The following is a 57671-nucleotide window of genomic DNA, read 5'->3' on the forward strand; positions in this document are numbered from 1 at the left end:
TGAAAGACAAATTTGAGTATTTAAACACTGTTCCCCATGTCAATCATTTTATTGGCCATCTTCAAACCAATAAGATCAAGGATCTGCTCAAATGCAACGTATCCTGCATCCATTCGATCGATCGTATAGATCTCGCCGAAAAATTGCATCAGCGACTTTTAAAAGAAGACAAAACCATGGAAGTGCTCATCCAGGTAAATACTTCCTTCGAAGAGAGTAAGTACGGCGCTGCTCCAAGGGAAGTGATCGGCCTGGTTCAGCAAATAGCAACACTAAGCACATTAAAGATTAAAGGACTGATGACTATCGGTATATTGAGTGCCGAGGCCGAACAGGTACGTGCCTGTTTTAAATTGCTCAAACAAATTCAACAACAGATTATAGCCCTAGCTATTCCCCGTGTATCGATGCAAGAATTGTCGATGGGCATGAGCGGAGATCTAGAGATAGCGATAGCAGAGGGCGCTACGATTGTCAGGGTAGGCACGGCAATTTTTGGACAACGTCCTACACCAGATAGTTATTACTGGAATGAGAACCTATAACATAAAAACCAATGCGGATACATTTTATACAACACGAAGTTTTTGAAGCACCCGGGGCCTATTTAACCTGGGCGGAAAAACAACAGCATGAGCTCACCTTTTCCCAGGTCTATCAACAGGACCGTCTGCCGGAAGAAATCGATTCCATCGATATATTGATCGTTATGGGCGGACCTCAAAGTCCAGATTCATCCCCGTCAGAATACCCTTATTTTGACGCTAAGGTCGAAATCGCTTTTATCCGCCAATGTATTGATGCAGGCAAGGCGGTTGTTGGTATATGTCTGGGCGCACAATTGATTGGCGAAGCGCTGTCGGCAACGTACAGACATAGTCCGCAAAAAGAAATTGGAGTTTTCCCCATCACGCTCACAGAAGAAGGAATAAACGACAGCAAAATAGCACATTTTGGCAGCCCATTACCGGTCGGACATTGGCACAACGATATGCCTGGACTTACCCCTGAAAGTAAAATCTTAGCAAGCAGCGTCGGCTGCCCTCGACAAATTGTTCGCTATACAAATCTCGTCTACGGATTCCAATGCCATATGGAACTCACTCCTGAAGTCGTCCGGCTCTTAATAGATGCAGAAGAAGATCTCTTTCTTCAAAGCCAATCGCTCCAATTTGTGCAATCACCTGAAGAAATTAAGACTTTTGATTACCGCGAAATGAACAGCAAACTTCATACATTTTTAGATTTACTTGAATGTGCATACACGAGAAGTCTAATAAGTAAATGAAGGGTTTCTGTCTAAACAGGAGCGTAAAAATTTACAGCAGTAATTCATTCGTTGGATAAAAAATAGTAGATTTGGTGTAACACAAAAAAACTATTGATGAACCTAAGACGCAGTCAACTTTTAAAAATGGGCTATCTAGCCCTTCTGGCAATTTTCCTACACGCCTGTGTTTCCCAAAAAGAAAACAAAAATCTGACTTGGTATCAACATCAGGTTATCGAGCAGCTTGTTCCGGAAACTGATTCCAGTTATAGAGTTCAAATTGGTATTATGGCTGCGACCTTCTGGCTAGACAATCAGGATGGTCAACTGGCCAAAAAATTGAACCTCCTACAACAGAGCTACACGCAACGAAATAAAGTCGATGTCGCTGTTCAGCAAGGTACCAACAAAATCATTCGCGTCACTAAATCAGAATAAACAAGCTTATTCAAGGCAACACAAATGATTTTGGTACCCACCAATACTTCAATTATAGTTAATATCTTCCGCCTGTACACGTCATCCACTACATGATATTCTTTGCTATCTTTTCAATACGGTCCTTAAAGGCCACATTGTAAATTAAGCGATTTTATTCATTAATATAATTTGAGGCGCTTCCTGCAATTTTTCACCGGCAACTTTTCCGAATGCGACAATATAAGGTTGTTGATTATGCGCATCCAAGCCCGCCTGATCTTCCCATATTTCATAAAAGATAAACTGGTTTTCATCACTATTTACCTGATGCAGATCGTACTGTATACAGGCTGCTTCCTTTCTACTTGCTTCGACCATTTCTAACAATAATGCCAATACTTCTTCCCGATGTGCGGGAACTGCCTTTAAAATTGCGGTTAAATATACCTTCATGTTATTGATTTTTATTGTGGTAATTTACTCTTTTCATCGCAATAACGCCATGGATAAAGCGATTTATCGATCAATAAATTTTTAGTTTAACGTAGTTTCCAAATGGAAGACCTCTTCCAAATATTGTTTATATTCCTTTTCGTAATTGTCGACACGTTCTTGAGACGCACCCTTCTCCATATCATGAAAATGGAAGCTTCCCAGATGTTCCAATCCTGCAAATTGATTCATCTTGTGAAAACCGAATAAAACACCGGCATCAACGGAATGCTGATCAAAAAACTCATTTTCCATTGTAAAGGCTGTCTCTGGAGCATTCCAGCTCGAAGTCACCATGTATTTTTTACCATGCATCAAACCTCCGGTACCATAATTAATAGCCGGATTCTTACGTGAACGACCATCATTTTTATAGATACCGTTGTTGTGACCCGCCGTAAAAACCTCATCAATATAGAGCTTCAGACGGTTCGGAACCTGAAACCACCATACAGGAAAATGGTAAACGATAATGTCTGCCCATTTAAAATTTTCAACTTCAACCATTGGATCAAAATTATCATTGATATTGGTTACCCTTGTTTCAAGTCCATTTTCAGCCAATGTTTCAACAGTCCAATTTGTTATTGTGGTATTGAAAGAACCACCCGAGTGTGCGAATTTCTGTCCGCCGTTGATAATAAATATTTTCATTTCTATAATTTTTCTTATTGATAACACAAATTTCTATCATATTTTTAAATCATACAAATAATTTAAATTGTATATTTGTATCATAAAAATAATAACTATGAAATGGAACTTAGAATGGCTTCGTACATTTAAGGCAATCTATGAAACCGGAACATTATCTGCAGCGGCACAGGAATTGTTTATTTCTCAACCTGGTGTCAGCCTACATCTGAATTCCCTGGAAGCCTTTACCGGCCACAAGCTTTTTGATCGATCTGCGCGAAGAATGGTGCCGACCGAAAAGGGGAAAATCTTGTACAACTATGTTATTGACCCACTTAAAAAACTTGAAACCGGTGAACAGCATTTTCACAAGCGTGCATTGGACGAACGTGTCACAATCAGTATCGGAATGTGTTTTGAGACCTTTCAATACACGCTGGAAGAACATATTGCGCAGCTCCCCTTTAATTTAATTATCAAATTTGGAGAATATCCTCAGATGCAGCAGGATCTTGATAATGGTTTATTGGATCTTATTATTACGCCTCAAAAAGGAAACCAGCAGAATCTACAATACGAGGCTTTCTCAAAAGAACGCATTGTCTTGATTGCAGGTTGTCAGACCGACACATCCACACTCGAGTCACTACTGAGCGACAATAAAATCAAGGAAGCAGCTCAACTCCTGAAAAAACAATTGTGGTATAGCACGGCTGCCGATATGGATCATTTAAAAAACTATTGGTCGACACACTTTGGCGAACATCCAGACTTCAGTCCCAATTATATCGTCCCAAATATCAGCTCAATCATACGCTGCTTGAGCAACAATACTGGTTTTTCCATTGTTCCCGACTTTCTTTGTGCCGAAGCACTTGCATCCGGAAAAATAAAACTAATCTGGGAAGGGACTTCTCCCGTGGAGAATATACTTTACTTTGGAACGAGAAAGAAAACCATGTATCAGGAAGAAATCGGTCAATTGGAAACGCTGTTAAAAGAGAAATGGTAGATCACCGGGCAATTTCTTGCCGATAGCCCGATTTCCGCTACTGATGCAGCATTTTGCTTAAAAATTCGGGCGTAACGCCAATATATGCCGCAACTTGTTTCTGCGGAAGACAGTCGATCAATGTAGGATAACGTGTACAGAACTTTTCGTAACGTTCTTTGGCAGCTAGACGGAGATTCTCCATCGATCGACTTTGATAATAAACCAATGCATTTTCGGCAAGTATCCGAAAATAGACATTCAGTTTCGGAATCTCCTGATAGAGCCGATGCAGATCTACCTTGGAAATCATCCATACCTCAGATTCAAATACCGCATCAATGTATAGGTTGCCCGGTTTTCCGGTCACCAAACTATACATATCGCCGATCCACCAGCCTTCGGGAGCAAACTGTTGAATATACTGAAAGCCATTTTCATCCACACAATAACTTCTTAGACAACCCGAAGCGACAAAAATAGCATACCTGCTCAGATCGCCCTCCAACAGCAAATATTGTTTCTTCTTCACTTTTTTGGATTTCACAACAGCCAATAGGCGTAAGATTTCATCTTCCGTGAGGTCGATCTCTTTCTGAATACTGTCCAACAATAGCTGTTTGTCCATAAATTAAAGCCTGATACACAACAAACATAGATAAATTGATGTTTGTATCCAAAAAAATAGACAAGCAGCGCCTTTTCTACGAAGGGAATACGCTTAGCTCTTCTAAAAGAAATACGTTTTGTTCTTCGCCGAAAAGACGCATACGATACCTATATATTTACGGATGGCCGTCCCGAAGCAATGGTATGCGCTTCCTTCAAGACTTCTGAATAAGTAGGATGTGCATAAGACACCTTTGACATACTATCGGCGGTGATTTCATATTCCAAGCCCAAAACACCTTGAGCGATCAGATCGGCCGCACGTGCTCCAATGATATGAACTCCCAATAGTTCGCCATATTTCGGATCGGCCAACACTTTTACAAATCCTTGTGTATCCATCCCTGCGCGGGCACGGGCATTTGCGGAAAACGGGAATTTCCCAATCGTATACGCTATACCCTTTGCTTTGAGCTCCTCTTCTGTTGCGCCAACGGAAGCCACTTCGGGCCAGGTATAAACCACACTTGGGATCCGATCGTAATGTATCTTTGGTTTTTGGCCGTCCATATGTTCGACAACAAAGATTGCTTCCTCTTCAGCTTTATGAGCCAGCATTGCCCCACCGATCACATCGCCAATAGCATAAATGTGGGGAACGGCCGTCTGTAACTGCTCGTTAGTAACGATCATACCTCTGGTGTCTAGTTGAACAGCTGTATTCTCCAAACCAAGCCCCGCTGTAAATGCTTTCCGCCCGACAGCGACCAAAATATAATCCGCCTGTAACTGCTGCTCGTTACCAGCTCGATCTTTAAAGAAAACGTTTGCCGCAGCGCCTATATTTTCGGTTTTGTAAACAGCCTGTTCAAGCAAAATTTTAATGCCATCATGCAGCAGTATCTTTTTCAAGGCATCCCCCAATTCATGATCCATATTGGCAAGGAGGCGATCGGCATATTCGATAATAGTGACCTCACAACCCAGCCTATTGAATATGGATGCCATCTCTACCCCAATTACACCGCCACCGATAATAACGATTTTATCTGGTTTCTCTTGCAAGGACAACGCCTCTGTTGAGCTGATGATACGTTTTTTATCTATGGTTACTCCCGGAACTGTCGCTGGCTTGGAACCTGTAGCGATGATAAATTTCTTTGCTCCAAGGGACAGCCGCTCCCCCGCTGATGTAGCAATCTCCACCGTTGAATTATTGACAAAAGAGGCCTTTCCATGGATCACCGTAACCTTATTCTTTTTCATCAGGAAATTCAGCCCCTGCGTATTTTGCAACACCACTTTATCTTTACGCGCATACAACCGACCAAAGTCCACCGATAGTCCCCCTACCTGAATCCCGTGTGCAGCAAAATGATGCTGTGCTTCATGATAGTGATGTGTACTATCCAAAATTGCCTTTGTGGGAATACAGCCCACATTGGTGCAGGTACCACCCAATGTATCATATTTCTCTACAAGTGCGGTTTTATACCCCAATTGGGCACTGCGAATCGCCGCAACATAGCCGCCTGGGCCAGACCCAATGACAACCAAATCATATTGTTCCATATACGAACTATTTTTAGTTAACAGAATTATTCACGACCAAAAAAGGTCTTACAAGTATGCCCCGCATAGTTGCCATCCAAAAGGCTACGATAAAAATTTCAATATATACGCCAATCATAACACAAAATAAAATACCAAAAGGTATATTTAAAAACAGTAGAAAACACCGTATTATTCATAAATATTGGATTTAATTAAAATCAGTACAAACCTACAAATAAAATACCAATCAGTATATTGTAAATAAAAAATTAGATCAAAAAAAATAATATGAAAGTCAATTCTACGCAGAAGAGATTGTGTTTATGTTTAGGATAAAGGCATATTTTTTTAACTTGCTTCCTGATTAGCACCAAAAGCGTCAAACGATTATTTTCAAATGAAACAGCATAATTACGTCGCCACAATTACGTGGACAGGAAATCGCGGCAGCGGAACCGATCATTATAAAAACTACGAAAGAAGCCATCGCATTAGCATTGACGGCAAAGCCGAGATTGAAGGTTCTTCGGATCCAGCGTTCCTGGGAGACCCCAGCAAACACAATCCCGAAGAACTATTACTTGCCTCCCTGTCCTCCTGCCATATGTTATGGTACCTGCATTTCTGCTCGGTCAATAAAATTATTGTAGAAGAATATATTGACCATGCAACAGCGATCATGCTTGAAGAAGAAAATGGAAAAGGCCGTTTTAAAGAAGTCACGCTAAATCCTTCGGTCCGGGTAAAAGATGCAACGATGATTGCACAAGCCATTGAATTACATAAAAAAGCAAGTGAATATTGTTTTATTGCCAATTCAGTAAACTTTCCGGTCTTGCACACCCCCAACGTCAGCATCAGCACATCCAGCTAAATGAGTGAACTTTTTTCTTCACATGATATGCTGCGACATAATATGCTGTGAATTGACAAGAACGGCGATACCTGATCGAATTACGGACATAGCTTAGCGCTATTTATTGGCTAGCCGCTCCTGTAACTCCCGACGGAAAGTAATACCGACCGGTAGGGACGTATTATTGATCTGTACCATACCATGCTCATATTTGATCACCTTATTGATCGAAGCAATGTAAGATTTGTGGATACGGATAAACTTTGAGGCCGGCACCTGTGTGAGAATTTGCTGGGTAGTGCTTGCGGTCAAAAATGTCTGACTAGGAGTGACAATTTTCACGTAATTGCCAAAGCTCTGGATAAAATCGATCTGCGATAATTTAACGTCAATAATACGGCCATCCATGCGTATACTAATTGATTTGGGCTCTTCTTCCTGGGGCGACACAGCCGTGTTATAGGATAAAAAACGTTGAACAGCCTTAAAAAAACGGGGAAATGAAATAGGTTTTAATAAATAATCAACAACGCCGTAATCATAACTCTCCAATGCGTATTCGGAATATGCTGTTGTCAAAATCGTTTTGGGTGGGTTATCCAGCATCTTCAGAAACTCCATCCCATTAATTTCGGGCATTTCAATATCCAGGAAGATTAAATCTACTTTGTTCTCCCGAAGAAAATCCAATGCCTCAAAAGCATTATAACATTGAGCGACCAACTGCAGATCAGTACTTCTTTCAATATAATTTACCAGTACATAATGCGCCGCAGGTTCGTCATCAACCACAATACAGCTATTTTTATTCATTGTTTAAAGATTTATAACCAATGACACCTCATACTCCTCTTTTTTGGAATTTGTCGTTAATGTATATCGATTAGGATACAAAAGTTTTAATCGCGCCATTGTATTTTCCAGACCTATTTTCGCCGAAAAAACATTCCTTTTCTTGACGGGAACAGAATTCCGTACATGCAAATATAAGTTCCCTTTTTCAATCTTGATCGAAATATGTACAAAACAATCTTCAATACTGCAGGTTCCGTGTTTAAAAGCATTTTCTACGAAAGTAATCAATAGCATCGGCGCTATCTGATAATTGATATCTTCTTCTTTTTGATAATCAAATTCAATTTTTGTGCGATAGCCTAACCTTTCACGCTCCAGCTCGATATAACTTGAGATAAAATCGATCTCATCATCCATCGCAACAAATTCCCGATCGCTGCTCTCCATCTGATAACGGAGAAGCTGGGAAACTTTGATGATCAATTCGGAGGTACGTTCCGGGTACTTCAAATTAATACCATAAATGGTATTCAATGTATTGAATAAAAAATGTGGATTGAGCTGTTTTTTTAAATGGGACAATTGCGTCTGATTGGAAAGCAGTTCACGTCGGGTCTTCACACGCTGAAAGCGATAAAATTCAATAAATTGGATACTACCCAATATGCAGATCAACGAACCCAATAATACACCAAATTGATAATGGAACGTTTTCTGAACAAGATTCTTGTAAAGAAAACAATTCTTGTAGATCACGTTATCCGTTAGCTCTTTTAATATGAGTGCAAAAACCAGTAGTGTTGCCACCGACGCCAAAATATACAACAGCGGTTTATTCTTCTTAAGTAGCAATGGCAACAGGAAAAAGCGATTCAATTGTGCATGCGCATAAAGGATCAAGAAATAGAACACGCCCATCAAAAATCCCTTCCAGCTCAGGATCAAAATCCAATCGTTCAAAGTAAAGAGGATAAACGAAAAGATCAATAGCACGATCTCCTGTATGATCTTGTTCTCAAAAACCTTTCTCATAATCCTTTTTTTGTTAAAAATCTGTTACAAAGTAAAAGTTTTAAGTTTATAACAGCAGAAAAATAAATGACGAATTAAATTGGTCACTTTTAAACGCTATAGATCATTTTAAAGGGACATCACAGTTCATCTCATCGTTATCTTCGTGTCCATAAAATGATAGATAACCTATGCTGAAATTGAATTTAGTGCTGTCATTGGCTGTATCACTTGCGACCTCCTCTTCCTTCGCTCAGAAGCTTACGCTCCGCGATGCCGTAGAACAGGGTATTGCAAATTATGGAAATATCAAGGCAAAGGAATATTATCTCCAGTCCTCCCTGCAGACCAATGAACAAGTCAAACGCGACTTTTGGCCCAATCTGAACATCGTAGCCCAACAGGACTTTGGAACAGTCAACGGACAAAATGGTCCACTGTATGGATTTGGTGGGCTGGGTGTAGCTTCTTCGGGAGCCGCTCTTCCGGAACAAAATTGGAATGCCGCATTTGGTGCGCTTTACTTAGCCAATGTCAATTGGGACATTTACACCTTTGGACGAAAAAAAGAACGTATCGAATTGGCCAAATCCGATACCAAACGACTACAGGCCGATCTCGGTCAGGAACAGTTCCAGCATAAAATCAAGATCGCTGCGGCTTACCTCAATTTATTGGCTAGTCAACGATTGGAAAAAAATCAACAGATGAATCTGGATCGCGCACTGGTATTTTTAAATATTGCTGCCACCAAAGTAAAAAACGGAATATTACCCGGAGTAGATTCTACGCTTGCTTCAGCGGAAGTATCGCGCGCAAAAATCAGCCTCAATCAGGCCCGTGAAAATGTTAAGGAGCAAAACAATAAGCTGACGGTATTGATGGGGATTCCAGCGAAAAATCTCGAAATAGATACTGTTCTGGTTCAGAAAACACCTATACAGCTAACTCCGCTTTCAGGCAACTTGATTGAAAGTAATCCTATTCTGCAATTTTATAAAAGTAAAATTGAACTTGGCGAACAACAATTGAAACTATCAACCAAAGAGTATCTTCCCACTGTAAGTGCCTTTGGGGTCTTTCAGACAAGGGGATCTGGTTTTAAGAGCGACTACATTACGGATTTACAAGCATATAGCACAAATTATTGGCAAGGGGTTCGTCCCAGTAGGCAAAATTATCTCTTGGGATTGGGCATAAACTGGAATCTGACTTCGATTGCGCGTATCAATAAAAAAAATCAGTGCACAGCGCTTTACGAATGATGCCCTAAGAGAAGAATACCAAACTGCCGAAGCCCAATTGACAGCACAGCTGGATGCCGCTGATGTGAAAATCCAATTGGCCCTAAAAAGTGATCTAGAAGCTCCCCGACAAGTGTCGGCAGCTCAGCAAGCTTACAATCAAAAAATGACGATGTATAAAAACGGCCTAGCGACACTTGTCGACGTGACGCAGACCTTTTACACATTAAATAGAGCCGAAACCGATCGCGAGATCGTCCACATCAATCTTTGGCAGTCGCTTTTACTAAAAGCCGCAGCTGCGGGAGATTTTGATATTTTCAACAAAGAACTATAAATAACATTACATGAATTTAATACGTTTTGCCTTACGCAAGCCGATATCCATCCTCGTACTCGTATTGGGACTTATTGTCTTTGGCATAGGTGCCGTTCGATCGATCAAGGTGGATATCCTGCCAAAAATGAACCTTCCGGTTATTTATATTGCCCATCCATTTGGTGGCTATTCGCCGGATCAAATGGAATCTTATTTTGCCAAAAACTACGTCAATATCCTTCTTTTTGCCAATGGGGTCAAGTCTATTGAGACCAAGAATATTCAAGGTCTGACCTTAATGAAAGTATCGTATTACGAAGACACCAACATGGCCCAGGCTGCAGCCGAGCTAAGTGCCCTGGCCAATCGGATCCAAGCCTCCTTTCCTCCAGGCTCACAACCGCCGTTCATCATTCGCTTTGACGCCTCATCCCTCCCTGTAGGCCAACTGGTATTGAGCAGTAACAAGCGTTCTAACAACGAACTACAAGATCTAGCCAACGTCTATGTCCGGGCATCGTTTACGTCAATCCCCGGCCTATTGTCGCCACCTCCTTTTGGGGGAAGTCCACGTACAATTGAGGTCAACGTTGATCCCGATTTAATGCGGAGTCACAATATGACACCCGATCAGGTCGTAGAAGCGCTAAGACTAAACAATCAAACCGCTCCAGCAGGAAACGTACGTATTCAGGACAAAAACTACATTACACCAACGAACAACACCATCAAGGATGTCAAAGATTTTGAAAAAATCCCGCTATTTAAAGGTGGAGTACAAAATCTTTACCTTGGCGATATTGCTACCGTAAAAGATGGTGCCGACGTTACCGCAGGCTATGCTTTGGTCAACGGCAAACGTTCCGTATACGTCAGTATTGCCAAAGCCGGCGATGCTTCAACCTGGGAGGTTGTCCAAAACTTAAAAGCGGCCTTACCAAAAATTCAGGAAAATTTACCCGACGACGTCAAGTTATCTTATGAATTTGATCAATCCGTCTATGTCATCAATTCCGTAAAGAGTTTGATTACCGAAGGTGCAATCGGCGCTATCCTGACCGGACTAATGGTCCTCCTATTTTTAGGTGATCGAAGAGCTGCGTTGATCGTTATCCTAACCATTCCGATATCCGTGATCTCCGGCGTGCTCTTTCTGAAACTCTTCGGGCAGACCATCAACCTCATGTCCCTCAGTGGACTAGCCTTGGCTATTGGTATCCTGGTCGACGAAAGTACGGTAACGATAGAAAATATACACCAGCATCTGGATATGGGTAAACCCAAAGCCTTGGCTATCTGGGATGCCTGTAAGGAGATCGCCTTACCCAAATTATTGATCCTGCTCTGTATACTAGCCGTATTTGCGCCGGCATTTACCATGACAGGCATCCCGGGTTCGTTATTTCTTCCCTTGGCTTTGTCCATTGGATTTTCAATGATCATATCCTTTCTCCTTTCGCAGACATTTGTTCCTATCATGGCCAACTGGCTTATGAAAGACCATGCGCATAAAGCGCCACACGCGACCGAACCAGCGGGCTTAAATGCAGATGAAGCTCAATTCGCAGCAACTGGACTGAGTGTAGAATCTGAACAGGATACCCTAAATCAGAAGAAACTATTGGTGGAACGGGAAGACTTTAACAACGATGGAAAGCTGAGTATTTTTGAACGGTTCAGAAACAGATTCATGAAAATGATCGACCGTTTGTTTAAAAGGAAGAAAACCATTACCGTAGTTTATCTGCTGGGAGCAATAAGTCTTGTTGTCATTTTACTTTCCACAATCGGACAGGATGTATTTCCGAAAGTTAACTCCAGTCAGTTCCAAATGCGCCTCCGTGCAGCTGAAGGTACACGTATCGAACGCACCGAAGAAAAAGCAAAACTAGCGCTGGCCGAACTGGAAAAACTGGTTGGGAAAGAACATATCAGCATATCTTCTGTCTATATCGGTCAACACCCCGGACAGTTTTCAGTATCACCGATCTATCTTTTCATGGCTGGTCCACATGAAGCTGTTTTCCAAATTGCACTGAAAGACTACCATCACGATATGGACAGTTTCCGTGATGAATACCGGAAACGCCTGAAAGCGGCAGTTCCCGATGTACAAGTATCCTTTGAACCGATCGAGCTTACAGATAAAGTTTTAAGTCAGGGATCGCCCACTCCCATTGAAGTTCGGATAGCAGGAAAAAACAAAAAGAACAACGAGAAGTACGCCGGTAAATTGATCGAGGAACTAAAAGCCATCCCTTATTTTAGAGATGTACAATTAGCGCAATCCATTAAATACCCTTCTTACGATATTAAGATAGACCGCATCAGGGCTGCACAACTGGGTATCGATCTCAGCGAAGTAACACGATCGCTGATCGCTTCCACCTCTTCTTCGCGTTATACCGAAAAAAACACCTGGATCGATGAAAAAGCTGGACTGTCATACAACGTCCAAGTTCAGGTTCCCATCGATAAAATGAAAGATGAGAAAGAAATCGGTGAAATCCCTTTATTGAAAAATTCAGCGCGACCAATACTGAGCGACGTTGCAACGATCACGCCGTCCTTCACCTATGGCGAAAACGACAATTTAGGTGCAATGCCTTATGTATCAGTTACAGCAAATATTGATCATACCGATTTAAAAACAGCTTCTAAGGATGTACAGCGTAGTATAAAAGCCCTTGGTGAACTTCCTCGTGGTTTATCGATGGAGCAAATAGGACTTGGAAAAGTATTGTCAGAAACCATGAGCAGCCTCGAATCGGGTTTGGCCGTAGCCATCATCGTCATATTTTTGATGCTATCGGCTAACTTTCAGTCGTTCAAAGTTTCTATGGTTGTGCTCACCACAGTGCCTGCGGTTGTGCTGGGCTCATTGATTCTGCTGTTGTTAACCGGATCTACCCTCAACTTACAATCCTACATGGGGATTATCATGTCGGTGGGTGTATCCATTGCGAACGCTGTTTTACTCATCACCAATGCTGAACATATCCGTCGACATAATGGCGATGCCCTAGCTGCAGCCCGTGAGGCAGCATCCTTACGGCTTCGGCCTATTATCATGACCAGTTTGGCCATGATTGTGGGTATGCTACCTATGGCCATTGGTCATGGTGAAGGTGGCGAACAGGTTTCACCACTCGGTAGAGCCGTAATTGGAGGATTACTATTTTCGACTTTTGCCGTACTCGTCATCTTACCGCTTATATTTGCTTGGGCACAAGAAAAAAGCAGTACACAATCGATCTCATTAGATCCTGAAGACAAAGAAAGTAAACACTATATTGCGGCATTAAAACCTTTATCGTAAAAGCAGTATAATCTATAAAACATGAAAAATAATTTGTTCAAAATATTAGCTATCGCCGGTCTGATCGCATCCTTAACAGGATGCCATTCGGCTGCCGAGGAAAATGCAAAAAAAGAAAGTCCGGAAGCTGCAGCTCCGGCAATGGAGACATTTGTACCCACCAAACAGAAATTAACAAATAAAATGCAGATCCCTGGAGAAATCACGGGATTCCAGCAGGTCGAGATTTACGCTAAGGTCAGCAGTTACGTCAAAAGTCTTAACGTGGACATCGGAAGTAAGGTGCATGCCGGTCAGCTATTGGCTGTATTGGAGGCTCCCGAATTGAGTTCGCAGCTTTCAGCAGCCAAATCGCGGCTCAAATCGCAAGAAGCGGTCTATATGGCTACAAAAAGTACTTACGACAGACTCTTTGAAACCAGCAAAGTAGAGGGAACGGTGGCTAGACTGGATCTTGAGGTTGCTGAGTCAAAAAAGAATGCTGATTTTGCGCAGTACCAAGCCGCTAAATCGGCCTACGCAGAGGTACAAAACCTGTTGAACTATTTGGAAATCAGAGCACCCTTCGACGGTGTAATCGCAACAAGAAATGTCAATCAGGGCGCCTATGTTGGTCCTGCTGGCCGTGGCTCGGAAATGCCCATCATGACCATTCAACAACAACGCAAACTGAGGTTAGCCGTTGCTGTTCCGGAACAATATTCGGGTTTCCTCACCGAAAACCAGCCCTTACAATTTACTGTCAAATCATTGCCAGGGCAAACCTTCTCGGGTAAGATCGCTCGTAAATCGGGTGCCCTGGACAGCCGATTAAGATCCGAGCGGGTAGAAATTGACATTAACAATACCGACAACAAGTTATTGCCGGGCATGGTTGCAGAGGTCGAATTACCTTTAACATCGCAGGATAGTACTTTTGTTGTACCGAAATCAGCCGTATTTACTTCGGGCGAAGGAAGTTTTGTGATTGCTGTTATTTCGAACAAAACACAACGTATTCCTGTACAGAAAGGACGCAGCATCGATGGTCAGATCGAAATATTTGGTGACTTAAAACAAGACACCAAATTGGTCAGCAAAGCGGATGAAGAGATTATAGACGGAACATCAGTCAAATAGGACCTCTATTAAATTTTAAGCAAAGGAAGAAGCTGTCTAAAAAGTCTAGCCGAAACCCTTGAGAATGGAATCCCCGAAATGCTGCTGTGGAGGGGTAGGTATTATAAAATCGCATAAAAAAGGGCTTGTCCAATCTTTTTAGACAAGCCCTCTATAATTTAAATGCCCATAAATTTAAAGGGTTGGACAGCCTTTAACAGCGTATTTGAATTGCCTTTTTGACAAGCATTATTCAGCCGCTTTTGGGTCTATCGCTGCTGCCGCCGCAGTTAACGCCAAGGCACCTCCTACAAGCATTGCCCCCTGCCCCTTTTTTTCCTTAACAGCCAGCACGTCTCCGCGCTTATTATACAGTTCAATAATATTATTAAGGGCTACTGAACCGGTCTGCCAGAGCTGTGCCGCATAAAATTTTTGTTCCGTAGTTTTAACAATGGCTTTACCATCTTCTAAAATCGAATAACTTAAATAACTACGTAAACTGTAAGGCGAGTCAGCGCCTTCAAATCGAGCAAGTTTTACCGCAAAACTCTCGCCACTCATATCATACATATACACTTTTTCTTTTTGGGATGATCGTACAATGGATTTAACATCGTTTTTAAAATCAAAATAATGCCCATCTACATAGGCATGTGGTGGGATAAGTACCACATCTTTAGGCAAACTTACCGATCCTGTGATAGAACCGTTCACCCAAGCATCATTAAATATAGTGGATTTACTAGCACCTATATCGTAAACCGAAGCATTCATCTTTCCATTAAAAGCAGCTTGTTCAGCAGAATAACCTTGCGTTTTACCATTAATAACCATGGCCGAATTTTTAAGATCCCATAAGATCGGTTTATCGATTTTATTTTCTATTCGAAGGTAAATTCGACCATCTCTGTCGGCGAAGGAATAATCAATTTGTACTGTATCATTATTAAATGAAAACGTTCCCTTGTCTTCATCTTTTTTTACATTCTCCCCATTGAATGTCATGAGATAGTTGGAAGAACAGGCTGAAAGAAAAACAGCACAATACATTAGCGTGAGAACTTTGAATACTTTTCGCATAATATCAGGATATCTTAGTGTAATTACAACGGCACGAGTACTATTGTACAACAATATAAAAAACTATTATTAAAAAAACAGCGAAACGACATAAAATAATTTCCTAATTAGGGTATTAATCGCAAAGTATCACTGTTTCTATCAAAATAGTACATGATCGTCATAAAGCAGTAAATGGTCCTCTTTTATCGCCCGATATAGGTTTGAAATTGCTTTATATCAGTTTCCATCATAACAGGGATATTACAGGGGTATAACAGGAGGTTAGCAGGGGTAGGTCCCCTGTTAACCCCTTGTTAATACCTTGTAAAAAGACTACTATATCCTTCTTAATGGAGAATAGGATATCCGGCTGATAGTAACCATAAACAAATCAAGGAATATACTCAACTGTTGGTCTGATTAGCGTAACAAAAACGGTTAAACGAATAGAAGTTTTTTTAACCGGAAAGCAAAAGCTATATTTACAGTCAACTAAACCCAATCCAATGAAAGAGAAATTTATCGACAGAAAAGATCAACAGGCCGATAAGATATTTGAAAGAAGAACATTATCCTCCGATTATAGAACGATTATTCCCTTACTGTCTCCTGGCATGGAAATCTTGGACGTAGGCTGTGGTACCGGAACGCTCACCAATGAGGTAGCAAGTTATATCGGCGACGGAACTATAACCGGGCTCGATAATACACCGTCTTTTATCGACAGTGGCAATGAGCACTATGGTAGCACCCAAAATCTGAACCTGGTCTGCAGCAATATTTTTGATTATCAGCCTCCACATCCGTTCGACCTGATTATAACGGCGCGCACCATGCAATGGTTAAGTGATATTCCCCGGGCATTGGGCTTATTTAAATCCTGGTTAAAGCCCGGAGGACAAATCTCTATTTTAGACTACAATCACACCGCCATTGAATGGAACCCCGCCCCTCCGGAAAGCATGCTCAAATTTTACCATACTTTCCTGAAGTGGAGAGCAGATGCAGGTATGAACAATCGTGTTGCTGATGAGGTCGCTGCACTGCTCCAGGAAGCAGGTTTCCATTCGGTTCAGGTTATCCATGCCGATCAGACCTACAAAAAAGGAGAAGCTAACTTTGATACCAATCTGGCCATCTGGAACAAAGTCGCCCAATCGCGACAAATGGTTACGGAAGGGTATATCTCCGACGAACTTCGCTTACAGGCTATCGCCGAATACAGCCAATGGATCGAGACAGAAGCGACCACCATGACACTTAAAATGAACGATGTACGGGCTAAAGTATAATCTCCTTTTATCCGTTTTCCTCCTACTGACATTCCCCGGGCTGGCCGTAAAAGCACAGCTCAGGGATACCATGATCAATGTAGGCAACCACAGCCTTCATTTTACTTTAATAGAGGGGAAGGGTATCCCCATTGTCTTTGAATCTGGGGGTGGAAATGATGCTTCCGTTTGGAGAAAGTTATTGGAACCGCTATCGAGCAAATTGGGCGCACCTTTAATTACCTATGACAGGGCTGGCTTTGGGAAAAGTGAAATAGACACCGTTAACATTAGCTTGACAAATGAAGTAAAGGATCTTAAAACTGCTTTGCAGCAATTGGGCTATCGTGATCGGTACTTTTTTGTTGCCCATTCCTTCGGTGGTAACTATACGATGAAATTTATAACGACCAATCCCGGTCAGGTTGTTGGCACAGTAATGATCGATATTGTATCCCCTTATTTCATGACCATGGAGCGATCCAAATCATTGAAGAGCGAATATGCCAGTGAGCTCGATAACATCAAAAAAGAAAGCTTAGGGTTCTATCATCTCGTTTTAAACTACGAAGCATCAACGGCTGTTTTACATGAGGTTGCAGGAAAAATCAATGTTCCTATGACTGTCATTGGCTCAGGAAAATCACCTTTTGAAGAACCCGATCGCAGTTTATTTATTGCTGCCCTTAAAAAATTTGCAGATCAAAAAAACAATAGACGTTATCTTTTGGCTCAAAATGCGGAGCATCATGTCTTTTATGACGAACCAGATCTGGTCATTGATGAAATCGTCAAAGTATATCAAAAAACCGCATTCGAGTAATCAAAAAGTCTATCCGTACAACCGATTTTATTTGTAGCTTAGCAAGGCTGTACAACACATAACAACTTATCTTATGGATCATCAGGCCCAAAATGTCATCGATACACCGAGCAACAATACGGTGTTTATGGTATGGAATTTCCACGAAAATGTGGTCATTAAGGATGTCTTCCAACGCTTATGTGCATTGGTTGTCAATCTCAACAATTCGGCACAGGTACGTTCAAATCTTGTGAAAGCAAGTGTGGTATTGGGCATAAGCCACCATGCCTGGAAAAAGCTTGAACTCAACGAACCTATGCCAAAGGAATTGGTTCCTTTCGAACCTATCATCGGTCAAAAACATATTGCTGTGGCTACCCCCGGAGATTTACATTTCCATATTCGTGCTTATGAAAAAAGCTATTGCATTGACATGGCGACCGAAATAGCAGCCTTATTAAGTCCCGTTGCCGATTGCAAGGAGGAAGTTCATGGGTTCAGATATTGGGACGGCCGAAGTATCTTGGGCTTTGTTGACGGAACAGAAAATCCCCTTGGTGAGGATCGTGCTTTCTTTGGTATCGTTGGTGATGAGGATGTAGCCTATACGGGTGGAAGCTATTTATTTGTACAAAAATATATTCACGACATGAACGCCTGGCGTTCTTTACCCGTCCCTGAACAGGAGAAGGTCATCGGCAGAAGCAAAGCAAACGATATTGAGATGGGCGACGATGAAAAACCGACTAATTCACATTCGGCCCTAGCCAATGTCGGTGACGATTTGAAAATTGTTCGCGACAATATGCCTTTTGGGCAAATCGCAACAAATGAAATGGGAACCTACTTTATCGCTTACGCCAGCACATTCAGTACCGTACAATTGATGCTAAAAAGAATGTTTATTGGTGAACCCGAAGGGAATTACGATAGAATACTGGACTTTAGTACGGCGCATACCGGCTCCCTGTTCTTCTGTCCAACAATTAATATGCTGAAAGAATTTGCAGGTTAAAACCTGTTTATCCGCGAAGCAGATCATTTCCAACAGGATTTCCCAACGTAGAGCACTGGATCATGGAATATGGTCCCACAAATTTATTTTTAAAACTACACGACAAAAAAAATGGAAATCACTATTATTCAACTAGGTGACGAAAACATTGCTGAAGTTAAAGGTTCAGGCGTCTTTATCCATAATCTCGATGATGGTCTACAGATTATGGTCGACTGTGGCGCGCAAGAAGCATACAAAGCAATTATTTATCAAGAGAACATCACAGACGATTTCTTCGAACTTAAAACAAAACTTGCCGGTGAAATTCTTCAAAAATATACGCAGTATGGCTTTGACATTGCCATCGTTGGCGATTTCTCCAGATACAACAGCAAAAGTCTAAACGATTTTATCTACGAAAGCAATAAATCAAAGAAAATCAATTTTGTAGGTACGCGTGAAGAAGCGATAGCCAGATTTTCAAATCGTTAAGTCATGCATATTGAATCAGAAAGATTAGCGATTCGCCCCATTATGGCGGAGGATAGTCAGGCCGTATTCGGTTACCGTTCGGATAAAGAAACCAATAAATACCAGGGCTGGATTCCAGACTCTTTGGCAGAAGTCGATGCATTTATTGCTAAAAATCCGGGCACATTCAATCTTCCAGAGTCCTGGTTTCAGCTCGTTATGACCGACAAAATAGCAAACGCAGTAATCGGCGATATTGGCGTTCATTTTTTTGGTACTGAACACCTGCAGGTGGAATTGGGCTGTACCATAAAAAAAGAATTCCAGCAACAGGGTTATGCCAAAGAAGGACTGAAAACAGTTATAGAGGCCCTGTTCCGTCAGTATCATAAACATCGGATCATGGCCTCGGTAGCTCCGGAAAACAAGGCATCCATGCAGCTTTTAACAAGTTTGGGATTCCGAAAGGAAGCTCATTTTGTAAAAAGCTATTTCCATAACGGTCAATGGGAAGATGACGTGGTCTTTGCAATCCTTGCCGAAGAATGGGATTCAACACAATAAGTCGTCTCTTCGCGACTTATTGTGTCGTACGATTGATCCAATCGGCATAAGACAGCACGCCCAGTTCGGGCCTACCCTCCCCTTCCAAAACTGCGATAAACTCCAATTGGTTGCCATCCGGATCATTAAAGTAAATGGCCAATGCCGGCATCCATGCAAAGACCATCGGTGCTTCGATCCCATCCTTTAAAAAATTATAAGGTGTCAGGTCACGTGTTTTCAGATAGTCCACGGCATAGTTCAAGATATCCTCTTTATCCGCTCTAAAAGCAAAATGTCTCGGTTGAAAGTTTGTTTCTTCCTGCCACAACCCCAACATATAGTCTTTGCCGGTTCCAATCCATAAAAAAACAATAGGACGTGTCGGATCACGATGTGCCACACGCAATCCCAATACCTCCGTATAAAATGCGACCGATTTAGCTAAATCACGCACCTGAATATGCGTTTCGTATAAACCTTGTATCATAAGTTATTTCATTTTAAAATTATTTCAATCCATTGATAGCGCTCTCGTGATGTAAATGCAAGATCGGATAGGATTTGCCCATACCATCTACAGCTGAGCGTCCGATAAGCTGGTATCCTTTTTTCAGATAAAAATCAACAGCCTGCTGATTTTGCTCATTGACATCAACTTTATACACCTGGAGCTTATCCAGCACATACTGTAGTGCCACAGTCCCAATACCTTTTCCCCTGTAGGCTGAATCCACAAATAACATTTCCAGATTATCATCGGAGACAGCGAAAAAAGCAGTAGGCTGTCCATCGTCATCTATGACATATACCTTTAATTGTGGTAAATACTCGGTTGGAATCAGTCTCTTATATAACTGAAGATCCTCCTCTTTCAAAAAATCATGTGTTGCCCGAACCGAATTTTCCCAAATGCGCAGGATTGCCGCATAGTCGGCTTCACTTGCCGCTCTTATTTCCATAACGATTATCTCCCTCTAAAAATTCTTATTTACACCGTATCGCTACGGGATAGCATTCTTATAAAAGCTTCCCTTCCGCTTTACAGAAAGACAATGTAAGTTAAATTGGAGAACTAAAATCATGAAAAAGTTAAATAAGACAGAAAGATGATGATTTAGGTTCCGATAATTTGATTTCAGAGAAAACAACCTTATCTTGTAAATAAACGCATTAGCCATGTACAACACACTTCTATTCAAAAAATATCTCCCGGAAGATTTTGACGCTTTCCACGACTTGGTTAAAGGGGATGATGTCATGAAATACATTACCGGCAAAGGATTGTCCGAAGAGCAGGCCCGGAAAAAATTCGATTCTATTCTAGAAATCAACCAGGATCCTGATTTGGGCTATTTTAAAGTAATCGAAGCGGATACGCTAAAGCTTTTAGGCGACTGTAAGCTTGTTAACTACAAAAAAGATCCAAGTGTATTCGAAATTGGCTATTTGCTCCGCAAAGAACATTGGGGAAAGGGGCTGGGAACACAGATTTGCGAGTCGATGCTTGCCCTTGCCACAACATTAAATCCAGGCAAAGATGTGATTGGTATCATTGATCCCGATAACACCGCATCGAGACGACTACTGAGCAAATTCGGATTCAAAAGTTTCTTCGTCGGGATAGAAGACGATATTGCCACAGAAAAACTCATGCTCAAACGGACAGCATCCGAATAAACAAAGCCCATTCGAATATTTAAAACAATAGGAACTGTATATGCCCAAACCGAACAAAAAGTCAATGAAGTTTAAGGTAAAAACAACTTATCACACACACGAAAGTCTTCAAGATACCTTATCATTCTTTGGCGTAAATTGCCACCGCCCCTATTATATTTCTTCTGGAAATCCAATTTTTGAATACCCAAGCAATGCTTTTCGTATTGATTATTATGCCATCTGTATCTGTACGGCGGGCGATATCAATATTCAGGTAGACAATCAGGAATACCATATCTCGACAAATCACATCCTCTTATCCGCCCCAACAACAATTTTCCGGTTTTCGCAGGTCAGCCCCGACTTTAGAATGAAGCTGCTCTTTTTTGATAAAGCATTCCTGCTTAAACATATTGTCAATCCATTCTTTATCGAACAACTGGGGCTTTTTAAAAATTCGACCTTTACCATTGTCATTTCCCAAGACAAACAAATTGACAAGCTCTTAAAATTAATAGACTACCTCAAAGAAGTTACTTTAAGAACAACGCATTTTACAGCAGATATCATCCGCACGGTTATTTTCAATCTCCTGTTAGAAATCGCTGACGAACTGGCATCTAAAGACCAAGATACAATGGAGAGTGTACAGGAGACCAACAACTTGTTCTATAAGTTTATAGACCTGGTTCAGCGACATAGCAACCAATACAAAGAGGTACAATATTACGCCGACCAGTTATTTATTTCAAACAAATACCTCATTCAGGTTGTTAAAAGAGCATCAGGTAAAACGCCACATGAAATTATTGATGAGCATGTACTTAAAGAAGCCTATGTGCTACTCGGGAATCCCGAAAAGACAATCTCAGAAATTTCTTATGAAATCGGATTTAATTCCATCTCCGCATTTGGTCGTTTTTTCAAAAAATACGCCACCTTATCGCCTTCTGAATACAGAAAGCGACAAAATATGTAGATAGAGGAAATTCGGTAGAACAATAGCGAATTTGAGGGCACAAATGATTAAGGTGGTCTTAGTAACTTTACTCAAGAATTAAAAAACATAAGAATCATGAAAGAAATCACCTCAAAATTCGACAAAGTATTAAATGCATCTGCTGAATATGGAAATGTAAATCATGAACCTGATTCAAGCAAAGAACAACAACGTAACACACCGAAAAAATCGATGCCCTTTTCTGATCAGATCGGAAATTATCAACGCAATAAAGGTATTCCACCAAAATCATATAAAGACAGTAAAATCTACATCGTCGGAAGTGGTATAGCAGGGATGTCTGCCGCCTACTATTTTATACGTGATGGTCATGTTCCTGCTGAAAACATCACATTCCTTGAACAGCTCCATGTGGAAGGCGGCTCGTTAGATGGCGCCGGTAATGCAACCGACGGCTATGTCATCCGCGGTGGTAGGGAAATGGATATGACCTACGAAAATCTTTGGGATATGTTTCAGGACATTCCTGCATTGGAAATGCCTGCCCCCTACAGTGTTCTGGACGAGTACCGCTTGATCAATGACAACGACTCCAACTACTCCAAAGCAAGGCTTATTCATAAACTTGGTGAGATAAAAGATTTCAGCAAGTTTGGCTTGGGTAAATTGGATCAGCTGGCCATCATTCGATTGCTCCTCAAAAATAAAGAAGATCTAGATGACTTAACCATCGAAGACTACTTCAGCGAGTCATTTTTATCCAGCAATTTCTGGACCTTCTGGCGTACCATGTTCGCTTTCGAAAACTGGCATAGTTTACTTGAGCTGAAATTGTACATGCACCGCTTTTTACATGCGATAGACGGATTGAATGATCTTTCATCCCTTGTATTTCCGAAATACAATCAATACGACACCTTTGTAACCCCTTTGCGTAAAGTACTTCAAAGCAAAGGTGTAAACATTCGATTCAATGTATTGGTTAAAGACCTGGATATCCAAAGCAATACCGATGGAAAAGTTGTGGAGGCCCTGATTACCGAACAAGATGGCAAAGAAGTAAAAATTCCAATCGGAAAAGACGACTTCGTCATTGTGACAACCGGATCAATGACAGAAGATACCTTCTACGGGGACAACAAAAATGCACCGATCATCGCTATCGACAACAGCAGCAGCGGTCAAAGTGCAGGCTGGAAACTCTGGAAAAATCTGGCTGCCAAATCCGCCATCTTTGGTAAACCCGAAAAGTTCTGCAGTAACATCGAAAAATCAGCATGGGAGTCTGCGACCCTGACATGTAAACCTTCGGCTTTAGTCGAAAAATTAAAAGAATATTCCGTCAACGACCCTTATTCCGGCAAAACTGTTACTGGCGGTATTATTACCATTACCGATTCCAATTGGTTGATGAGTTTCACCTGTAATAGACAGCCACACTTCCCTGGCCAACCGGATGATGTTCTTGTGTTGTGGGTATATGCCTTATTTATGGATAAAGAAGGAAATTACATCAAAAAGCCAATGCCACAATGTACCGGAGATGAAATTCTAGCCGAACTATGTCACCATTTGGGCATTATCGACCAACTGGACGATGTCATCAAAAATACGATTGTGCGTACGACATTCATGCCTTACATCACCTCGATGTTTATGCCAAGAGCAAAAGGCGATCGTCCGAGAGTCGTACCTGAAGGATGTAAAAACCTGGGCTTGATCGGTCAGTTTGTCGAAACCAACAACGACGTTGTCTTTACCATGGAAAGCTCGGTACGTACCGCACGTATTGCGGTATATGAACTGCTGAACTTAAACAAGCAGGTTCCGGATATCAATCCCCTACAATACGACATCCGCCATCTTTTGAAAGCAGCCAAAACATTAAATGATGACAAACCATTTGTGGGCGAAGGCTTACTACGTAAAATGCTAAAAGGCACTTATTTTGAACATATCCTACCTATCGGTTCTGAGGAACAAGAAGACCATGAATCTTTCCTGACAGAGCAGATCACCAAATTCAAAGATTGGTTAAAAGGAATTAAAGGATAAGAATCACAGCCTGCGCCATGGTTCCGTGGCGCAGATTTTTACGAATTGAAAAAACAATAACATCATGGACTTTAAAAATATAACGATAGCTGGCAGTGGGGTTTTAGGCTATCAAATCGCTTTCCAAACAGCATTTCATGGCTATCATGTCACCGTATACGACATCAACGACGATGTATTAAAAAAAGCTGCAGCAAAATTCGATATTTTGGCGCAGGCATTCGAGAAAGATCTTCATGCGAGTAAAGAACAACTGGCTTCAACCTTTGACAGGCTCAGCTATAGTTCAGATCTTGCCGCGGCGGTAGCAAAAGCAGATCTTCTTATCGAAGCCGTTCCCGAAAACCCAGCCATTAAAATTGGTTTCTATCAGGAATTAGCGAAAGTAGCTCCGGAGAAAACCATTTTTGCCACAAACTCCTCAACCTTGCTGCCAAGTCAATTTGCCCAAGAAACCGGTCGTCCCGAGAAGTTCCTGGCGCTACATTTTGCCAATGAAATCTGGAAGCACAATACAGCAGAAATTATGGGCCATCCGGGTACAGACAAAGCGGTATTTGAGCAGGTTGTAAACTTTGCAAAATCCATTGGCATGGTTGCCCTACCGCTGCATAAGGAGCAGCCTGGCTATATTGTAAACTCCTTGCTTGTACCATTACTTTCGGCGGCAACGGATCTTTTGGTCAACGAAGTGGCGGATGCCCAAACGATCGACAAAACCTGGATGGTTGCCACTGGAGCGCCAACAGGCCCCTTCGGCATACTCGATATCGTTGGCATCACAACAGCCTATAATATCAATAAAATGAGCGCCGAAGCAACAAATGACCCTTTAAAGATCAAAACAGTGGCCTATCTCAAAGAGCATTTTATAGACAAAAACAAATTGGGCGTCGCTACTGGGGAAGGGTTCTATACCTATCCCAATCCGGCCTATCAATCGCCCGACTTTTTAAAGTAGGTCTCTTCATAAACAATAAATCGTCGCAGGTGGAGCTGTGACGATTTGTTGTTTATGCTTATTTCAATCCGCGTCCCTCTTTCACTCATTCGCATATACTCCGTTCAACCATGCAAAAGTTGAGCGATGCTGTCCATTCAATACCGGTTTACTGATACCCATTGTTTTAAGGATGGCATCAAAGGCTTCACCGATCATAAAATCATCACGATTGCTAAAAAGTGAAACCACAAGGTCTTTCTGTACATCGATATATACGATATGATGAAACCCGGTAGATTCACCTGAATGAAACAATATTTTATGACCTGCATTTTTTTGAATAAACCAGCCGAAATGATACGCTATTCCATCCTTTACCGGGTAGGCCATTTGACCGAACAATTGCTCCAGTCCCGGCTGTATTAACCGATCTTTTACCAAAAAATTGGCCCATGTATGATATTCCTCGGCAGAGAGATAAACACCCCCATCCCCCTGTGTCGCACTCGTCACACTCTGATCGGCAAACAGGTAGGAACCTTCCGTCGGATGATAACCGTAGACTCGTTCATCAACCGTCGCGCCCGGTTCATAGACCATTCCCTTGCTAATGCCTAGGGGTTCAAACAATTGACTTTTGACAAATGAAGCAAAGGATTTTTTTGCCACTTGCTCGACAATCAGCGATAAAAGACAATAGCCTGTATTGCTATAGCGAAATTGACTTCCCGAAGGGAAATATAAACGATTGGTCTGCCGGATATACTTCAGCACATCCTTATCCGATACCTGATCTTTCCGCTCTTTCGGAATAAGCTCTTCATAGTCCCAGATTCCGGATGTATGTTGCAGAAGCTGCGCAACAGTAATATCCTTCAGCGCGACTGGCAGATCTTTAAAAAAAAAGAGCCAATGGGTCCTCTAATTTTAAACGCTTTTGAATCACTAAGGTATATATCGCCTGTGCAGTCACCTGTTTGCTTACCGATGCCAGGCGAAAATGTGAGCTGGATGTGATTGCACGTTTTTCCTTCAAATCTGCAAGCCCAATTGCATAACGATAAATAAGACGACCATTTTGGCTAACTGCACAGCTAATCCCCGGAGCTGTCGGGTCCTTGTAATAGCCTGCAATGGTGCTATCCAATTTTGATTTATCCATTTTTTGCCCCATAACAACACTTGTTACACAGATCAAAATAAAACTCAGTTTTAGGTTTATCATATTTTATACAGCACATTTCGGTTTATATTGTCAGCCTCCTGAAAGGCACAGCGTATTAAATCAATTTGATCTTATTGCTTTTCAAAAATGTACCCTTCAAAAATCGAAATTTTCTTGCAATGCCCGGGTCTTTTTATGGATTTTTATTTATTTCTTTTAATTTTGCTTTTATGCTTCATTTCTCATGAAGTCGAACTGGTCGGAATCCTTCCCCCAGTTCTTTATTAAAAAATCACGACAGACTATGTTTTTTATTTTCAGTATCTACGACTTTGTATTAGCAGAAAAAACGGTAACAGCAACCTTAAAAAAAAGAAAACGCGCCACGAAATTTCACCTTGCAGATTATTACACCGGCCCGTCGGTTTATAGGCCTACCTTTTGGCGGTGGATTTGTCAAACTTTCCAGACTTTACGACGAACAGGGAAAATTGATTCACGCACGGAATTACTCAGATGAATTAAAAGCAGAGATCAAAGCGTTCAAAAGTCAATATAGTATCCCCTATTTTCAGTTATGGAAAGGATTTCTTATTGTCACTGCGGCAATCCTTATCTGGGCAGTTATTTATGGCGTTAAGAATAAATTGGGAAATCAACAACAGGAAAAAGCAGTGGGTCAGATGATCGATAATTTGAAGCAACTAAAGGCAGGACAGCTTTATGGTGCTACTTTTTTTACCGATCAGGATGGTAACAGCATTGATGGACTTCCCGCAGGTTGGATAAAAATAGATAAAATCGTGGGTGACACTATTTTTATACATCGTTCAAAGCAGCTCGACACAAATTCCGCACTTTTTGACATGAAGAACATCGCTTCGTTCAAGCCTCAATCGACCGATGAATGGCAGGAAAAAACAGAAAAAATGGATTTAAATCTATTGAAAAAACAGCTCGAGGATGCTGCGACAAAAAAAGTCGATCTGCTCTATATCGGTAAAGACCACGAGAAATATTCAGGTGTTATATTGACGATAAAAGGTAGCGAGTAAACCTTATTTCTAGGTATAACCAACGTATTGACTTCTCAGCGCAGACAGATCATGCGACCAGGTCCATACTTAAAAAACTCAAGATCGGACGTTTTAAGCAGCGGCCGATCTTGAGTCTCTATTTTTAGTACTGGATTTTTTCGTCAATATCGTATTTCATGCCCGGATAGTGCAGCATCCTTCGCATCAAGGCAATCTGACCGGCCAGATAATCCTCCCGGCCGATACACATCCCTACGAAATTTAGCTTATCCTCTTCAATAAAAGGGATATTCATATTAATTTTAAATAGTTCAGCCAGCTGCGTATCGTCCACTTGCAGCAAAGCAGCATAGACTTTCGGTGATATCGATATAAAATTTTCTTTTAATTCCAGCACACTGGGATAGTGATAACTTTCATCGAGTGTCTTTCCCATAAAAAATAGCTCATGGTAAGGATCATTTTCCTGAAGCCCAAGAACATGGGCCATAGCATAACGCACATTTACAAAATTACCCGCCATCCATACGATATGGTTGGTCTGTCCATCAATTCGTTTTAATGCATCTTCTTCCGAAACGCCATCCAACGCATTTAGAAAAATTTGACTGTGCATGCGATAAGCAGGAATGATAATTTCTAATTTTAATGATTTCGGTTTATCCATTTCGTTTTGATTTTTTTTTAAACACTAAATAACTGATTTATACTAAAATTACACGTTTCAATAGCGATTACACTTGTCGTAGGACAAGAAATAAAAATGAACAAAATTGATAGATCATTGCGAAATAAATTCTAAATTTCTACTAAATTGAAATTCTATCTTTACCACATGAAGATTTTGATCATAGAAGACGAATTGGAGCTGGCCAAAAGCATCGCAACATACCTTAGCGAGCAACAGTATTTATGCGAATTTGCGCCAACTTTACAGGATGCTCTAGACAAAATTCAGTTATATCAGTACGATTGTATCTTACTGGACATCGGTCTACCAGATGGAAATGGTCTAAAACTACTCGAAGAGTTGAAAACGCAGCGAAAGCAGGACGGTGTGATCATCATTTCTGCAAAAAATGCACTGGACGACAAAATTCATGGACTACAACTGGGGGCCGACGATTATCTAACGAAGCCTTTCCATTTATCTGAGCTCACAGCACGAATCTATTCCCTGATCCGTCGGAAACAATTCAACAGCTCAAATATTGTTGTGCAAAATGAAATACAGATTGATCTACTTGCAAAAACTGTTATTGTCAATGATCTTCCTATTGTATTGACCAAAAAAGAGTTCGATCTGCTGATGTTTTTTATCGGCAATAAAAATAAAGTGATTTCAAAAAGCACCTTAGCGGAACACTTGTCTGGCGACATTGCTGATATGCTCGATAACCATGACTTTGTCTATGCTCATGTCAAAAATTTAAAAAAGAAACTACAGGACGCCGGAAGTCAATCTTATATCAAAACAGTATACGGTACGGGCTACAAATGGGAAAATTAAAATAGTGAGATGAAACCCCTACTGAGCAAAATAACAACCCCATTTCTACTCTATGTATTGATCGTACTAGGTGTCAGTATTCCTGTTTATTATTTTGTAATCGACGGGATATGGAAAAGTGAATTAGACGAACATAACGAAATTATCGTCAAAAAAACGACCTACGAGCTGAACAGTTTAAAACTCTCCGAAGACAGCCTCCAAGCCAGCATCGCTTTATGGAATACCATACAACCTGAAACCAATATACATCGCGTAAAACCGGGCGATTTATTGCAAGATAGCGTATATACCATCGAAAAACCGCAGCCTTTTGTCGAGCCAAAGACAATTGACCGATTTAGATGCCTATCATCTGTTATTCAGATCAACGGTGCACCTTATCGTTTTACCGTACAAACAAATATTGAGGAATCCGTAGAGACTATTGCCGCTATCGCCGCAACGACCCTGTTTTTCTTTGTTATCTTGGTCATTGGTCTACTTTTTATCTCCAGAAAAATATCACTTAGGCTCTGGAAACCATTTCGAGATACCGTTGATAAATTGAAGGCATTTAATCTCAATAGTCAACAACAGGTTGACTTTCAGCAAACGGACACCATAGAGTTCTACGAGCTTAATCAATCCTTATCCAAACTTCTTGAAAAAAACCTGGCCGTATACCGATCACAAAAGGAATTCACTGAAAATGCTTCCCATGAATTGCAAACACCCTTGGCAATCCTAAAAAATAAGCTAGATATCTTATTACAGTATCCTGATCTAAGCGATGAGCAGTACCAGCTCTTTGAAGATATGCATAAAGCGCTTTCACGTAGCACGCGAATCAACCGCAACCTGCTGCTGCTCGCAAAGATTGACAACAGTCAATTCGATCATTCCGAAAAAATCAGCATGGACTCGCTTGTTACACAAAGTATTGAAGTCATGCAAGAACATTTGGAGCTAAAACAGCTACGACTGCAACAGGAGATCCAACCGTCGGTGCTGCTGACAGGAAACAGCAGTCTGACCGAAATTCTGATCAACAACCTACTCCTGAACGCCATACGTTACAGCAATGCCAATGATACAATTGCTGTACATCTCAATCAAACTTCTTTAACGGTATATAACCCCGGTTCAATGCCCTTAGATAAAATACTTTTATTCAAACGGTTTTCCAAACTTTCGAAAAACAGCCAAGGCAGCGGTTTAGGATTGGCAATTATTACCGAAATCGCCCGGTATCAAGGCTGGACTGTTGATTATCAATTTGAAAATAATCAACATATTTTTTCCATTCATTTTTAAAATTCCAAAAGTAGTCCTATTCTACGATCAATAACAGACATTGGGTAAGTGATGTCATCGCAGGACCGTGTAGAAAGTTTTATTTGCATATCCGTGTAAATTTAGCGTAGTTTGATACATTTGTAGGGACAATGCATGGATAGCCCATGATTTGGTATCATAGATAAACTTCGATTCATCGAAGTTTTTAACGTTTTTCTTTATATGAAGATTCTCCTAGTCGAAGATGACGTACGTGTCGCAGGATTGATCAAACGCGGACTTGATGAAAATGAATTTCAAACAGCTATTGCCTACGACGGCATATCTGGAAAGAAAATGGCCTTACAACACGACTTTGATCTTATCATAACCGATATCGTACTCCCCAAGATGGATGGATTGGATCTCTGCAAAGAAATTCGTCATCTCAAACCCGATGTCCCCATTATCATGTTAACAGCATTAGGAACTACAGACGATAAAATTGAGGGGTTTGACGCCGGAGCGGATGACTATCTGGTCAAACCTTTTGAAATGCGCGAACTCCTAGCCCGCATCAGAGTCCTGCTCAAAAGATATCAAAAACAAGATACACTCACGGGAACAATTTTGCGTTATGGAGACCTGGAAATGAACCTCCATACCAAAAGCGTCAAAAGGAATACTGTCGAAATCCATTTGACCCCCAAAGAGTTCAAGTTACTCCATTATTTATTGCAGAATCCCGAGCGTGTCCTTTCCAGAATGGAAATTGCTGAAAAAGTGTGGGAAACGCATTTCGACACCGGAACCAACTTCATTGATGTTTACATCAACTATCTACGTAAAAAAATCGACAAAGATTTTGCGACCAGATATATCCATACCAAATCCGGAATGGGCTTTATTCTAAAACAAGACTAATGCGAATCAGGACACGAATCTCCATATTGTTCACGCTGATTACAGCCACCATATTGCTGGTATTTGCCTGTACAGTATATTTTTCAGCGGTGGAGAATCGGGAAAGAGAATTTTACGCCCTATTGAAAAAAGAAGCTTACACCAAAGCAAACCTTTTTTTGAATGCAAAAGTCGACAAAAAGACCTTAGAAGATATCTACCACAACAACCGAAAAATCCTCAACGAAGTCGAGGTGGCAATTTACGACACCCGTTTTGACCTCTTGTATCATGATGCCGTAGATATCGACTTTGTCAAAGAGACACCAGCCATGCTGCAGGATATTCTCAAAAATAAAGAAATACGATTTTATCAGGAAAAATGGCAGGTCATCGGCATAACCTTTCCGTACAAAGACAAAACTTACATCATCACAGCCGCAGCTTATGATCAATACGGCTACAATAAACTGAATAGTCTATTATCTACCATTCTTTTGGTTTTCATTTTGTCTATATTTCTGATCTATGCAGCAGGAATATTCTTTTCCAAAAAGGTCTTTCAACCTATCCTGGAAATGACACAACGTGTAAAAACCATTTCTGCGACAAGTTTGGATGCCAGGCTTACGAGTAGCGGAAATAAAGACGAGCTTTCCGAATTGGCCAGCACATTCAATGCGATGCTTGACCGCCTCGAGAACTCCTTTGATGCCCAAAAGCATTTTGTCTCCAATATCTCGCATGAGCTAAGAACCCCCTTGGCCGCCATGATTGCAGAACTCGAGATTTCTGCCAATAAGGACCGTAGCATAGTGGAGTATAAAACTGTCATCGACAATACGCTCAATGATGCACAGAAACTGAAGAAGTTATTTAATAGCTTACTTGATTTTGCCAAAGCAAGTTACGACAGCTCAGAAATCGCGTTTAAAACCTTACGTATAGACGAACTACTAATTGATGCATGCCAGCAGGTTCTTCAGTCAAGTCCAAATTATAAACTCGACATTTTTGTCGATCCGGCGATTGAAGATGAAAAACTTCTATCCATCAATGCAAATGAGTATCTATTGCAGGTCGCCTTTGTCAACCTCATTGAAAATGCCTGTAAATTTTCACCCAATCAAAAATGCCTAATCGCTATCAAGGCGGATGAAAATAGGATTCAGCTGGAATTTAAAGATGACGGAATAGGCATTGACCCGGTCGATCTGCCCAATATATTCACGCCATTCTATCGTGGAAGCAACAAAGATTATAGCGAGGGAAATGGTATCGGTTTATCGCTTACCCGAAAAATCGTGCTTCTCCATCAAGGCGAGATCAGCGTCCGCTCGGCAAAAGGCGTTGGAAGTGTTTTTAGCATTGATATCCCCCATCGTTCATTATTCTAATAAAATTCTAATTTTTTTCTAAGGCCCCTCTAATCGGCTTATCGGGAGCAGGTGGATAGTTTTGCGGTATGATTAACCATACAATCAACTATTCGACCCAATCCTTGAGGTACATGAATTGGATCCCTGTGCTGCTGTTGCTGCAAGCTTGCAACAGCCAGTCTCACGAAAGCCCCAACCAATCTCCGGCCATCAGCGCAGTTGGAGACACCGTAACCGTCAGTGAAAACACGTCCCTGTTATCGAAATTCAAATTTGTTACGACGACCCATGCACAACATGCACTGAAACTAAATGCAGCTGCTACAGTGAAGATTATTCCCAGCAGTTATGTGGAGATTCCGGTACCTTTTGCTGGACGAATTGTCAAATCCCACGTGAAACTGGGCCAAAAAGTTGCTATCAACACGCCTTTATTTTCAATTAGTTCATCCGACTATTTTGAGGCACAAAGGGCTTACCTTGACGCCAAACAAGCATTTATGCTTGCCGAGAATATGTTAAAACGCCAAAAAGATCTGATCGCGCATGGTGTTGGCTCTAAAAAAGAACTCGAAGAAGCAGAAACAAATTTTGCGACGAGCAATGCTGCGCTTGGAAATGCCACTGCTGCCTTAAAAATATTCGACAGCACCCCGACCCATAGCGTTCTCGGTGAGCCTCTCCTTGTTCGTTCACCTATTCAAGGCGAAATTTTAAGTAGTTCAATTGTACTGGGTCAGTACACGAAAGAAGACGCTCCGGCATTACTCCGCATTGCAGAATTGTCAAAAGTATGGGTATCGGCCTACATCAAAGAAAAGGACTTGCCGGCAATCGATCAACTTGCGCGTGTTGAAGTGAGCGTAGATGCGCTCCCTGCTAAAAAAATACCCGGAAAAATTGTCCATATCAACCAATTTGTCGACGAAGCAAGCCGGAATATTGAGGTCCTCATTGCCTGTGAAAATACTGATCGTGCCTTAAAACCAGGGATGTATGTCAACGCCGAATTCGAACGGCAAACAACTCCGACACTTTTCATTCCGGCAAAAGCTGTATTTCAATTTAACGATAAGAGTTTTGTTTGGGTCAAAACATCGTCCAATACCTTCGTCAAGCGCTTTGTTACTACTGGCGTAACAGAAGGTGATGCGATCCAGATTTTAACAGGCTTGGTTCGGCAGGAGCAGATTGTTGCTGAAGGTGCCTTTTATTTAACACCCGGCCTGTGATGGGCTCAGGCTTTCAACTTTTAAAATAGAAACACATGAATATTAAACAATTGATTGGCCATATCATTGCAAAGAGATGGGTAATCGCCGCATCTTTTCTATTGATCGGCTTTTTCGGTTACTATGCCTGGCGACAACTTTCGGTTGAGGCATACCCTGATATCGCTGATGTATCGTCACAGGTCGTAACCCAGGTACCGGGCTTAGCTGCCGAAGAAATGGAACAGCAGATCACCATCCCGATCGAACAGGCCATCAATGGATTGCCGGGGATGGAAGTAATGCGCAGTAAAACGACTTTTGGCTTATCCATGGTCACGATTGTCTTCAAAGATGGTGTTGAAGATTATTGGGCGAGAGCCCGTATACAGGAGCGTCTAGCTGATTTATCCCTGCCCTATGGTGCCAGTCCGGGATTAGATCCGCTGACTTCCCCCACAGGTGAGATCTTCCGTTATATTCTTGAAAGTAAAACCCACGATTTACGCCAGTTGACGGATCTTCAAAATTTTGTTATTATTCCCAAAATCAAGCAGGTTTCGGGCGTTGCAGATGTAACCAATTTTGGGGGAATCACCACACAGTTCCAAGTGGAACTGGATCCGAAAAAGCTTGACCAATATGAAATTTCGCTTGCCGAAGTTGTCGCCAAGATCGAAAGCAATAATGCCAATGCCGGCGGCAGTGTGATGAACCGTGGAGATCAGTCGTACGTCATCCGTGGCATCGGTATGGTCAAGACATTGGATGATTTGGGCAACATCGTCGTAAAATCCACCAACGGAAACCGCATCTATATGCGTGACCTCGGTCAGATCAAACTTGGAAATCTAGCCCGCAAAGGGGCTTTAGGATATTCGGATAAACGTGGGGCCAATTATTCGGACAATATCGAAGGTATTGTCCTGCTATTAAAAAATGAGAATCCTTCTGATGTTTTGGCGGGTGTAAATGCGACGGTCCGCGAACTAAACGAAAAGATTCTTCCGGAAGACGTAAAAATACATGTCGTGCTCGATAGAACCAGTTTGGTCGACAATACGCTACATACCGTTTCCAAAACCCTTCTCGAAGGTATGATCTTGGTTATTTTTGTCCTTATTATTTTCCTGGGCAGCTGGCGTGGCGCACTCTTGGTGGCCATTACCATTCCATTGTCCTTGTTGATTGCCTTTATTCTGATGCATTTCACCCATATTCCCGCCAACTTGCTTTCCTTAGGGGCAATTGATTTTGGGATTATTGTAGACGGAGCCATCGTTATACTCGAAACCATTCTTAAAAAAAGGGAAGATGAACCAGAAGGTCTGCTACAGGAAAAAACGATTGCGCAGAAAATTGCTGAAGTCGCCAAACCGATATTCTTTGCGACACTGATCATTATTACAGCCTATCTTCCCCTGTTCGCATTTGAGCGCGTCGAGAAAAAACTTTTTACGCCGATGGCCTATACCGTAGGTTATGCCCTCTTCGGTGCCTTGGCTGTCGCTCTTGTGCTTATTCCCGGGTTGGCCTATTTGATCTATCGCAAACCCCAAAAAATCTTTCACAACAAATGGTTGGCAAAATTGACTGCGGCTTATCAGTCGGCGATAGAAAAGGTTATGCAGGCTCCCAAACAAGTTTTCATTCCATTGGCAATTGTATTGCTTGCCACAGGTTTGCTTACGGCCTCCGTTGGCAAGGACTTTCTTCCGTCGTTGGATGAAGGCTCGATCTGGCTTCAAGTGTCACTTCCCCCGGGCATCACAGTAGAAAAGTCAAAAGAAATGAGTGATACCCTACGTGCCCGCACACTTAAACACGATGAGATCTCCTATGTCATGGTTCAGGCCGGGCGTAACGACGATGGTACCGACGCCTGGACACCCTCCCATTTCGAAGTTAGTGTGGGATTAAAACCTTACAAAACATGGAAATGGGGAAAAACCAAGGATGACCTGATCAATGAGCTTGCTGCAGAATATGCGAAAATGCCGGGCTTCAATGTTGCTTTTTCCCAACCCATGATCGACGGGGTCATGGATAAAATCGCTGGCGCCCATAGTGAGCTCGTTGTCAAAATATTCGGCGATGATTTAAAAGAAACCCGACGGGTCGCCGAGGAACTGATCACAACACTCCAACAAGTGAAGGGAGCTGTCGATCTGGCCATTGATCAGGAGCCACCACTCCCCCAATTGCAGATTATCGCCGATCGCGATAAAATAGCGCAATACGGACTGAACATCGCTGACGTGACTGACCTGATCCAGATCGCTATCGGGGGAAAAGCCGTAGCACAGGTCTATCAGGGAATCAAAGTGTATGATATTACCTGTCAATATCAGGAGGAAAACAGGAATTCGCCCGAAAAAATCGGCAATTTAATGCTGTATCCCGAAAATGGAAACCGTATTCCATTAGCTCAGGTGGCCACTATTAAACTCAATACGGGAGAAAGTATGATTTCACGCGAGCGTAACAACCGACAGTTGACGGTCCGTCTAAATGTTCGCGGTCGCGATCTAGGAACATTCCTCACTGAAGCACAGCAGGCCATTGCCAAAAACATACCCTATGACCAACATAAAATTAGTTTAAAATGGGGTGGACAATTTGAAAATCAGCAACGTGCCTATACGCGTCTTGCCATTATCGTCCCATTGACATTAGCCATTATATTTATCCTATTGTACGGCACATTTGGTTCATTTAGGCAAGCCGGTCTATTAATGGGCATCGTACCCTTGGCACTTTTTGGCGGTATGCTCGCACTCCATGTTCGCGGGATGACGCTAAACGTTTCCTCGGCAGTCGGTTTTATTGCCTTATTTGGTGTTGCCATACAAAACGGTGTCTTGATGCTTTCACAGATGAATGTACTGCATAAAAATGGGCTTCCGCTACATAAAGCGGTAACACAGGGAGCCTTTAGTCGTTTTCGCCCCGTTTTGATGACCGCTACGGTAGCCATTCTTGGTTTGCTTCCGGCTTCACTAGCAACAGGGATTGGATCGGATGTGCAACGCCCTTTGGCAACGGTAATCGTTTATGGCCTACTATTTTCGACTATCCTGACACTATTTGTGCTTCCCCCACTCTACTATCTTTTAGAACGTAACAACACCACACAAAAAGCCCCTGTAGAATAAATACAAATTCATCCATTCGAAACAGCTTGCTTTCTGCTGTTTCGAGTGGATACAACCTGAACATGGAATGGATACAACCTGAACATGGAGTGGATACAACCTGAAAATTGAAAAGCCTTCAGCAAAACCTACACAGCAATCACATCCGCTGAAGGTTTGCTCAATCCAGGAAGCAGGGGATCCAAACGGAAGGCGCTTACGAATAGCCCGGGCGACTTATTTCATGTATCAAAGAGCGCCCTGGTACTTTTATAAAAGAATCACTAAAACATAACATTCAGAACAAGTCGATGATCATGAACAAACAACCCATTTTAACAAAGAAAAGCTTTACCTTTTTTCTTTTTATACTCGCGCTATACCATACAGCAATTGCTCAGGATAGGAATAGCAGCGTGTCAGAAGCGACAGGGCAGCAACTCGATTATTCAAAATTTATACATACAGTCGCTAAAAATAATCTGGGCTACGCCGCCGAAAAATTCAACCTCAGCATTGCTGAAGCCAATATCATTAGCGCCAGGGTATTTCCTGACCCTGAATTTAGTATGGGCATTTTTGATAATAGTGAGCGTACAAAACAACTGGGGCGGGGCTATAATGCGGGAATTGCATGGACACTGGAGCTGGGGGCTAAACGAAAAGCCCGGATAAACCTGGCCAAAGATGAAGCCGAGGTAACCCGTTTACTGCTAGCAGACTATTTCCGAAATTTACGTGCCGACGCTACACTCGCATTTTTAACAGCAAAACAGCAGGCATTATTGGTGAAAATAAACCAAAATTCCTATCAGCAACTTAGGCAATTGGCCACATCGGATAGTATCCGTTATAAATTGGGGAGCATCCCTGAAATAGATTTCCGCCAATCTAAATTGGAGGCCGCCAATATGCACAATATATTGCTGGCAACAGAAGCAACCTGGAAATCCGCCCTTGTAAACCTTTTCCTATTTATGGCAGACAACTCCCTTACGACAACGGCAGTACCCCCAAATGCTTTCGATCATTTGGACCGGGCATACCGCTTAGATGAACTGGTCCGAGTAGCCCAAAATGACCGCAGCGATCTAAAAGTCGCCCTGCAAAACAAACAGCTTTCACAGCGCCTGCTCCAATTGGCTCAAGCCAACCGGGTAGTAGACCTCGGACTTTCATTTGGCGTCACTCATAATGGAGAAGCACGAAATGAAACTGCCGCAACGCCTCAGTTTACGGCTATAAATGCAGGTATTTCAATTCCGCTAAAGTTCTCGAATTTTAAAACAGGCGATCTTAAAGCCGCAAAATTTAAGATCGATCAGGATGAGATTGCCTATCAGGACGTGCTCCTACGCATTCAGATTGAAGTTACGCAAGCGTTCCTCTCCTACCAGGCCGCTCAAAAACAGGTACAGCTATTTGACAGCGCTATGCTATCGGAAGCAAAAGCAATTTTGGAAGGAAAGGTTTACAGCTATAAAAGAGGAGAAACATCCCTACTGGAAGTTTTAAATGCCCAAAGGACCTACAATGAAACACAGCTTAGCTATTATGAAGCCCGTTACAATTATGCGATCGCCTTGGTCGAACTCCAACGTACCGCCGGGATATGGGATATTCAGGAGATCTAAGCTGGAGAAATTCTGTTTTTTCTTAGTTTCTTATACATGCTTTTCAAGGAAGGCGAAATCAGTATCAGCAAAAGTACGCTGATACTGATCATGGACATGATCTCATAATAATCCATGGCATAGCGCACAAAGGATTGGATCTTGACCCGCTCAGCAACGAGCTTTAAGGCGGCTGTATGTTCCTTATACTGTAATCCATGGTTTAAAACGCCGGCGGATTCCTGCTGCAGGTACTCCCGAAATAAGGGATTGCCCACTTCCGTTTGATCCCGAAACACCTGTTGGTGCTGGGCAGATTCAAACAATTTGAAAAAATTCTGCAAACCGATACTGCTCGTGTAGCCCAGGTAGCGGATAGCAAGACAGACCGCAGCCGCAGAAGCCCCCAATTGAGGGCTGACACTGGTAATGCAAAATAAGATGGTGGGCACCATAATAAGCCCTACTCCGAGTCCGTGTAAAACTAAGGGTATCCAAAAATGCGCATCATTACCCTGCCCCTCAAAGGAGAAAAACATCCATTGGTGAAACAGCAGCAAGCAACAATAGCCCGAAATCCAGATCCATTTTACGGGGCGTTGCCCAAGCATCCAATACAATGAGCCTAGAACACCAGCGACAATACCAGCAATATTAAACCACTGGATATAGGACAAATGAATAGGATCGAGTTGAATAACCTGTACGAGATATTGATTTGAGATGGTCAAGGAGAAGCGCTCGATATACATCATGTACAAAATCAATAAGCCCAAGAGAAAGTTCCTGTTTTTAAAAATCGCCAAATGAATATACACACGCCTGAGCACCATTTGCCGAACAATAAAAAGAATAAGCAACGCTAGACCTACCCCGAATATGATCAGCATGTGCCGATCGTTAAACCAATAAACTTCTTGTCCATACACCATTAAATAGCCAAAACTGACGATCACAAGACTATAGAAAATGCAGCTTGCCCAGTCTAATGAAAACAAAGGGTAAGGGCGTATATGCCGTATAGAGCGCATCGACAGCATAATCAACAATAAACCCGGTACAAATGATAAGGCAGCGTATAGATAGAGCTGATCAAAATTGAATGAATCGATAAATTCAGCCGTGACGAAAGTATTAAATGGGGAGCTGCAGAGTAACATACCAAAAAAGACAGCATAACTTACTTCCTTAGCCCGATCGCTTTTCAACCGTGAGAATATCATGGAGATCGATAAGTTTACGGCAGAAGCAAACAACATCCCTTGGAAAAAGCGCAGGCCATATACCCAGCTGATATCGGTGATGCTGTACATCAAAAAGCAATTCAATAGCTGTAGAAGATTAAAAATAATGTAGTACTGCTTGATGGGAAAGTATAAAAAAAAGCGTCGTTCTAAAACGTAGAATCCTACAAAACCAGCATAAAATAAAATGATCAGGAACTGGACATCACTGGGTTGGGCACCGTAAAATCCAGCGGTGACATTTGTATTTGCACCTGGCAGGAAAAATAAGACCATACTCGGCATCAAGCTGCTAAACAGGATAAGCTTGATCAACCACTCCGGCACCCATTCTTTGAAAATTCCTTTCACTAGTTCTGATTTTTTGATACCGACACATTCACATTCATTCCCGAAAGAAGCTGTTGGGCTCCCCTATGCTTATCCAGCTCAATGCGCACAGGTACGCGTTGTACAATCTTCACAAAGTTGCCCGTTGCATTATCTGGCGGCAAAAGGGAGAATGCAGAACCTGTAGCTGGGGAGATGGAAATAATTTTTCCATAGAATTTTTGATCCGGATACGCATCAGCAACCACCTCAACCCTATTGCCAAGATGCAAATAACGCAGTTGTGTTTCCTTAAAATTAGCCGTTACCCAGGTTGGGGTTTCTCTATTGACGATAAAGCCTAAAACTTCGCCAGCACTTATCATTTGACCTTTCTCAATCGTGCGTTTGCCAATCTGCCCATCGTAAGGTGCGCGAATAACGGTATAGCCGACATCAAGCCGTTTGCGGCCGACAGCTGCCGTCAAACGAACACGTTCGGCATCGACCACACCTTTTTTCATATCCACATCATGCACACGTTCCTGTGAAGCCTGTAATTTATGCTTTAACGAAGCCAGCTCACTCTTATACACATCCAACGTCGCTTTTACATCCTCCAGTTGCTGTGCCGTTGCAGACTTTTCCTGAAACAAATAATTATATCGATCATATTCCAACTGTTGCTTGGTTACCCGAGCCTCCCCGGCAGCAATTGAAGTGCGTAAAGATTCATGTTCCGCCTGGAGAATTTCCTTTTGACTATGAAGAACATTGATCTCTGCAGCTTCCTTATTGACGGATGCCGCTACCTGATCAGCCTCATATTTATATTCCTTATTATCTATAAGCAACAAGGTATCCCCCCGTTTAACCAATTGATGATCGTGATAATGCACAGAAACCACATATCCGCCTACCCGGGAAACAATGGGATTGATATACTGCGTTACCTGTGCATCATTTGTGTAGGTATACTGCAGTCGCATCCATAATGCTTGAGCGCCCCATAACAACAAAGCCAACATGACAATTCCGGCCAACCAGTTGGTAATTCGAGTGAGTTGTGCTTCCACAACTGTTCTTCGTGATTTAGGTTTCATTAGATAGTACCCTTCAAAAATTCGATAAAATAATAATGTTTCTGTATCGCAATATGTGCGGTTTCAAGATCAAAAAGTGTTTTTAGGTATTGCATATCAGCATCCAAGAGATCTGTAATCAAAGCCGATGATTTAAAATACCTGTTTTTTATAATTCGTGCATTTTCCTGCGCCAACGCCTTATTGTTTTGACAGACCTCCTGCTGCTTAATAGCCAATTGATAATCCAACAAGGCCTGTAACAGCTGATTTTCCAGAATCTCCTCTTCATGATGGTGTTTTACCTCTTGTCGATCCAATGCGATCTGTGCTCCGCGCACCACGTTTTTATTGAGATAAATTGCCGAGATCGGTATGTTTAATTTGAGTCCTGTGATACTCAGATTATACCAGCTGGGATTATAGGGATACAAGAAAACCTGTGGATTGGCAAAGGTGAATGTACTGGTCAACCCCAACTCAGGAAGATAATTTGATCGCGCCTGTTTAACCGACAATTTCTTCAAAACCACTTCCTGTTCGGATTTTAGAAGGGAAAAAGCATGGCTTCGCGCTTCGGCAACAAGCGCTTCATAGCTGGGGCTTTCCACTTTAAAAGGCTCGGTCAAGGGGATAATCTCCGCTGTAATACCGCCAATTAGCTGCAGCTTCTGATTTGCAGCCTGAATATCATGACCGATCTGCACGAGCAACAGTTCCCGCTTCGAAAGCTCCAACGAAATACGCAAGACGTCACTGTGTAATACCACGCCCGCCTTATACAGATGCTCAATCTCCTTGAGCTGTACCCGTTGATCAGCAATATCCTGCTCAATTAGGGATCGGTTACTATACGACAGTTCCAAATCCAAAAAAAGATTGCAAACCTCCAATTTCGTCTGCGCTGCGGCATTCTTCCAATCGATTCTGGCCAGCTCATTTTCCAGTTTTTTGGACTCTATTTTCATTAGGTCCCGATGCCCATTGTAGAGGTTCAGATAAAAATCCAGGCCGCTATCGTACAAGTAGTGAATGATATCATGCTGGGAAGGTTTATTTAAAAGCCCCTGGTCATACACAGGCATATTACTTGCATAACTAGCAGAAGCTCTGGCGGAAATCTTAGGGAGCAACTCCATGCGTTGCTGCTGTACTGCCACCTCAGTTTCTTTGAGCTGCAAATAGGACTGCTCGATGTATTTACTGTTCTGTAGTGCTTTGTCGATCATGTCTTTCAGGGACATGCGCAAAGAATCGAGGGCGAAGGTGTCCGAAATAGCGCATACTAACAATCCCATGGTTAGTATGCCTTTTGCCCAATAGGGAGGAAAAAAGTTCACGTGTGCTATGTAATTTTTTTGCGTTGCAAACTTAGACACTTATTGGAACTTGGATTTCTTCACAAACGCCAATATGTTATGGAAAAAAGACATTTTTTCATCAATTCAAACAAAAAGACCAATATCTGCCAAGAAGTCCTTACAATATCCTTTTTTACAGCACATAAAAAAGGCCTTTCAAATCGTGATTTGAAAGGCCTTTCTCGATGGTATAATAATAGATTATCCGTATAAGGAATCTTCTATTGCATTCCACAGCTGGATTCTTTTTTGTAGCGCAATTTTACTGATCTCTTTCATTTCCGTCCATTTAACCTCATCGTCCTTGGCAAGATCTGTGATCATCTGCATCGCCAACGGTCCATGCTCGTCGCCGTCAAGATCAATATGGCGTTGAAAATAATAAATAAAGCTATCCAGATTGGCTGTAGGAAAGTTTGTTTTAATTTCTTCCAAAATAGAGGTAAACATTCCCGGAATAAGGTCTTCACGTCCGAATGTAAATGCAGCAGCAATTTTATGCACCTCGCCCTCAGCAATCACTTCGAATGTAAAATTCAAAAAGTCTTTGATCCGCTTGTCCAATGTGGTTGTTGCGATGACATCGAATATGTTGTTCGATTTTTTGGCGTGAGCAATAAATTTGTTGACCAGATGAAGGTCGGCACCCATGGCATCCATGGCGTCCAGATACATCTCAAAGTGGCTCAAACGACGGCCATCAATGTATTCATCCGACTCCTCAGCCAAGACAATTTCGTTGATTAGATAGCGTGTTGATGGATGCTCACTCGCAAACCAAGGTAAAGTCGTACAGGTCAATTTAATCTGTAAAGCTTTTAGTAAAGACATAAAATCCCATACAGCGTACACATGCCCTTCTGTAAAAGAACGTAGATTCTTGATCGTTTTGATCTTACGATATAAAGGGTGTTGCAATAATACCTCGCGTTCGGTAGCAATGTATTCGTTAATTTCCGCAATTCTATTCATGGCGCAAAAGTATTGTCTTATCTCTATTTTTAAAAGTATTTTCGATGAGATTACAGTAACATGATAAATTTTTCGCCCTGCTATCCGCTTCATAACCAAATCACAGCCAACAACGCGCCTCGCTTTTGACCTCCCTATTCCGGTTGCTAACGCTCCTTTACCCTTAAAAACAAAAATATTTTTAATTATAAAAAATAATCTACTATATTTGTAGAGTATTCAGAATTGCATGATGCAATACCAACCGAGTGCAGGCACCGCGGTGGTAAATTAATACGGGTTTCGACCAAAATAAACGTCGCAGAACGATTATTTTCCCAACAAGATCTGGATACAGTTTATGGTTTAATCCTTTAAATTTTTAAATTGTATGGCTACTACAACAAATCTTTACCAACACTTACTGGAAAAATTCAGTTATTACTCAACAGATGAACTGATCCAGCTCAACAATGACACCATCTTAGGACAAGGCTGGGGTTCAGCCAAGGCAACCTTTAGAACAGCTTTGATCAGTACGTTCTCCAAAAGAGGACTGGATCTTTCCAACATCATTTCCAAGGAAGACGGTTTTACCTCGGTGAAGCATGTCCCTGTACGCTTGGAACAGAATGTCCTGATTCCTTTACAGTAATCGTTATCGACAAAAAAAAGCGCGCATCGAAAGGACTTCGTGCGCGCTGCTGTGGTTGGTTTAGGAAATTGCCGATTTAAAAGAAGGCGATAATCTTATTATTTATAGTTTGGATTCTGAATTAACACACCTGCGCTTTTCTCAATTTCTGTTTGTGGTAATGGCCAGCGGTAAAATTTGTCCTCAAAATGATAGGGCACTTTACTGTCTTTGACCGCATTGAGTACTTCGCCTGCGATATGCCAACGAATCAGGTCGTAATGCCGTAGTCCTTCGAAAGCAAGTTCAACCCTTCTTTCGTGGCGGATACGGTCGCGCATTTTTTCCTTGTTATAACCGGCAGGAAACCCGGGCATCTGAACGCGGCTCCTCAGGGTATTCATAGCATCGTAAACCGATTGATCTGGCCCGGCGATTTCATTTTGTGCTTCGGCATACATCAATAACACCTCTCCAAACCGCAGTACAACCGCATCCTGTTGGCTCAATGTTGAGAAGCCAAAAGGTAAGTTGGCCGGATCCAAAAATTTCAATACCCCATAACCTGTAGGCCGCGGATTGGACGGTGTATGGATCTTACCGCCGCCAAAGTCGGGATGATCCACGAAAATTGTTTTGCTCAAGCGCGGATCCCTATCTTTGAAGGGATTGGCTCGGTCAGTCAAGGGTGATTCACCATAAGGCAGACCATCTTTGCATTCATAGGTATCCACCAGGTTTTGTAAAGGTGAAGCAGCGATCCAGTCGCCTAGGTACATGTCCCAGGGGGCTGTATTATTCGGTGCCAGAAAATTGACCGAAAAGATAATCTCGGTATTGTTCTTCTGTGTTGCATCGCGAAAGACATTTTCAAACGCCGTACTCAGGGTATACTCTTTCATGACATCGGTGCATAAGTCTTTTACCTCTTTCAAGATTGCTAAATCGGGCACCCCTTTGTCACCATAAGCCGCAAACAGTAAAACCCGTGCTTTCAAGGCTTTTGCTGAACTTGCGGTCGCATGCCCCCCATTATTGAAATAAGGTTTAGCCGCTAAGTTAGCGATCCCAAAATCCAGATCAGCCCTAATCTGTTTTAGGATATTCTCCGCAGTTTCCTTTGGCTGACGCTGATTCTCCAGACTAAGGGAAGTCAGCACAAGCGGCACCTCACCATAAATACTGTACAATTGGAAATAAACAAAAGCACGGATAAAGCGGGCTTCGGCCTCCATATTTTTCTTCTCCCAATCGTTCATATCGGAGCCGTTATAGCCCTGAAGCTTCTCGATCAGGCGATTGGCACGTCCTATTCCCACATAAGCATCGTTATAAATTCCGGTTTCATACCCCCCTGTGGTCGGATTTAAATTCCCACCTACGATTTCATTGACGCTACCTGAGTTGAACTGATTGTAGCCATTGTCGGTCAGACAGTCCCGGAAAGGCATCCCATAGGAGAACGTCTCACTCTGCAATGACGCGTATACACCGGCCAATGCATTATCAAAATCCGATTTTTTGCTAAAATAGTTGTCCGTAGCGATCTGATCCAAAGGATTGAGATCCAAGGCACTGTTACAGGAACCAAAAAATAGTCCGGATAGCATCAACGCTGTTATAAATTTCTTTTTCATAGCACTTAAAAGTTAACTTGTACACCAAATGAATAAATCTTGTTTTGTGGATACTGTATCAGATCACCATTTCCATAGCGTTCAGGGTCCAAGCCCTTAAATTTGGTCGCAGTAAGGAGGTTATCACCCGAAAAATAAACCCGTAGGCGTTCAATTTTATATTTTTTCAACAGCCCATCAGGTAAAGTGTATCCGAACACAAGATTTTTCAATCTGAAGTATGAAGCATCCTGTATAAAATAGCTGGAAGCACGGCTGAATTTCTCCGGAGCACTCCAACCCCAATAAATACGGGGCATCGTTGTCGAAGGGTTTTCAGGTGTCCAACGGTCTAACCAATCTTTTGTCGGCGGGCTACCCTGTACAAATGGCGTTACGCCCCAGCCCGAAACATAGGATTTGACACCATATACTCCTTGTAATAGAGCCGAAAAGTCAAAACCCTTAAAACTTGCACTTAGATTAAAGCTATAGTTCAGTTTTGGATCTACACCAGAAATAATTGTTCTGTCGTTCGCATCGATTTTTCCGTCCCCGTTGACATCCCGATACTTAAGATCTCCTGGCAGTGTATTATCATTAAACTGCTTAGGCGACCCCGCTACTTCGGCATCGGATTGAAATATGCCAATGACTTCGTAGGTATAAAAGCTGTCCATTGCATAGCCATTTTTTTTGATCGTATAGCCGCCGATTTCAGGCTCGCCAAATTTGACCAGCTTGTTTTTGAAACGATCGAGGTTTGCACCTAGCTGATAGCGTAAACCTTCCAATGCTCCCGTAGTAATCTGATTACGATAGGTAATTCCCAATTCAACACCTTTATTCTCGACAATTCCATCATTTACATAAGGTGCTCCCAAACCAACGATTGCAGTAATCTGTGACTGTCTTAGAATATCGGTCGTTCTCTTTTTATACCAGTCAAAGGTGATATCTAAATTTTTAAACAGACTCAGGTCCAATCCCACATCGGTCATCGTTGTTGTTTCCCATTTGATAATCGGGTTGTTTAATCCCTGTTGAGCAACACCTGAATTTAGCGTACTATTGTCAAAAGAATAATTTCCGGTAAGTCCCAATACGGGTTGATACGGATAGTTGCCGGTATTCTGATTTCCGAGTTGGCCCCAGGATCCACGGATCTTCAAATTATCCAACCAACCGGAAGCGAATTCCTTGACAAAAGACTCTTCCGATACACGCCAGCCTGCAGAGAAAGAAGGAAACGCTGCCCAACGGTTTTTACCGTAAAACTTGGAACTACCATCGTAGCGCATATTGGCTTCCAAGAGGTATTTCCCTTGATAATCATAGTTCAATCGGCCGAAATAAGAGATCAGCGCCCATTGGTTGGCGGTTCCGTTTGCCCGTTGAATATCCGATCCCCCCGCATTTAATTCCGTTAGCGTATCGTCGACAAAATTCTGTCTGAAGCCCTGGAGGTAGGTATACTTACTTTTTTCAATGCTATATCCGGCCTGAGCTTTGAGGTGGTGTGCCCCAAACGCGCGATCATAGTTCAGGTAAGTAAATAAATTGGTGTATATTGTTTGCTGATCCTGATCCGTAAGGCCCTTTCCAAGATCCAGTGTTGTTCCGAGCGTGCCCGTATGGTAGTAATATTCATCCAACGTTGATTTATAATCCTTGTACTTGTCCATATTGAAATTATAGGCCCCTTTGGTATACCAGGAAAGACCTTTAAACAGCTGTACCTCCATCCAGGCTTGTAAATTAGCCGCATAGTCGTCGGTATTGTACGTGAATTTCCGATCCAATACGGCCATAGGATTTTTATTGTTGTACTCCCAGTCGTAAGCTTTGTACGTGTACCGTCCGCTACCATCCGGCAAAAATGGGCCATAGGTTGGTGCCTGCGACATGGCCGAAAGGAACAGGTCTTTGGATCCGCCTGGAATAGATTCGGTATGTCCTGTTTTGAGCAAGATATTTGTTCCGAATTTAATACCTTCCGAGATTTTGGTCGTCAGATTGAGCCGGGCGGAATAACGGTCGTAGTTAAAACCTTTGATCATTCCATCCTGATTGACGTAGCCCAAACCAACGTTAAAAGTTGTCTTCTCATTTCCGCCCTGGATACCGAGATTATGGGTATAAGTGGGTTTCGTTTGGAAAATAAGCCCCAGCCAGTCCGTATTTGGATATTTTACAGGATCGTTGCTATTGCGATAGGCAGCGATCACATCGGCGGGATATAGGCCATCGTTGAGATTGGAATTCTTACGCGCTTCGTTGTATAATTCCATATACTGCGCCGAATTGGTGATCAGATCAAACATTTTCGTGGGCTTATAGATACCCACATTTCCGTCATACTGAACGGTTGTTTTTCCCGATTTCCCTTGTTTCGTCGTGATCAGAATAACGCCATTGGCTGCACGCGAACCGTAGATTGCTGCGGAGGCTGCATCTTTCAGCACACTGACATTTTCAATATCATTGGGATTGACGTCGGAGAATTTGCCCTGCACACCATCAATGAGCACCAGGGGATCTGATCCCGCGCCGCTAAAGGTGCCCTTACCACGAATGCGGATGGATACGCCTTCATTGCCTGGTTCTCCCGACCCCTGATTGATTTGTACGCCCGGGATTGCCCCCTGCAGCATGGAAGCTGTATTGACAACGGGTCGTTTGATCATATCTTTGCCACTCACTGTAGCCACGGCACCGGTTAGGTTTACTTTCTTTTGTGTACCGTAACCGACCACAACGACCTCTTCCAAACTCGATGAAGCGTCGTTCAGCTGCACATTCACGGTTCCCTCATTGGCGGCAACAGCCATTTCCCTGGTTTCAAATCCCAAAGAAGAGAACGTCAGTACAGCAGTTCCGCCCGTCAGGCTGAGCTCGAATTGTCCCTGCTGATCCGTTTGCGTTTCCAGCGTTGCATTTTTGACCCGTACTGTCACACCGGGTAGCGGGCGCCCTGTATTGTCCAGCACTTTTCCTTTTACTGTACGCTGTTGACCTATCCCATCGAGGACGGCAGAAAGGCCTTTCTCTGTTGGGGCAAAACGACGGTCTGTCGTCCTTAGTGATGCTGCTGAGCCCGTGTAGGGTACAGCTATCGAAAGACAGAGTGCCATTATACTGGCCTCAGGACCGAAGGACAGGCCCTTGATCAAAGGCCATTGTCTTGTCTTTTCTGTTTTCATATTTACTTTTTTTTGTTTATAAGGTGCTTTTATCTTGAAATTTTTGACACAAAGCATCCCCTATCTTGCAAAAATTTGCATGATCCAATTCGGTTGAGGACGCTATTTTTTGTTATTTTTCTTTTGTACGATAGGCGATCCAGTTATGATCTATACATACGTTAAGTTGTTGTGATTTGGGTGAATAAATCTGATAGTTCAGTATCTTACCATCTTTCCATTCCATATCTAGTGTGTGATTTCCCTTGATGCGCATGCCCCTCACCCGGCCTTCTTTTTTCCAGGCCTGAGGCACCGCCGGTAGAAGATATACCGTATCCTGATGGGACTGCACCAGCATCTCGGCAATACCAGCTGCTCCACCAAAATTACCATCGATCTGAAATGGGGGGCCTGCTGTTAACAAATTGGCGTAAACACCACCCCCGGCGCCATAATTGATATGTGTATCGATACGTGGGGTCATGAGTTGCCGAAATAATTTATAAGCCCGCTCGCCTTCATGCAATCTGGTCCAAAAGAGTAGTTTATGAGCAATGGCCCAACTTGGTCCATCATCCCCCCGCACATCTAAGCTTTTTTTAGCGGCAAGCTGCCAGTCTGGATGTTCATCATAACGAATCAGATAACCCGGATACAAACCGTACAGATGCGAGATATGCCGATGCTGCGGATCCACCTCTTCATAATCTTCGATCCATTCCATGATGCGGCCATCTTTGGCGAGCTGCACAGCTGGTGCTAAACGTTTCAGTTGCGCCGCAACCTGCGTTAAAAAAGGATCCGATTGTTTGCCCAATAATCCCGCTGCATGGATGATATTTTCAAATAATTCGCGTACGATTTGATTATCTATCGTTGGTCCCATCGTGACATTTGCCTGCTGCCCATTCGGGAGCTTGAAGGAATTTTCGGGAGATACAGAGGGCGAAGTCAACAGCCAGCCCTTGGTTGGATGTTCGGTCAGGGCACTGGAGTAAAACTGTGCTGCTCCGTAGAGAATCGGGTATATGCGTCGTAGATAGGCTATATCTTCGGTATAGAGGTAATGTTCCCAAAGGTTATTGCAGAGCCAGCCCGACCCCGCATTGGCAATTCCCCAGGAAGCAGACTCTCCAGGTTCGGTATAGCCCCATACATTGGTGATCACATGGGCTACCCAGCCCGGTGCATTATAGTATGCTTTCGCGGTCTTTGCCCCCGGGGCCATAAGGCCTTCCACAAGCCCCACCAAGGGTTCATTGAGCTCGCCCAAATTGGCCGCCCCGAGGTGCCAATGGTTCATCTGCACATTGATATCCAGGTGATAGTCCCCATTCCAGGGTGTTTGAATCTGATTTGCCCATAAGCCCTGTAAGTTTGGTGGCAGCAAGCCTAAGCGCGTACTGCTGATACTAAGGTAACGACCATACTGATAGAATAGCGCTGCCAGCCCTGGATCCTGATCCGGTTCTTTACCGAAGGCCACCAAACGCTCATCGGTCGGTAAGTCATCTTTCGACTGCCCCAATCGAAGCGACAAACGGTTGAACTTTGCCAAATAGTTTCGCAGATGTTCGGCATACTGCTGGCTATAGGATTTTTTCAACGCCTTTGTTAGCGTTTCAGCTGTCGTACGCTCAAAATCCTTACCTTTAAAATCAGTATCTGTTGCCACGTAAATTAGCACTTCGTCAGCCTGTTGAATAACAATAGATTGTCCTTTTACCAGCTGTTTCCCTCCTTTTATCTGCGCGCGGACACGTGTTTTAAACTGCATTCCTTTACCGTCCACACCATTGTCCAATTGTCCGAATAAAATAAGCTCGCCATTCTCGGTCTTGGCAGTAGCCCTTTCGGGACGGTCAATCTTGATTTCCAGGCTTAGCTGGCCTTTTTTGCTGCTCTGTAAACGAATAACGCCCAGGTCATCAGCAAAGCTTGTCCAATATTCGCGGCTATACCTGACGCCTTTGAGCTCATAGCTTGTTTTTGCCATCGCCTTATCGAGATCCAATTCCCGGCGATAGTTCTGCACTGCGTTGAGATCCGTTTGTCCGTCAAAGGCAAGCATCAGATCGCCGAGCACTTGATAACAACCCCATTGCTTGCCACCCGATCCCGGGCCCTTGCAGATAAAATGCTGGTCTATCAGACGCTGAGCAAGGTCGTTTTTTCCACTTTTGATCAGATTTCGAATACTATCCAAATACCTGCTGGCCTCATAATTATTGGCATCCTGAGGGCTTCCCGACCATAGGGTGATATCGTTGAGCACAATATGGTCATTCTTCAACCCACCATCGGGCATCATACCAATTTTTCCATTGCCCAGGGGTAAGGTCTCCTCCCATTGTTTTGCCGGCTGCCGATACCAAAGTTTGCCGCCTTGCACTTGCCCAAATAAGTTGCCCGAAAAAAAGAAAACCACAAGCGTGCAAAGTAACTGACCTTTCCGAAGATTTATTTTTGATGATCTATTCATGTGGTTTTAGTTTTTTGTCCAGTCATCAGTTCGGAAGGGAGATCCGGGTATCCCGGCTTCGTTGTATAAAGTCAGATCTGGGTTATCGGCCCATCCGTAGCGCACTGCGACGGGCGATGGTACTTCTTTGGCAGATACGATCAGCTTATTTCCGACCTGTTTGACTTCTGCAGGATAAAAGACCTGATCGGCACCAGCAATTGTGAAACTACCGTTGCGGTTATCCGCTCCTTTCAGCACCAGCTTTTTGCCCATGGGGTTAAAGCTAAGTTCCATTTCTGCGGCTTTTGTCGTCCAATGCTGAAGGACAGGACCCGAATAAGGGATCTTCTTGCCATAGAGCTGCGCTGTTGCGATCCAGCCAAGTCTTCTACCTACATCCTGCTTATTTTTCGGATGGATATCCTGTGCATCGCCGATATCCGTTATAACAGCCATACCTGTATAAGGCAATTTGAGTGTTTGGCGCTGCGCTTCCCGTAATCTCGCCCAGGAAGAAGACTGCGGTGTTACACTTTTCGCTTTAAAGTTGGCCAGTTGAACAAAATAAAAAGGCATCTTTTCATTGTTCCACTGCTGGCGCCAGTCCTGAATCAGTGCGGGCAACAGTTGCTGATAAGGAGCGTCTTTTGAATCTGCGTTACTTTCACCCTGGTACCAGATGGCACCTTTTATTTTAAAATCCACAAAAGGTTTAACCATGGCATTGTAGAGCACAGTAGGTCTGTTGGGCCCCTCCATCGCATTAGGTTTTGCCGGCAGCTTCGCCAGATCATAACCTACTTTACATTTCCAGTCTCCAACGAGAGATAGCTGTTCACCGTTTGGCCCTTCCAGTCGCGGCTGTTCTGTTCCGCCATATATTCCACCATCGCCGGCTCCATCAAATACGCGAACGGCGATATGCAATAGGCTCCCATTATTGGCCGTTGCAGGAACAGTATATTTCCGAATCTGGTCGTAACCGACAGTTTCGCCCACTTTTGTACCATTGACATAAGTGATGTCGTTGTCATCAATCGCTCCCAAAATTAACTTGAGGGATTTACCTTGCCAATGTGCCGGTAGTTCAACGTCTTTGCCAAAATAAACGACACCATCCATTCCCGGAAATAGGTTCTTGTCAAAAAAGCTCGGAATAGTAATCGTCGACCAGCTGCTTTTATCCAATTGTGGGGCAAACCACTCGCCCTGCGTTGCTGTCTTCACCTGATCCTGCTGCTCGGCGACGCGATTCCATTCGGCCAGATCTTTCGCATAGATTTCCTGTGCATCCGGACGTTGAATTTTCTCAATGGCCGCCGTATAGGTTGAAAAAGGTGAAAGTGCCTCCTTGCTCATCCAGGCTTCAATAATTGTTCCGCCCCAGGAGGAATGGATGAGGCCAATGGGAATGCCTGTTTTCTCGTAGATCTCGCGTGCAAAAAAATAGGCTGTCGCCGAAAACTCCGGAATACTTTGTGGCGTCACTGGATTCCATCCACCGGACTCCACCTTCACTGCGGTGGTAGGTTGATTGGCGGTTGCTTTTGGAATCTGCAAAATACGAATATTGGGAAAGTTGGCTGCTTTGATTTCCTGCTCAAAGTTATTGATCTTACCCCAGCCCGCCAGGGGCATTTCCATATTTGACTGTCCTGAACAAAACCAGACTTCACCGATCAGAATATTTTTTAGGATCAATTGATCACCATCGTTGATGGTAATTTGGTAGGGTCCACCGTATTTCGGTGTCTCCAGATAGACTTGCCAGCCTCCCTGCTGATCGACCTCAACCTGATAGCTCTTGTTGTTCCAGCTGGTGTTTACGCTAAGTTCCTTGCCGACTGCGGTACTGGTTCCCCAGATCTTGACCTTTTCTTTCTGCTGCAGCACCATATTGTCGCCAATAAAAGCCGGCAGCTGTACTTTGGCCTGTAGGCTAGAAAATCCACTGGCAACACTGAGTAGCAGCGCCAGCAAAGTCCGTTTATACTGTTTAGGTTTTATCATGATTTTTGAGTTTGTTGCTCAATTGGGTTTATACATTTGGCGCATCCGAAGTCCGGGCTGTTGGAGTCGGAGCTTCAGATGTACCATCGTTATTCTTTTAAAGTGCCGATATTTTTAGTAAAACACTGGGACGGTTGCTATTCAGGTCTGGATTTACGCCAACTTTCATCAGGTAGTCGCCCGAATAGGTTTGTCCCTGACCTAAGCTCGACTTAGTTCCCGGATACAGGTTGATCTCCTCCACCCGGTATTGCTTTTGGGCATCCAGTCCTTTTAAACGGACAGGATCGGTTGTGCCGATACCATAGCGGTTATTGACCAGGTAGTTGAAGATGACAGCCTCGGTTTTTTGGTTATTCACATAGCTGAGGGCAGCGAAGTCACCTTCACGTGGATCGGCCAGACGATACTGCTCCCCATGCCAGATTGTTCCTTTAAGCGCGTCGTAATTCTTTACCGCCTGCTGGCAGAATAACAGATCCTGTTCTTTCAGGTGGCTCACCACAATATCAAAACCCAGTTTGCCCATCATCGCTACATCCGTACGGAATTTGAGGGACTGTTTTCCCCAGTCTGTCACATGGTTTGAGGTGCTGATTGCCGGGAAAAAGTACGAATACTCGTACTGCATAAAAATACGTTCCAAAGGGTCTGTATTATCCGAAGGCCAAAATTCGGTAAAGTACCGAAGTGCCGCATAGTCCACACGACCACCACCGCCCGAACATAACATCATCGGCACTTTCGGATACTTCGAACGAATGCGCTCCAGCACTTTATAAAGGCCTTCCACATAAGAAACATAGAAAGCACCCTGGTCTTTTAGAAATGCGGAATGCGCATTGTAAATGACCGCATTACAATCCCATTTGATATAGGCCAATACCGGATTTTTGGTAAACAGGTCGTCCAGGATCTGGAAAACAAAATCCTGCACCTTGGGATTTGTCAGATCCAGGATCAACTGATTACGGAAGTAATGTTCTTCACGTTGCGGCTGTTTGACAACCCAATCCGGATGTTGTTCGTAGAGTTCGGATTTGGGGCTAACCATTTCGGGCTCTACCCAGATACCGAATTTAACGCCCTGCTTGGTCGCTTCTTCGACAAGTGTTGCGATACCATTGGGCAGTTTTGTCCGGTTCGGTTGCCAATCTCCTAGACTGGAATGATCGCTGTTACGCGGATATTTATTTCCAAACCAGCCGTCATCCAATAAAAATAGATCTACACCTAGTTTCTTGGTATCCTGGAGCAAACCTTTTAATTTTTGTTCATTAAAATCAAAGTAGGTCGCCTCCCAATTGTTGAGTAAAGTCAGGCGTTCGCCATTTCCATCCAGCAGCTGATATTTACGGGCCCAATTGTGCAGATTTCGGGAGGCGGTGCCTTTTCCCTTCGTCGACAAGGTATAAATCAATTTGGGTGTTGTAAACTCCTGGTTGCTGGCTAATTTTACATTGGAAGCATAGTTATTTATGCCGGCAATGATACGCAGGTTATTGAGGTAATCCACTTCAAAATCCACCTTAAAATTTCCACTATACCCAAGGCTTGCCATCAGTACTGTCCCTTCATCTTCGGATGCCGCCTTGCCCAGTGACACCATAAAGGAAGGTGGCTGGAATAAATTCGCGCGCGTTCCGAGCTTACTGTCCAGCACTTTAATGCCATGTGTTAACGGAGCCTCGTCCACCTGCATTTCTTTTGCCCAGTCACCATGGTACTGCCGTAGCCAATACGCGTTGGAGCGCAGGGTCAGATTGGCCGAAGCAAATTTTTCCAGCGTGACGACTTTCTTTTCCTTATTCTGGATCGTTGCCCACTGCTCAATGATATCTTCATTCAAAAACGATTTGTAGTGTAAAACGACATAAATATCGTATACCGGATCTTTTAGGGTGATATCAAGCTGTTTGACATTGGCATCCAGGTTTTTCACCGCATGCTTTTCATAGCGCAGGTCCAAGGAACGGTTACCATCGGCATGAACAACACTGATGGCTGGTTCCAGTAGGTTTTTCGAACCTGAGGGGGTATACGCCGCATTGGAGAGGCCACTATAATCGGTCAATTGCTTATAACCACTTGCAATGGTCGAGTACTCTTTAGAATCACTCAATTTTTCACCGTAATAGAGCATTTTCAGTGTTTTCGTGGAATCGTACTCCAACACTAGGGCATTCGATCTGGTTTCAATAGGAATCTGTTTGGACTGCGCCTGTGCCTCCAGATGGACAAGCCCCTGGGTCATCAAAAGCCCGAGTACAACATGTTTAAAATGATGGGTTGGCATATATAAATAGATTTAGGATTTGTTAACGAACTTGACTATTTTGTTTGCTTTCAATTGAATCTTATAAAGGTATTTACCATTGATTTCCTGCTGTGGGCTTAGACCTGCCAATTGGGAAGGACTTAACACCTGAATCGTTTGATCCTGCGGCGATGAAAGAATAAGCTGCGTAATGCTGCTGTTGTTCCATTCCATCTTTTCGATGTGTACATTGCCCCGGGCTTTGAGCCCCTTGACCGTTCCGGCCGACCAGCGATCAGGCAGTGCAGGAAGTAATTCCAGCACATCCGTTTGCGACTGCAGCAACATTTCACTCACCGCAGCCACATAACCCAGGTTACCATCTATCTGAAAGGGTGGATGTGCGCAGAGCAAGTTGGCGTAAACGCCACCGCCATTGTTGTAATCAATACCATCGCCGCCAACGAGGTTAATGAAATTAGTCAGGATTTTATAGGCATGATTCCCATCCTGCAAGCGGGCCCAAAAAGCCACCTTCCAGGCCATGGACCAACCGGTGGATTCGTCGCCACGCGCGGTCAGCGTAACTCGTGCAGCTTTGGCCAGTTCCGGTGTTTTTAAAACAGAGAATTGGTTACCGGGGTACAAACCAAACAGATGCGAGACATGGCGGTGCTTGTCCTGAGGATCATCACGATCCGTTTCCCACTCCTGCAACTGTCCCCATTTACCGATTTTGGGTTTGAAAAGCGCATCGCGAAGTGCCGTGATATGTTTACGGTAATCGGCGTCCAACTTTAAAATTGTGCTCGCCTGGATGTAGTTGTTAAAGAGATCGTAAATAATCTGATGGTCATAGCTCACGGCATCCTCTGTGGGGCCATGTTCCGGCGACCAGCCCTTTGGCGCCACCACAGTTCCGTCTGCTCTTCGAACCAGACGATCATCCCAAAACTCACTTATTTCTTTTAAAATCGGATACGCAAATTCGCGTAGGTATTTCTCGTCCTTGTTAAAGGCATAATGCTCCCACAGCGCCTGTGCATACCAGGCACTTCCAGGGGTATTCCAAAGGAAGCTCTCCCCACCGAAGATATTATTTTCGGTCTTTACGGTCCAGCCCCTTACGCCCGGAAATTCCTTCTGTGTATTTATTTTTTTCACCTCACGCATGCTATTGATATAATCGAGGTAAGGCCAGGCCGATTCACGCAGATTAGCGACTTCTGCAGGCCAATAGTTCATCTGTACATTAATATTGGAATGGTAATCTGAGCGCCATGGTGGATTGTTACTGTTGTTCCAAAGCCCTTGCAGATTTGCAGGCAAACCACCTTTCCGTGAGGAACTGATCAGCAGGTAACGTCCATATTGGTATACCAATGCTTCCAAAGCCGGGATCGGCTGTTTTTTATACGCCTCCAGCAGCGCTTTTGTTGTTTGCTTGGCGTCCAGCTGGCTATGGTCGAGATCAAGCTCAACGCGGTTGAACAGCGCTGTATAATCTGCAACGTGCCGTGCCAGGAGCTTATTTACGCCATATTTTTCCGCTTGCTGCAGATAACGTTCATTGACCTTCATCGGTTCTTCGGCCGACTTCCATTTGGTTGCCCGTGTATTGGCGTAATCTGTTGCGGCACTCAGCAGCAGAACAATTCGATCGGCAGATTTTACGTTAAGGACAGCCTGTCCTTTTTCATCTGTCGTTTTGGATAGTGAACCGCCTACGACCTGCACACGTACCTGTGCGGCATACCGCATGCCATTGTCGAGCGTTCCCTGAAACCACAGGTGACCATCTTCTGCCTGCACCGCCTGTCCATGTGCATCCTGAAGTGCAATCTGGGCATTGAGTTTCCCTTTTTTACTGTTCGCATACTCAAATACCATGACCTGATCGGGCTGACTCGCAAAATACCGGCGATTGATTTGCTGTCCATCCTGCTGATAGGTTATTTCATG

General features: G+C 43.0%; 49 protein-coding genes and 1 riboswitch (2 of these 50 cut by a window edge). Of the genes, 27 read left to right on the forward strand and 22 right to left on the reverse strand.

What is annotated here, in order from left to right; translation table 11 throughout:
• The 3 genes from BV902_RS22280 to BV902_RS22290 all read left to right on the forward strand — a co-directional run.
• Nucleotides 1-545, forward strand: the 3' portion of a protein-coding gene (locus BV902_RS22280; RefSeq protein WP_075993831.1) for a YggS family pyridoxal phosphate-dependent enzyme. It extends 187 nt beyond the left edge of the window; only the last 545 of its 732 coding nucleotides appear in the window; its start codon lies off the left edge, out of view; it ends in the stop codon at nt 543-545.
• 11 nt (nt 546-556) lie between these two features.
• Nucleotides 557-1288 carry a type 1 glutamine amidotransferase gene (locus BV902_RS22285; protein WP_075993832.1) on the forward strand — a complete coding sequence of 244 codons (732 nt, stop codon included), beginning with the start codon at nt 557-559 and terminating at the stop codon, nt 1286-1288.
• A 96-nt stretch (nt 1289-1384) separates the two neighbouring features.
• Nucleotides 1385-1708, forward strand: a complete 324-nt coding sequence (locus BV902_RS22290; protein ID WP_075993833.1) for a hypothetical protein — start codon at nt 1385-1387, stop codon at nt 1706-1708.
• A gap of 144 nt (nt 1709-1852) precedes the next feature.
• On the opposite strand, the gene BV902_RS22295 is transcribed toward BV902_RS22290, so the two are convergent.
• Both BV902_RS22295 and BV902_RS22300 read right to left on the reverse strand, forming a co-directional pair.
• Entirely contained in the window at nt 1853-2143 is a 291-nt protein-coding gene (locus BV902_RS22295) for a putative quinol monooxygenase (protein WP_075993834.1), read from the reverse strand.
• Between the two features lie 81 nt (nt 2144-2224).
• Nucleotides 2225-2836 carry an NAD(P)H-dependent oxidoreductase gene (locus BV902_RS22300; protein ID WP_075993835.1) on the reverse strand — a complete coding sequence of 204 codons (612 nt, stop codon included), beginning with the start codon at nt 2834-2836 and terminating at the stop codon, nt 2225-2227.
• 97 nt (nt 2837-2933) lie between these two features.
• Between BV902_RS22300 and BV902_RS22305 the strand changes: the two genes are divergently transcribed.
• Nucleotides 2934-3830, forward strand: a complete 897-nt coding sequence (locus tag BV902_RS22305) for a LysR family transcriptional regulator (RefSeq protein WP_075993836.1) — start codon at nt 2934-2936, stop codon at nt 3828-3830.
• Nucleotides 3831-3867: 37 nt separating this feature from the next.
• On the opposite strand, the gene BV902_RS22310 is transcribed toward BV902_RS22305, so the two are convergent.
• Both BV902_RS22310 and lpdA read right to left on the reverse strand, forming a co-directional pair.
• Complete coding sequence (locus BV902_RS22310) at nt 3868-4437, reverse strand: Crp/Fnr family transcriptional regulator (RefSeq protein WP_075993837.1); 570 nt, start codon at nt 4435-4437, stop codon at nt 3868-3870.
• Between the two features lie 149 nt (nt 4438-4586).
• Nucleotides 4587-5990 (reverse strand): dihydrolipoyl dehydrogenase, encoded by a 1404-nt coding sequence (gene lpdA / locus BV902_RS22315; RefSeq protein WP_075993838.1) that lies wholly within the window; start codon nt 5988-5990, stop codon nt 4587-4589.
• Nucleotides 5991-6369: 379 nt separating this feature from the next.
• Here lpdA and BV902_RS22320 point away from each other — a divergent pair, with 379 nt between their 5' ends.
• Nucleotides 6370-6846, forward strand: a complete 477-nt coding sequence (locus BV902_RS22320) for an OsmC family protein (RefSeq protein WP_075993839.1) — start codon at nt 6370-6372, stop codon at nt 6844-6846.
• A gap of 99 nt (nt 6847-6945) precedes the next feature.
• Here the strand turns inward: BV902_RS22320 and BV902_RS22325 are convergent, their stop codons facing one another.
• Together BV902_RS22325 and BV902_RS22330 are read right to left on the reverse strand one after the other, a co-directional pair.
• A complete protein-coding gene (locus BV902_RS22325) occupies nt 6946-7641 on the reverse strand; it encodes a LytR/AlgR family response regulator transcription factor (RefSeq protein WP_075993840.1) in 696 nt (231 codons plus the stop codon).
• Nucleotides 7642-7644: 3 nt separating this feature from the next.
• Nucleotides 7645-8655, reverse strand: a complete 1011-nt coding sequence (locus BV902_RS22330) for a sensor histidine kinase (protein ID WP_075993841.1) — start codon at nt 8653-8655, stop codon at nt 7645-7647.
• Nucleotides 8656-8825: 170 nt separating this feature from the next.
• Between BV902_RS22330 and BV902_RS22335 the strand changes: the two genes are divergently transcribed.
• The 4 genes from BV902_RS22335 to BV902_RS22345 are packed head-to-tail and all read left to right on the forward strand — an operon-like array spanning nt 8826 to nt 14635.
• Entirely contained in the window at nt 8826-9899 is a 1074-nt protein-coding gene (locus tag BV902_RS22335) for a TolC family protein (RefSeq protein ID WP_250637946.1), read from the forward strand.
• Nucleotides 9853-10215, forward strand: a complete 363-nt coding sequence (locus tag BV902_RS28400) for a TolC family protein (RefSeq protein ID WP_250637947.1) — start codon at nt 9853-9855, stop codon at nt 10213-10215. Before BV902_RS22335 ends, BV902_RS28400 begins: the two co-directional genes overlap by 47 nt.
• 10 nt (nt 10216-10225) lie before the next feature.
• On the forward strand, nt 10226-13516 hold the full coding sequence (locus BV902_RS22340) for an efflux RND transporter permease subunit (RefSeq protein WP_075993842.1): 3291 nt from the start codon (nt 10226-10228) through the stop codon (nt 13514-13516).
• Between the two features lie 21 nt (nt 13517-13537).
• Complete coding sequence (locus tag BV902_RS22345; RefSeq protein WP_075993843.1) at nt 13538-14635, forward strand: efflux RND transporter periplasmic adaptor subunit; 1098 nt, start codon at nt 13538-13540, stop codon at nt 14633-14635.
• A 228-nt stretch (nt 14636-14863) separates the two neighbouring features.
• Here the strand turns inward: BV902_RS22345 and BV902_RS22350 are convergent, their stop codons facing one another.
• Nucleotides 14864-15697, reverse strand: coding sequence for a hypothetical protein (locus BV902_RS22350; RefSeq protein WP_157626189.1), 834 nt, complete (start codon nt 15695-15697; stop codon nt 14864-14866).
• A 488-nt stretch (nt 15698-16185) separates the two neighbouring features.
• Here BV902_RS22350 and BV902_RS22355 point away from each other — a divergent pair, with 488 nt between their 5' ends.
• The 5 genes from BV902_RS22355 to BV902_RS22375 all read left to right on the forward strand — a co-directional run bounded on the left by BV902_RS22355 (nt 16186) and on the right by BV902_RS22375 (nt 19787).
• Nucleotides 16186-16971 carry a class I SAM-dependent methyltransferase gene (locus BV902_RS22355; RefSeq protein WP_075993845.1) on the forward strand — a complete coding sequence of 262 codons (786 nt, stop codon included), beginning with the start codon at nt 16186-16188 and terminating at the stop codon, nt 16969-16971.
• The gene (locus BV902_RS22360; RefSeq protein ID WP_075993846.1) at nt 16952-17773 is read left to right on the forward strand and encodes an alpha/beta fold hydrolase; all 822 of its coding nucleotides are present in this window, start codon (nt 16952-16954) and stop codon (nt 17771-17773) included. The genes BV902_RS22355 and BV902_RS22360 overlap by 20 nt, the downstream gene beginning before the upstream one ends.
• Before the next feature lie 73 nt (nt 17774-17846).
• Nucleotides 17847-18770 carry a Dyp-type peroxidase gene (locus BV902_RS22365; RefSeq protein ID WP_075993847.1) on the forward strand — a complete coding sequence of 308 codons (924 nt, stop codon included), beginning with the start codon at nt 17847-17849 and terminating at the stop codon, nt 18768-18770.
• Between the two features lie 111 nt (nt 18771-18881).
• Complete coding sequence (locus BV902_RS22370) at nt 18882-19244, forward strand: DUF4180 domain-containing protein (RefSeq protein ID WP_075993848.1); 363 nt, start codon at nt 18882-18884, stop codon at nt 19242-19244.
• A 3-nt stretch (nt 19245-19247) separates the two neighbouring features.
• The gene (locus BV902_RS22375; protein WP_075993849.1) at nt 19248-19787 is read left to right on the forward strand and encodes a GNAT family N-acetyltransferase; all 540 of its coding nucleotides are present in this window, start codon (nt 19248-19250) and stop codon (nt 19785-19787) included.
• A gap of 16 nt (nt 19788-19803) precedes the next feature.
• Here the strand turns inward: BV902_RS22375 and BV902_RS22380 are convergent, their stop codons facing one another.
• Nucleotides 19804-20256, reverse strand: coding sequence for a VOC family protein (locus tag BV902_RS22380; RefSeq protein ID WP_075993850.1), 453 nt, complete (start codon nt 20254-20256; stop codon nt 19804-19806).
• Nucleotides 20257-20275: 19 nt separating this feature from the next.
• On the reverse strand, nt 20276-20728 hold the full coding sequence (locus BV902_RS22385; protein WP_075993851.1) for a GNAT family N-acetyltransferase: 453 nt from the start codon (nt 20726-20728) through the stop codon (nt 20276-20278).
• Between the two features lie 217 nt (nt 20729-20945).
• Between BV902_RS22385 and BV902_RS22390 the strand changes: the two genes are divergently transcribed.
• The 4 genes from BV902_RS22390 to BV902_RS22405 all read left to right on the forward strand — a co-directional run bounded on the left by BV902_RS22390 (nt 20946) and on the right by BV902_RS22405 (nt 25405).
• Nucleotides 20946-21446 carry a GNAT family N-acetyltransferase gene (locus tag BV902_RS22390; protein ID WP_075993852.1) on the forward strand — a complete coding sequence of 167 codons (501 nt, stop codon included), beginning with the start codon at nt 20946-20948 and terminating at the stop codon, nt 21444-21446.
• Nucleotides 21447-21510: 64 nt separating this feature from the next.
• Nucleotides 21511-22407: a helix-turn-helix domain-containing protein gene (locus BV902_RS22395; protein ID WP_075994934.1), complete on the forward strand. Its 897-nt coding sequence runs from the start codon at nt 21511-21513 to the stop codon at nt 22405-22407.
• 96 nt (nt 22408-22503) lie between these two features.
• On the forward strand, nt 22504-24444 hold the full coding sequence (locus BV902_RS22400; protein ID WP_070567013.1) for an oleate hydratase: 1941 nt from the start codon (nt 22504-22506) through the stop codon (nt 24442-24444).
• A 64-nt stretch (nt 24445-24508) separates the two neighbouring features.
• A complete protein-coding gene (locus tag BV902_RS22405) occupies nt 24509-25405 on the forward strand; it encodes a 3-hydroxyacyl-CoA dehydrogenase (protein WP_075993853.1) in 897 nt (298 codons plus the stop codon).
• A gap of 81 nt (nt 25406-25486) precedes the next feature.
• Here the strand turns inward: BV902_RS22405 and BV902_RS22410 are convergent, their stop codons facing one another.
• Both BV902_RS22410 and BV902_RS28405 read right to left on the reverse strand, forming a co-directional pair.
• Nucleotides 25487-26278, reverse strand: coding sequence for a serine hydrolase domain-containing protein (locus tag BV902_RS22410; RefSeq protein WP_083663733.1), 792 nt, complete (start codon nt 26276-26278; stop codon nt 25487-25489).
• A 4-nt stretch (nt 26279-26282) separates the two neighbouring features.
• Nucleotides 26283-26612 carry a serine hydrolase domain-containing protein gene (locus BV902_RS28405; RefSeq protein ID WP_083663734.1) on the reverse strand — a complete coding sequence of 110 codons (330 nt, stop codon included), beginning with the start codon at nt 26610-26612 and terminating at the stop codon, nt 26283-26285.
• A gap of 338 nt (nt 26613-26950) precedes the next feature.
• Here BV902_RS28405 and BV902_RS22420 point away from each other — a divergent pair, with 338 nt between their 5' ends.
• Entirely contained in the window at nt 26951-27607 is a 657-nt protein-coding gene (locus tag BV902_RS22420) for a hypothetical protein (protein ID WP_075993856.1), read from the forward strand.
• Nucleotides 27608-27731: 124 nt separating this feature from the next.
• On the opposite strand, the gene BV902_RS22425 is transcribed toward BV902_RS22420, so the two are convergent.
• Complete coding sequence (locus BV902_RS22425; protein ID WP_075993857.1) at nt 27732-28256, reverse strand: hypothetical protein; 525 nt, start codon at nt 28254-28256, stop codon at nt 27732-27734.
• Between the two features lie 168 nt (nt 28257-28424).
• Here BV902_RS22425 and BV902_RS22430 point away from each other — a divergent pair, with 168 nt between their 5' ends.
• The 7 genes from BV902_RS22430 to BV902_RS22460 all read left to right on the forward strand — a co-directional run bounded on the left by BV902_RS22430 (nt 28425) and on the right by BV902_RS22460 (nt 38617).
• Nucleotides 28425-29099 carry a response regulator transcription factor gene (locus BV902_RS22430; protein ID WP_075993858.1) on the forward strand — a complete coding sequence of 225 codons (675 nt, stop codon included), beginning with the start codon at nt 28425-28427 and terminating at the stop codon, nt 29097-29099.
• A gap of 9 nt (nt 29100-29108) precedes the next feature.
• Nucleotides 29109-30395: a sensor histidine kinase gene (locus tag BV902_RS22435; RefSeq protein WP_075993859.1), complete on the forward strand. Its 1287-nt coding sequence runs from the start codon at nt 29109-29111 to the stop codon at nt 30393-30395.
• Between the two features lie 204 nt (nt 30396-30599).
• Entirely contained in the window at nt 30600-31280 is a 681-nt protein-coding gene (locus tag BV902_RS22440) for a response regulator transcription factor (RefSeq protein WP_075993860.1), read from the forward strand.
• Nucleotides 31280-32656: a HAMP domain-containing sensor histidine kinase gene (locus BV902_RS22445; RefSeq protein ID WP_075993861.1), complete on the forward strand. Its 1377-nt coding sequence runs from the start codon at nt 31280-31282 to the stop codon at nt 32654-32656. The genes BV902_RS22440 and BV902_RS22445 overlap by 1 nt, the downstream gene beginning before the upstream one ends.
• A gap of 113 nt (nt 32657-32769) precedes the next feature.
• Complete coding sequence (locus BV902_RS22450) at nt 32770-33870, forward strand: efflux RND transporter periplasmic adaptor subunit (protein WP_075993862.1); 1101 nt, start codon at nt 32770-32772, stop codon at nt 33868-33870.
• A gap of 35 nt (nt 33871-33905) precedes the next feature.
• Nucleotides 33906-37004: an efflux RND transporter permease subunit gene (locus BV902_RS22455; RefSeq protein ID WP_075993863.1), complete on the forward strand. Its 3099-nt coding sequence runs from the start codon at nt 33906-33908 to the stop codon at nt 37002-37004.
• Between the two features lie 296 nt (nt 37005-37300).
• On the forward strand, nt 37301-38617 hold the full coding sequence (locus tag BV902_RS22460; protein WP_172840729.1) for a TolC family protein: 1317 nt from the start codon (nt 37301-37303) through the stop codon (nt 38615-38617).
• Here BV902_RS22460 and BV902_RS22465 read toward each other — a convergent pair.
• From BV902_RS22465 to BV902_RS22485, 4 genes are all read right to left on the reverse strand, one after another.
• The gene (locus tag BV902_RS22465) at nt 38614-40191 is read right to left on the reverse strand and encodes a hypothetical protein (RefSeq protein ID WP_083663737.1); all 1578 of its coding nucleotides are present in this window, start codon (nt 40189-40191) and stop codon (nt 38614-38616) included. The two genes, BV902_RS22460 and BV902_RS22465, sit on opposite strands and share 4 nt — an antisense overlap.
• The gene (locus tag BV902_RS22470) at nt 40191-41252 is read right to left on the reverse strand and encodes an HlyD family secretion protein (protein WP_075993865.1); all 1062 of its coding nucleotides are present in this window, start codon (nt 41250-41252) and stop codon (nt 40191-40193) included. Before BV902_RS22470 ends, BV902_RS22465 begins: the two co-directional genes overlap by 1 nt.
• Entirely contained in the window at nt 41252-42529 is a 1278-nt protein-coding gene (locus tag BV902_RS22475) for a TolC family protein (protein WP_075993866.1), read from the reverse strand. The genes BV902_RS22470 and BV902_RS22475 overlap by 1 nt, the downstream gene beginning before the upstream one ends.
• A 264-nt stretch (nt 42530-42793) precedes the next feature.
• On the reverse strand, nt 42794-43564 hold the full coding sequence (locus tag BV902_RS22485; protein WP_075993868.1) for a DUF3050 domain-containing protein: 771 nt from the start codon (nt 43562-43564) through the stop codon (nt 42794-42796).
• A gap of 210 nt (nt 43565-43774) precedes the next feature.
• Nucleotides 43775-43868: riboswitch (SAM-I-IV-variant riboswitch) on the forward strand.
• A gap of 66 nt (nt 43869-43934) precedes the next feature.
• Between BV902_RS22485 and BV902_RS22490 the strand changes: the two genes are divergently transcribed.
• Nucleotides 43935-44198, forward strand: a complete 264-nt coding sequence (locus BV902_RS22490; protein ID WP_070567048.1) for a 5-oxoprolinase — start codon at nt 43935-43937, stop codon at nt 44196-44198.
• Between the two features lie 98 nt (nt 44199-44296).
• On the opposite strand, the gene BV902_RS22495 is transcribed toward BV902_RS22490, so the two are convergent.
• The 6 genes from BV902_RS22495 to BV902_RS22520 all read right to left on the reverse strand — a co-directional run.
• Complete coding sequence (locus tag BV902_RS22495; protein WP_075993869.1) at nt 44297-45814, reverse strand: RagB/SusD family nutrient uptake outer membrane protein; 1518 nt, start codon at nt 45812-45814, stop codon at nt 44297-44299.
• Between the two features lie 5 nt (nt 45815-45819).
• Nucleotides 45820-48996 carry a SusC/RagA family TonB-linked outer membrane protein gene (locus BV902_RS22500; protein ID WP_216640396.1) on the reverse strand — a complete coding sequence of 1059 codons (3177 nt, stop codon included), beginning with the start codon at nt 48994-48996 and terminating at the stop codon, nt 45820-45822.
• Nucleotides 48997-49108: 112 nt separating this feature from the next.
• Complete coding sequence (locus BV902_RS22505) at nt 49109-51460, reverse strand: glycoside hydrolase family 95 protein (RefSeq protein ID WP_075993871.1); 2352 nt, start codon at nt 51458-51460, stop codon at nt 49109-49111.
• 6 nt (nt 51461-51466) lie between these two features.
• Entirely contained in the window at nt 51467-53452 is a 1986-nt protein-coding gene (locus tag BV902_RS22510) for a sialate O-acetylesterase (RefSeq protein WP_075993872.1), read from the reverse strand.
• A 97-nt stretch (nt 53453-53549) separates the two neighbouring features.
• Nucleotides 53550-55748, reverse strand: coding sequence for an alpha-galactosidase (locus BV902_RS22515; RefSeq protein ID WP_083663738.1), 2199 nt, complete (start codon nt 55746-55748; stop codon nt 53550-53552).
• A gap of 12 nt (nt 55749-55760) precedes the next feature.
• On the reverse strand, nt 55761-57671 hold the 3' portion of the coding sequence (locus BV902_RS22520) for a glycoside hydrolase family 95 protein (protein ID WP_172840730.1). It continues 318 nt past the right edge of the window; 1911 of the gene's 2229 nt are visible here — the last part of the coding sequence; its start codon lies beyond the right edge, outside the window; its stop codon occupies nt 55761-55763.

It is taken from the genome of Sphingobacterium sp. B29 (genome assembly GCF_001952815.1).
Lineage (GTDB): Bacteria > Bacteroidota > Bacteroidia > Sphingobacteriales > Sphingobacteriaceae > Sphingobacterium > Sphingobacterium siyangense.

Coding starts and splice junctions, on each gene's coding strand:
- BV902_RS22285 (WP_075993832.1), top strand. CDS start 557: ATGCGGATACATTTTATACAACACGAAGTTTTTGAAGCACCCGGGGCC.
- BV902_RS22290 (WP_075993833.1), top strand. CDS start 1,385: ATGAACCTAAGACGCAGTCAACTTTTAAAAATGGGCTATCTAGCCCTT.
- BV902_RS22295 (WP_075993834.1), bottom strand. CDS start 2,143: ATGAAGGTATATTTAACCGCAATTTTAAAGGCAGTTCCCGCACATCGG.
- BV902_RS22300 (WP_075993835.1), bottom strand. CDS start 2,836: ATGAAAATATTTATTATCAACGGCGGACAGAAATTCGCACACTCGGGT.
- BV902_RS22305 (WP_075993836.1), top strand. CDS start 2,934: ATGAAATGGAACTTAGAATGGCTTCGTACATTTAAGGCAATCTATGAA.
- BV902_RS22310 (WP_075993837.1), bottom strand. CDS start 4,437: ATGGACAAACAGCTATTGTTGGACAGTATTCAGAAAGAGATCGACCTC.
- lpdA (WP_075993838.1), bottom strand. CDS start 5,990: ATGGAACAATATGATTTGGTTGTCATTGGGTCTGGCCCAGGCGGCTAT.
- BV902_RS22320 (WP_075993839.1), top strand. CDS start 6,370: ATGAAACAGCATAATTACGTCGCCACAATTACGTGGACAGGAAATCGC.
- BV902_RS22325 (WP_075993840.1), bottom strand. CDS start 7,641: ATGAATAAAAATAGCTGTATTGTGGTTGATGACGAACCTGCGGCGCAT.
- BV902_RS22330 (WP_075993841.1), bottom strand. CDS start 8,655: ATGAGAAAGGTTTTTGAGAACAAGATCATACAGGAGATCGTGCTATTG.
- BV902_RS22335 (WP_250637946.1), top strand. CDS start 8,826: ATGCTGAAATTGAATTTAGTGCTGTCATTGGCTGTATCACTTGCGACC.
- BV902_RS22340 (WP_075993842.1), top strand. CDS start 10,226: ATGAATTTAATACGTTTTGCCTTACGCAAGCCGATATCCATCCTCGTA.
- BV902_RS22345 (WP_075993843.1), top strand. CDS start 13,538: ATGAAAAATAATTTGTTCAAAATATTAGCTATCGCCGGTCTGATCGCA.
- BV902_RS22350 (WP_157626189.1), bottom strand. CDS start 15,697: ATGCGAAAAGTATTCAAAGTTCTCACGCTAATGTATTGTGCTGTTTTT.
- BV902_RS22355 (WP_075993845.1), top strand. CDS start 16,186: ATGAAAGAGAAATTTATCGACAGAAAAGATCAACAGGCCGATAAGATA.
- BV902_RS22360 (WP_075993846.1), top strand. CDS start 16,952: ATGTACGGGCTAAAGTATAATCTCCTTTTATCCGTTTTCCTCCTACTG.
- BV902_RS22365 (WP_075993847.1), top strand. CDS start 17,847: ATGGATCATCAGGCCCAAAATGTCATCGATACACCGAGCAACAATACG.
- BV902_RS22370 (WP_075993848.1), top strand. CDS start 18,882: ATGGAAATCACTATTATTCAACTAGGTGACGAAAACATTGCTGAAGTT.
- BV902_RS22375 (WP_075993849.1), top strand. CDS start 19,248: ATGCATATTGAATCAGAAAGATTAGCGATTCGCCCCATTATGGCGGAG.
- BV902_RS22380 (WP_075993850.1), bottom strand. CDS start 20,256: ATGATACAAGGTTTATACGAAACGCATATTCAGGTGCGTGATTTAGCT.
- BV902_RS22385 (WP_075993851.1), bottom strand. CDS start 20,728: ATGGAAATAAGAGCGGCAAGTGAAGCCGACTATGCGGCAATCCTGCGC.
- BV902_RS22390 (WP_075993852.1), top strand. CDS start 20,946: ATGTACAACACACTTCTATTCAAAAAATATCTCCCGGAAGATTTTGAC.
- BV902_RS22395 (WP_075994934.1), top strand. CDS start 21,511: ATGAAGTTTAAGGTAAAAACAACTTATCACACACACGAAAGTCTTCAA.
- BV902_RS22400 (WP_070567013.1), top strand. CDS start 22,504: ATGAAAGAAATCACCTCAAAATTCGACAAAGTATTAAATGCATCTGCT.
- BV902_RS22405 (WP_075993853.1), top strand. CDS start 24,509: ATGGACTTTAAAAATATAACGATAGCTGGCAGTGGGGTTTTAGGCTAT.
- BV902_RS28405 (WP_083663734.1), bottom strand. CDS start 26,612: ATGATAAACCTAAAACTGAGTTTTATTTTGATCTGTGTAACAAGTGTT.
- BV902_RS22425 (WP_075993857.1), bottom strand. CDS start 28,256: ATGGATAAACCGAAATCATTAAAATTAGAAATTATCATTCCTGCTTAT.
- BV902_RS22430 (WP_075993858.1), top strand. CDS start 28,425: ATGAAGATTTTGATCATAGAAGACGAATTGGAGCTGGCCAAAAGCATC.
- BV902_RS22435 (WP_075993859.1), top strand. CDS start 29,109: ATGAAACCCCTACTGAGCAAAATAACAACCCCATTTCTACTCTATGTA.
- BV902_RS22440 (WP_075993860.1), top strand. CDS start 30,600: ATGAAGATTCTCCTAGTCGAAGATGACGTACGTGTCGCAGGATTGATC.
- BV902_RS22445 (WP_075993861.1), top strand. CDS start 31,280: ATGCGAATCAGGACACGAATCTCCATATTGTTCACGCTGATTACAGCC.
- BV902_RS22450 (WP_075993862.1), top strand. CDS start 32,770: ATGAATTGGATCCCTGTGCTGCTGTTGCTGCAAGCTTGCAACAGCCAG.
- BV902_RS22455 (WP_075993863.1), top strand. CDS start 33,906: ATGAATATTAAACAATTGATTGGCCATATCATTGCAAAGAGATGGGTA.
- BV902_RS22460 (WP_172840729.1), top strand. CDS start 37,301: ATGAACAAACAACCCATTTTAACAAAGAAAAGCTTTACCTTTTTTCTT.
- BV902_RS22470 (WP_075993865.1), bottom strand. CDS start 41,252: ATGAAACCTAAATCACGAAGAACAGTTGTGGAAGCACAACTCACTCGA.
- BV902_RS22475 (WP_075993866.1), bottom strand. CDS start 42,529: ATGGGATTGTTAGTATGCGCTATTTCGGACACCTTCGCCCTCGATTCT.
- BV902_RS22485 (WP_075993868.1), bottom strand. CDS start 43,564: ATGAATAGAATTGCGGAAATTAACGAATACATTGCTACCGAACGCGAG.
- BV902_RS22490 (WP_070567048.1), top strand. CDS start 43,935: ATGGCTACTACAACAAATCTTTACCAACACTTACTGGAAAAATTCAGT.
- BV902_RS22495 (WP_075993869.1), bottom strand. CDS start 45,814: ATGAAAAAGAAATTTATAACAGCGTTGATGCTATCCGGACTATTTTTT.
- BV902_RS22500 (WP_216640396.1), bottom strand. CDS start 48,996: ATGAAAACAGAAAAGACAAGACAATGGCCTTTGATCAAGGGCCTGTCC.
- BV902_RS22505 (WP_075993871.1), bottom strand. CDS start 51,460: ATGAATAGATCATCAAAAATAAATCTTCGGAAAGGTCAGTTACTTTGC.
- BV902_RS22510 (WP_075993872.1), bottom strand. CDS start 53,452: ATGATAAAACCTAAACAGTATAAACGGACTTTGCTGGCGCTGCTACTC.
- BV902_RS22515 (WP_083663738.1), bottom strand. CDS start 55,748: ATGCCAACCCATCATTTTAAACATGTTGTACTCGGGCTTTTGATGACC.